55 protein-coding genes (1 of these 55 running past the window's edge) are annotated in these 57671 nt (G+C 38.8%); 29 read left to right on the top strand and 26 right to left on the bottom strand.

The window, feature by feature from the left end; all coding sequences use genetic code 11:
* The 5 genes from L1283_RS23225 to L1283_RS23205 form a co-directional block, all read right to left on the bottom strand.
* A protein-coding gene (locus L1283_RS23225; protein ID WP_429626485.1) for a hypothetical protein crosses the window boundary here: on the bottom strand, positions 1-207 show its 5' end (the start). The gene continues 684 nt to the left of window position 1, outside the view; the window shows 207 of its 891 coding nt (coding positions 1-207); it begins with the start codon at positions 205-207; its stop codon lies off the left edge, out of view.
* 16 nt (positions 208-223) lie between these two features.
* A complete protein-coding gene (locus L1283_RS23220) occupies positions 224-1957 on the bottom strand; it encodes an energy transducer TonB (protein ID WP_429626484.1) in 1734 nt (577 codons plus the stop codon).
* A 30-nt stretch (positions 1958-1987) separates the two neighbouring features.
* Complete coding sequence (locus tag L1283_RS23215) at positions 1988-2356, bottom strand: BlaI/MecI/CopY family transcriptional regulator (RefSeq protein WP_075991136.1); 369 nt, start codon at positions 2354-2356, stop codon at positions 1988-1990.
* Between the two features lie 150 nt (positions 2357-2506).
* Complete coding sequence (gene arfB, locus L1283_RS23210; protein ID WP_424545451.1) at positions 2507-2911, bottom strand: alternative ribosome rescue aminoacyl-tRNA hydrolase ArfB; 405 nt, start codon at positions 2909-2911, stop codon at positions 2507-2509.
* Complete coding sequence (locus tag L1283_RS23205; protein ID WP_088160301.1) at positions 2908-3627, bottom strand: DUF1003 domain-containing protein; 720 nt, start codon at positions 3625-3627, stop codon at positions 2908-2910. Before L1283_RS23205 ends, arfB begins: the two co-directional genes overlap by 4 nt.
* A gap of 362 nt (positions 3628-3989) precedes the next feature.
* Here L1283_RS23205 and bshA point away from each other — a divergent pair, with 362 nt between their 5' ends.
* From bshA to L1283_RS23185, 4 genes are all read left to right on the top strand, one after another.
* Entirely contained in the window at positions 3990-5132 is a 1143-nt protein-coding gene (gene bshA / locus L1283_RS23200) for an N-acetyl-alpha-D-glucosaminyl L-malate synthase BshA (RefSeq protein ID WP_424545452.1), read from the top strand.
* 74 nt (positions 5133-5206) lie between these two features.
* Complete coding sequence (gene pyrH, locus L1283_RS23195; RefSeq protein WP_075991132.1) at positions 5207-5911, top strand: UMP kinase; 705 nt, start codon at positions 5207-5209, stop codon at positions 5909-5911.
* 29 nt (positions 5912-5940) lie between these two features.
* On the top strand, positions 5941-6504 hold the full coding sequence (gene frr, locus L1283_RS23190) for a ribosome recycling factor (RefSeq protein WP_429626482.1): 564 nt from the start codon (positions 5941-5943) through the stop codon (positions 6502-6504).
* Between the two features lie 241 nt (positions 6505-6745).
* Positions 6746-7729, top strand: a complete 984-nt coding sequence (locus L1283_RS23185; RefSeq protein ID WP_333885945.1) for a sugar phosphate isomerase/epimerase family protein — start codon at positions 6746-6748, stop codon at positions 7727-7729.
* A 44-nt stretch (positions 7730-7773) separates the two neighbouring features.
* Here the strand turns inward: L1283_RS23185 and purE are convergent, their stop codons facing one another.
* The 8 genes from purE to glyA all read right to left on the bottom strand — a co-directional run bounded on the left by purE (position 7774) and on the right by glyA (position 15913).
* The gene (gene purE, locus L1283_RS23180; RefSeq protein WP_088160297.1) at positions 7774-8283 is read right to left on the bottom strand and encodes a 5-(carboxyamino)imidazole ribonucleotide mutase; all 510 of its coding nucleotides are present in this window, start codon (positions 8281-8283) and stop codon (positions 7774-7776) included.
* A gap of 8 nt (positions 8284-8291) precedes the next feature.
* The gene (locus tag L1283_RS23175) at positions 8292-9434 is read right to left on the bottom strand and encodes a 5-(carboxyamino)imidazole ribonucleotide synthase (protein WP_088160296.1); all 1143 of its coding nucleotides are present in this window, start codon (positions 9432-9434) and stop codon (positions 8292-8294) included.
* Between the two features lie 31 nt (positions 9435-9465).
* A complete protein-coding gene (locus L1283_RS23170; protein ID WP_088160295.1) occupies positions 9466-9969 on the bottom strand; it encodes an NADH-quinone oxidoreductase subunit B in 504 nt (167 codons plus the stop codon).
* Positions 9970-9971: 2 nt separating this feature from the next.
* Entirely contained in the window at positions 9972-10562 is a 591-nt protein-coding gene (locus L1283_RS23165; protein WP_088160294.1) for an NADH-quinone oxidoreductase subunit A, read from the bottom strand.
* A gap of 336 nt (positions 10563-10898) precedes the next feature.
* The gene (gene ffh / locus L1283_RS23160) at positions 10899-12239 is read right to left on the bottom strand and encodes a signal recognition particle protein (protein WP_429626481.1); all 1341 of its coding nucleotides are present in this window, start codon (positions 12237-12239) and stop codon (positions 10899-10901) included.
* Between the two features lie 133 nt (positions 12240-12372).
* Positions 12373-13068 carry a zinc metallopeptidase gene (locus tag L1283_RS23155; RefSeq protein ID WP_088160292.1) on the bottom strand — a complete coding sequence of 232 codons (696 nt, stop codon included), beginning with the start codon at positions 13066-13068 and terminating at the stop codon, positions 12373-12375.
* Positions 13069-13511: 443 nt separating this feature from the next.
* Positions 13512-14108 carry an RNA polymerase sigma factor gene (locus tag L1283_RS23150; RefSeq protein WP_075991123.1) on the bottom strand — a complete coding sequence of 199 codons (597 nt, stop codon included), beginning with the start codon at positions 14106-14108 and terminating at the stop codon, positions 13512-13514.
* 533 nt (positions 14109-14641) lie between these two features.
* Positions 14642-15913, bottom strand: coding sequence for a serine hydroxymethyltransferase (gene glyA, locus L1283_RS23145; RefSeq protein WP_075991122.1), 1272 nt, complete (start codon positions 15911-15913; stop codon positions 14642-14644).
* Between the two features lie 285 nt (positions 15914-16198).
* On the opposite strand from glyA, the gene L1283_RS23140 reads away from it, so the two are divergent.
* From L1283_RS23140 to L1283_RS23110, 7 genes are all read left to right on the top strand, one after another.
* On the top strand, positions 16199-16549 hold the full coding sequence (locus L1283_RS23140; protein ID WP_046674047.1) for a HesB/IscA family protein: 351 nt from the start codon (positions 16199-16201) through the stop codon (positions 16547-16549).
* A gap of 215 nt (positions 16550-16764) precedes the next feature.
* The gene (gene ileS, locus L1283_RS23135) at positions 16765-20178 is read left to right on the top strand and encodes an isoleucine--tRNA ligase (protein ID WP_429626480.1); all 3414 of its coding nucleotides are present in this window, start codon (positions 16765-16767) and stop codon (positions 20176-20178) included.
* A gap of 3 nt (positions 20179-20181) precedes the next feature.
* Positions 20182-20568 carry a TraR/DksA family transcriptional regulator gene (locus tag L1283_RS23130; protein ID WP_046674049.1) on the top strand — a complete coding sequence of 129 codons (387 nt, stop codon included), beginning with the start codon at positions 20182-20184 and terminating at the stop codon, positions 20566-20568.
* Between the two features lie 55 nt (positions 20569-20623).
* The gene (locus tag L1283_RS23125) at positions 20624-21274 is read left to right on the top strand and encodes a lipoprotein signal peptidase (RefSeq protein ID WP_075991120.1); all 651 of its coding nucleotides are present in this window, start codon (positions 20624-20626) and stop codon (positions 21272-21274) included.
* 89 nt (positions 21275-21363) lie between these two features.
* A complete protein-coding gene (locus L1283_RS23120) occupies positions 21364-22308 on the top strand; it encodes a M20/M25/M40 family metallo-hydrolase (protein WP_429626479.1) in 945 nt (314 codons plus the stop codon).
* 182 nt (positions 22309-22490) lie between these two features.
* Complete coding sequence (locus L1283_RS23115) at positions 22491-23405, top strand: SDR family oxidoreductase (protein WP_088160289.1); 915 nt, start codon at positions 22491-22493, stop codon at positions 23403-23405.
* 14 nt (positions 23406-23419) lie between these two features.
* Entirely contained in the window at positions 23420-23947 is a 528-nt protein-coding gene (locus tag L1283_RS23110; RefSeq protein ID WP_046674180.1) for an acyl-CoA thioesterase, read from the top strand.
* A 107-nt stretch (positions 23948-24054) separates the two neighbouring features.
* Here the strand turns inward: L1283_RS23110 and L1283_RS23105 are convergent, their stop codons facing one another.
* The 4 genes from L1283_RS23105 to L1283_RS23090 all read right to left on the bottom strand — a co-directional run bounded on the left by L1283_RS23105 (position 24055) and on the right by L1283_RS23090 (position 26567).
* Positions 24055-24462, bottom strand: coding sequence for an EVE domain-containing protein (locus L1283_RS23105; protein WP_075991117.1), 408 nt, complete (start codon positions 24460-24462; stop codon positions 24055-24057).
* Between the two features lie 27 nt (positions 24463-24489).
* Positions 24490-24840 carry a gliding motility protein GldC gene (gene gldC / locus L1283_RS23100; RefSeq protein WP_088160288.1) on the bottom strand — a complete coding sequence of 117 codons (351 nt, stop codon included), beginning with the start codon at positions 24838-24840 and terminating at the stop codon, positions 24490-24492.
* 104 nt (positions 24841-24944) lie between these two features.
* The gene (locus L1283_RS23095; protein ID WP_075991115.1) at positions 24945-25190 is read right to left on the bottom strand and encodes a hypothetical protein; all 246 of its coding nucleotides are present in this window, start codon (positions 25188-25190) and stop codon (positions 24945-24947) included.
* A 6-nt stretch (positions 25191-25196) separates the two neighbouring features.
* Entirely contained in the window at positions 25197-26567 is a 1371-nt protein-coding gene (locus tag L1283_RS23090) for a DEAD/DEAH box helicase (protein WP_088163450.1), read from the bottom strand.
* Between the two features lie 176 nt (positions 26568-26743).
* Between L1283_RS23090 and L1283_RS23085 the strand changes: the two genes are divergently transcribed.
* Together L1283_RS23085 and L1283_RS23080 are read left to right on the top strand one after the other, a co-directional pair.
* Positions 26744-28882 (top strand): S46 family peptidase, encoded by a 2139-nt coding sequence (locus tag L1283_RS23085; protein WP_088160287.1) that lies wholly within the window; start codon positions 26744-26746, stop codon positions 28880-28882.
* Between the two features lie 118 nt (positions 28883-29000).
* Complete coding sequence (locus L1283_RS23080; protein ID WP_070562307.1) at positions 29001-29180, top strand: histone H1; 180 nt, start codon at positions 29001-29003, stop codon at positions 29178-29180.
* 59 nt (positions 29181-29239) lie between these two features.
* Here L1283_RS23080 and L1283_RS23075 read toward each other — a convergent pair whose 3' ends face one another.
* From L1283_RS23075 to L1283_RS23045, 7 genes are all read right to left on the bottom strand, one after another.
* Complete coding sequence (locus L1283_RS23075; protein WP_429626478.1) at positions 29240-30031, bottom strand: GLPGLI family protein; 792 nt, start codon at positions 30029-30031, stop codon at positions 29240-29242.
* A gap of 1 nt (position 30032) precedes the next feature.
* Positions 30033-32750: an outer membrane beta-barrel protein gene (locus L1283_RS23070; protein WP_286851579.1), complete on the bottom strand. Its 2718-nt coding sequence runs from the start codon at positions 32748-32750 to the stop codon at positions 30033-30035.
* 252 nt (positions 32751-33002) lie between these two features.
* Positions 33003-33791, bottom strand: a complete 789-nt coding sequence (locus L1283_RS23065; protein ID WP_286851578.1) for a GLPGLI family protein — start codon at positions 33789-33791, stop codon at positions 33003-33005.
* An 18-nt stretch (positions 33792-33809) separates the two neighbouring features.
* Complete coding sequence (locus L1283_RS23060) at positions 33810-36533, bottom strand: outer membrane beta-barrel protein (RefSeq protein ID WP_429626476.1); 2724 nt, start codon at positions 36531-36533, stop codon at positions 33810-33812.
* 183 nt (positions 36534-36716) lie between these two features.
* On the bottom strand, positions 36717-37070 hold the full coding sequence (locus tag L1283_RS23055; protein ID WP_286851575.1) for a hypothetical protein: 354 nt from the start codon (positions 37068-37070) through the stop codon (positions 36717-36719).
* Positions 37063-37614: an RNA polymerase sigma factor gene (locus L1283_RS23050; protein WP_088160282.1), complete on the bottom strand. Its 552-nt coding sequence runs from the start codon at positions 37612-37614 to the stop codon at positions 37063-37065. The genes L1283_RS23055 and L1283_RS23050 overlap by 8 nt, the downstream gene beginning before the upstream one ends.
* Before the next feature lie 7 nt (positions 37615-37621).
* A complete protein-coding gene (locus L1283_RS23045; RefSeq protein ID WP_145327816.1) occupies positions 37622-37936 on the bottom strand; it encodes a hypothetical protein in 315 nt (104 codons plus the stop codon).
* A gap of 107 nt (positions 37937-38043) precedes the next feature.
* Here L1283_RS23045 and L1283_RS23040 point away from each other — a divergent pair, with 107 nt between their 5' ends.
* The 16 genes from L1283_RS23040 (at position 38044) to L1283_RS22965 (ending at position 55619) form a co-directional block, all read left to right on the top strand.
* Positions 38044-39414, top strand: coding sequence for a dipeptidase (locus L1283_RS23040; protein ID WP_286851573.1), 1371 nt, complete (start codon positions 38044-38046; stop codon positions 39412-39414).
* Positions 39415-39475: 61 nt separating this feature from the next.
* Positions 39476-40378: a LysR family transcriptional regulator gene (locus tag L1283_RS23035; RefSeq protein ID WP_286896784.1), complete on the top strand. Its 903-nt coding sequence runs from the start codon at positions 39476-39478 to the stop codon at positions 40376-40378.
* An 80-nt stretch (positions 40379-40458) separates the two neighbouring features.
* A complete protein-coding gene (locus L1283_RS23030; RefSeq protein WP_286851570.1) occupies positions 40459-41439 on the top strand; it encodes a c-type cytochrome in 981 nt (326 codons plus the stop codon).
* Between the two features lie 31 nt (positions 41440-41470).
* Complete coding sequence (locus L1283_RS23025; RefSeq protein WP_286851569.1) at positions 41471-41941, top strand: DsrE family protein; 471 nt, start codon at positions 41471-41473, stop codon at positions 41939-41941.
* A 5-nt stretch (positions 41942-41946) separates the two neighbouring features.
* Positions 41947-42861 carry a substrate-binding domain-containing protein gene (locus tag L1283_RS23020; RefSeq protein WP_286851568.1) on the top strand — a complete coding sequence of 305 codons (915 nt, stop codon included), beginning with the start codon at positions 41947-41949 and terminating at the stop codon, positions 42859-42861.
* A 66-nt stretch (positions 42862-42927) separates the two neighbouring features.
* Positions 42928-43719, top strand: coding sequence for a lysophospholipid acyltransferase family protein (locus L1283_RS23015; RefSeq protein WP_286851567.1), 792 nt, complete (start codon positions 42928-42930; stop codon positions 43717-43719).
* The gene (locus tag L1283_RS23010) at positions 43701-44459 is read left to right on the top strand and encodes an ABC transporter ATP-binding protein (protein ID WP_075991101.1); all 759 of its coding nucleotides are present in this window, start codon (positions 43701-43703) and stop codon (positions 44457-44459) included. The genes L1283_RS23015 and L1283_RS23010 overlap by 19 nt, the downstream gene beginning before the upstream one ends.
* Positions 44460-44581: 122 nt before the next feature.
* Positions 44582-44803 carry a DUF2795 domain-containing protein gene (locus L1283_RS23005; RefSeq protein WP_028072584.1) on the top strand — a complete coding sequence of 74 codons (222 nt, stop codon included), beginning with the start codon at positions 44582-44584 and terminating at the stop codon, positions 44801-44803.
* Positions 44804-44950: 147 nt separating this feature from the next.
* Complete coding sequence (locus tag L1283_RS23000; RefSeq protein ID WP_286851565.1) at positions 44951-45418, top strand: hypothetical protein; 468 nt, start codon at positions 44951-44953, stop codon at positions 45416-45418.
* Positions 45419-45768: 350 nt separating this feature from the next.
* Positions 45769-46758, top strand: coding sequence for an anthranilate phosphoribosyltransferase (gene trpD, locus L1283_RS22995; RefSeq protein ID WP_429626475.1), 990 nt, complete (start codon positions 45769-45771; stop codon positions 46756-46758).
* Between the two features lies 1 nt (position 46759).
* Positions 46760-47386, top strand: coding sequence for a phosphoribosylanthranilate isomerase (locus L1283_RS22990; RefSeq protein WP_286851562.1), 627 nt, complete (start codon positions 46760-46762; stop codon positions 47384-47386).
* Positions 47383-48567: a tryptophan synthase subunit beta gene (gene trpB, locus L1283_RS22985; protein WP_075991098.1), complete on the top strand. Its 1185-nt coding sequence runs from the start codon at positions 47383-47385 to the stop codon at positions 48565-48567. Before L1283_RS22990 ends, trpB begins: the two co-directional genes overlap by 4 nt.
* A gap of 3 nt (positions 48568-48570) precedes the next feature.
* Positions 48571-49332 (top strand): tryptophan synthase subunit alpha, encoded by a 762-nt coding sequence (trpA, locus tag L1283_RS22980; protein ID WP_159730498.1) that lies wholly within the window; start codon positions 48571-48573, stop codon positions 49330-49332.
* A gap of 185 nt (positions 49333-49517) precedes the next feature.
* Positions 49518-51983, top strand: a complete 2466-nt coding sequence (locus tag L1283_RS22975; protein ID WP_286851561.1) for a phosphocholine-specific phospholipase C — start codon at positions 49518-49520, stop codon at positions 51981-51983.
* A 364-nt stretch (positions 51984-52347) separates the two neighbouring features.
* The gene (locus L1283_RS22970; RefSeq protein ID WP_429626473.1) at positions 52348-52767 is read left to right on the top strand and encodes an HYC_CC_PP family protein; all 420 of its coding nucleotides are present in this window, start codon (positions 52348-52350) and stop codon (positions 52765-52767) included.
* Positions 52768-53033: 266 nt separating this feature from the next.
* Complete coding sequence (locus L1283_RS22965; protein ID WP_429626472.1) at positions 53034-55619, top strand: TonB-dependent receptor domain-containing protein; 2586 nt, start codon at positions 53034-53036, stop codon at positions 55617-55619.
* A gap of 52 nt (positions 55620-55671) precedes the next feature.
* Here L1283_RS22965 and L1283_RS22960 read toward each other — a convergent pair whose 3' ends face one another.
* Positions 55672-56250, bottom strand: a complete 579-nt coding sequence (locus L1283_RS22960) for a Maf family protein (RefSeq protein WP_286851558.1) — start codon at positions 56248-56250, stop codon at positions 55672-55674.
* Positions 56251-56252: 2 nt separating this feature from the next.
* Positions 56253-56771: a KdsC family phosphatase gene (locus tag L1283_RS22955; RefSeq protein ID WP_145327820.1), complete on the bottom strand. Its 519-nt coding sequence runs from the start codon at positions 56769-56771 to the stop codon at positions 56253-56255.
* Positions 56772-57671 lie beyond the last annotated feature (900 nt).

Here is a 57671-nt window from a genome sequence, read left to right as displayed (position 1 = left end):
TGCATTAATCGGATTAGTCTTACCTTGCCAATTTTTATCCTCCATAATATCATCCCCGAGGAATACGGTGAGCTCTTTGTTAATATTAACAAAATACTCATCTCCCTCTACAGCAAAGCCGTTGGGAACCACTTTATAGGACTTACAGGAAGAAAACATGGCCAAAACCACAATAAAATAGAAAATTTGAATGAATCTGCTCTGCATATTTATGATCTAATCTTTACTTCTTTAAATTTAAACGAATCGGCAATGTGTAAGCCACGCGTACCGGTTTACCGTTGACTAATCCCGGTTTCCATTTTTTCGCACCTTTTAGGAGCTCCAATGCCGCCTCTTTGGTTCCATAACCAAGATCTTTTTTTACATCAACATGGGATAAACTACCATCCTTTTCGACAATAAAAACCACTTCAACAATGCCATTAACCTCCCGTTTAATTGCTGCTTCAGGAAAAACAAAATTATCGCCTACCCAGATCATAAAAGATCGCATTCCCCCAATAGGTGTTGGTTGCACCTCAACTTTATCAAAAGTTACTATGTCGGACTGAAAATCCAATGAAAGATTCCAGCGGTCGCTCTCATTTTCCGTCCTTATCGATTTTACTTCCTTGAGTTGTTTTTCCGTCTCTTCACCAGATTCAGCGCCCGGGAATGAATGAGATGACATCCGGACCTTTCTGCCCAATGTGTCGGTTTCCTCCCAATAATAAGTTGTTTTTCCGCCAACGGTAACGGGCAAGGAAAGCAGCGATCGAACGACTTTCCCATTGACGATTGCAGGTTTCCATTTCCCACTTGCTTTTACAGCATTTTCCACAGCTGATGCCAGGCCATAGCCCAAATCATTCTTAGCCTTTATATGGCTCAACTCACCATTTTTCTCCACGATGGCTGTGATGACAATTACCCCGATCACATTATTCTTGATTGCTTCATCACTCACGTGGATTCTACTGGCCAATCCCACGACATACTTTTTCATTCCTCCAACTGGAATAGCCAATACCTCCGGGTCTTTGTATATCTTCCTGTCTTCATTTACCTGTTCGTTTTTTAACTCCTCAGGTTGGTTCGATAATGCCTGCTCATCAATCACAGTTAACCTATTGACGCTTTCTTCAACATCTGCTACCATATCCTTGGCCCTACTCGTATTAAAGATCAACGTAGACCCCGCTACCACCAATAGCATGGGCAACACAATCACATATAACAAGCGTTGTCTTTGTACAGATTTAACTTTAAATAACATCGTGATGCGCTGCTTTAAAAAAGAATGATTGGAAAACTCATGTGAAAAAGCCAATTGATCTGTACGTAATGCATGAGCAACCAGCATTTCTGCATAAGCCACTTTATCGGTCGAGCATATTTCATCTACAATATACTCGTGTTGAAACCTTATTTCCTTTTGAAAGAAATACACAACAGGATTGAACCAATTAAAAATTTTCAGCAGCTCAATCAACACCAAATCGTAGGAATGCCCCTGGGCAGTATGGACCTGCTCATGCCATGCAATATTCTCCTTGTTTTTAATCGATTTTCCAATCACAATCCTATTAAAAAAAGAAAAACTCAAGTATTCAGGAGAAGAGCGCATTACCCGAACAAGTTGCCTGATACGCACCGCCAGGAAAAAAAAGGCGACGGCCACTCCTATCCAATAGATCTTGGTAAGAATATCCAATAGAAAAAGAGGTTTTTCTTCGATCGGGCTCCCGATTTCGACATCCATATATGTTCCTAAATCGACCTGTGGAATATGATTGAAAATCATCTCTGTCTTGGGCAATTCAATAAAAATACCCACGGGAGCTAGTAAAGAAAATGCAACCATTCCAATCAGATAGATCCGATTCCATTGAAAAAAAGTAAGTTTTCTAAAAATCAGTTTGTAGAGCACAAAACTGATAATCAATGAAATATTGACAATCAATAAGTAAATCATAATCAAAAGTTTATAAAAGAGTATTGGTTGTTATTTATTACGTTCGATGATGGACAAGATGTCATCAAGTTCTTTGATGTCCAACCTGTTCTCTTCCAGAAAATAAGAGAGCATACTTTTGGGCGAATTATCAAAATAATTGGTTAATAACTTACCTGTAATACCTTTCTTATATTCCTCTTTTGAAATCTTTGGTAAATATTGATGACTTTTACCAAAGGATTCATGCGTTACAAAGCCCTTCGTTTCAAGAATACGAACGATGGTCGAGACCGTATTGTAAGCAGGTTTCGGTTCCGAAAGTCGATCAATAATCTCTTTGACAAAGCCACGGCCCATCTCCCAGAGCTCTTGCATAATCTGCTCTTCAGCTTTCGTTAACTCTTTAAAATCCTCCATAACTCCTCAAGAATAAATTAAATACCTGAATAATAAATCAATAGACAAGTTATAACTAAAAACATAGTTTAACAACTAATAAATTAGTTTATAAACCAATATAGTGATAATCAATTTATTATTTTTTGTCAATACGGAATATTGTCATATTTATTCATCGAAATTCTTTTTCCTTGAAGCTTTCAATTGAGATTGTTGTTTCTTTCGATCCAGCCTTTTGAGAACACTCAAATACGGAGTTTTGGTTTTCTTACGAGGTTTTGCTGGCACAAGTGCGGCCATCAATATACGCTTAAAGCGATCGATTGCGATTTCTTTATTGCGGACCTGCGACCGGTCGATATCGCATTCCAATTGCAGTATTCCTTCTTTATTTATACGATTTGCCAATGCGGTGAACACCATTGCTTTTTCTTCAACAGAAACAGCTGTCGATAGCGCAACATCCCACTGCAGCAATACTTTCGATGACACCTTGTTTACATGTTGTCCACCTGCTCCCCCCGACCTGGAAAACTTAAACGTAAGTTCTCCTATTACTCCTTCTAAATTCATTTATTTTTAAATGCTTCTTCTATTTTTTCCATCTTTTTTAATAGAAAGCTCAATTTTTCCACTTGATCCCGTTGTACTTCGACAAGTTCTTGTTCTTTGCGGATAATGAGATGATCTATTTTTTCATGCAATTCCCTGATTTCGAGTTCAGCCTTCAAGTTGACCATATAGTCATTTCTTGCGCGTTCACGATCCTTATCTTCCTGTCTGTTTTGACTCATCATAATAACCGGAGCCTGCAAGGCCGCCACACAGGACAAAATCAAGTTAAGTAAAATAAAGGGATACGGGTCAAAGCCTTTATTATTCAACCAAAAGATATTCGCTGCAATCCAAACAATCAAAAATAAGATAAAGGAAATAATAAAGGTCCAGCTTCCACCAAACTCAGCCACTTTATCTGCAACCCGATCTCCTACGCTGACTGACTCCTTATCATCTCCGTCCAGACTTGCGCTGATTACTTTATTTTCCTTAAAGCTATTGATTACCTGCTGATCCAATTGACTTAATTGCCCCGACTCATCTTTCAGAAATTCGGAGATATAAGTTTCCTTAAATCGTGTCAACTCGCTTGCGGCGATATACTTGTCCTTACTAAAACTTGGATATTCCTTTTTTATCAGCTTAAAAATAGGTTGTCGGATTGAAGCCCCCAAAATACGTTGCTCCGAAGGAAATTGCTGTCCTGAAATATCACTTATAAAGTTATCCATATACCGATTTAATGTCTATTTAAAGATAGTGCTTTTTAACCAATCAAAAAATTCACAAAACTATGGCAATTGGTTTTTGTTATTTTACGCATAAATAGACGAAATTTGCAACACAAAATTCAGGAATAAGCGTTATCAATTTTTCATGTTAGCATGAAATAATTTAAAAAGACAATTGTTAAGGTAAATAACTTCGTCGATGCCTTATGAATAAAAATAGTTTATATGTGATAGACATCACATGTCTTAGACGACAACACGCAGAATACTAACATTAGGTTCCTTGGAGCCTTTAAACACAAATTAAACAGCGCGTATAACGGAATGCCGTTAAAAATATACGCTCAGACATAATTACGCAAATGAAAATAGGAATTGTTTGTTATCCCACCTTTGGTGGAAGTGGTGTTGTTGCAACCGAACTAGGAAAGGCTTTGGCCGCTAATGGACATGAGATCCATTTTATCACCTACCGACAACCCGCACGTCTGGATTTCTTCTCTGAAAACCTATACTACCATGAGGTAGCTGTTTCGCAGTATCCACTTTTTGACTTTCTACCCTATGAATCTGCATTAGCCAGCAAACTGGTTGATGTTGTTCGTTTTGAAAAGTTGGATTTGATTCACGTCCACTATGCCATTCCACATGCATCGGCGGCATTTATGGCAAAACAGATCTTACTCACTACGTATGGCATTAATATTCCTGTAGTAACGACCTTACATGGTACAGATATTACACTGGTTGGTAAAGACAAGAGTTTTAGTCCTGTTGTTACATTCTCCATCAATCAATCCGATGGCGTAACTGCGGTATCACAGAATCTGAAAGATCAAACGCTCCAATACTTTGACATTACCCGAGACATCAAAGTGATCCCAAACTTTATTGATCTGGACAGGTTCAGCAATAAAGATCGGTCACATTTCAAAAAAGCCATTGCACCGGGCAATGAACGCATATTGGTCCATACTTCCAACTTTAGAAAAGTCAAAAATACAGAAGATGTCATTCGTATTTTTAAGAAAGTCCATGATGTCATCCCTTCCAAGTTATTAATGGTAGGTGACGGTCCTGAGCGTCGAAATGCGGAGGAGTTATCCAGAGAACTTGATGTATGCAAAGACGTCCGTTTCTTGGGGAAACAGGACGCAGTGGAAGAAATATTATCTGTATCAGATCTTTTTCTGATGCCTTCAAGTTCGGAAAGTTTCGGTCTTGCGGCTTTAGAAGCCATGGCTTGTCAAGTTCCAGTCGTCTCTTCCAATACCGGAGGTTTACCCGAGCTGAATGAAAATGGTGTAACTGGATTTCTCAGTGCTGTTGGTGATGTTGAAGATATGGCGAAAAACGCGATTTATATCTTGGAAGATGGAGAACGCTTAGAAAAATTTAAGGAAGCGGCATTAAATCATGCAAAAAAATTCCAATTGTCTAATATTATGCCTTTGTATGAGCAGTATTACCAAGAAGTCATTAATCAAACAATAAAAGCACAATAAATATCACTTTAAGGCTTAAGGGATGAAAAAAATATTTTATCTTTGACCTTTGGAAAATTTCCAAAAAAACAATTATGAAATACAAACGTATCTTATTAAAACTTAGCGGTGAATCCTTAATGGGTGACCAAAGCTATGGTATCGATATTAACCGTGTATCACAATACGCTAATGATATCAAAGAAATTCACGATCAAGGTTTAGAAATTGCAATTGTTATCGGTGGCGGTAATATATACCGTGGTCTAAGCGCTGAAAAATCAGGCATGGACCGTGTTCAAGCAGACTATATGGGCATGCTTGCCACAGTCATCAACAGCATGGCTCTTCAAGATGCGCTTGAGAAAGTTGGGAAAAAGACACGTTTGCTTACTGCGATCAAAATGGAGCAAATCTGCGAACCATTCATTCGTAGAAGAGCCGTTCGCCACTTGGAAAAAGGCCGTATTGTTATTTTCGGAGCTGGTACAGGAAACCCATATTTCACAACGGATACCGCTGCATCTTTGCGTGCAATCGAAATCAATGCCGATGCTGTATTGAAAGGAACCCGCGTGGATGGTATCTACACTGCAGATCCAGAAAAAGATCCTAGTGCAACAAAATTTGAAGAAATATCATTCACAGAGGTTTATGAGAAAGGATTAAATGTCATGGATATGACTGCCTTTACCCTTTGTCAAGAAAACAAATTACCGATCATTGTATTTGATATGAACAAACCTGGCAATTTATTAAAACTTGCCAATGGTGAACATGTCGGAACTGTGGTTAAATAATTTTAAATCTGTAAAAAACGTAATCTTATATGAACGAACTAATTTCAATTGAATTGGACGATTGTAAAGACAAGATGTCCAAAGCAGTTGCTCACACCGAATCCGAATTAACTAAAATTCGTGCGGGTAAAGCTTCTCCATCTATGTTAGATGGAATTTCAGTAGACTATTATGGTAGCGCCACTCCGCTTTCACAAGTGGCCAACATCAATACAACTGATGCACGGACTATTGTCATTCAGCCTTGGGAAAAATCGCTTATCAACGCAATTGAAAAATCTATCACAGACGCCAACCTAGGAATCAATCCGCAGAATGACGGTATCGTTATTCGTCTGAATATTCCTCCTTTGACAGAAGAAAGAAGACGTGATTTGGTTAAGAAAGTAAAAGAAGAAACTGAAAAAGGCCGTATTGGTGTTCGTAATATCCGTAAAGATGTAAACGAATCCATCAAAAAATTAAAAAATGACGGTGCTTCAGAAGATGAAATCAAAACTGCTGAAGGTGAAGTTCAAAAGTTAACAGATGCATTCATTGTAAAAGTTGATAAATTGGCTGAACTGAAAGAAAAAGATATCATGACTGTTTAAGTTTTCCTACTTGAATAGAAAAAAGGTCTGAAAAATATTCAGACCTTTTTTATTGGTATGAAGACCTCCCCACTCTTTCTCACTCTTTCCTTATAACGGACTCTTACCGCCCCCATAATACCATATCTCTCCGAAGATTTTATAATTATAAGATCAACATATTCTTCAAAAATATTCCTTGTTGTACCATTGATTTCTGAACAAATAATTGTACATTGTACACTAACAAGTAATCAATTATATGATGAACAATTCTCGCCGTCAATTTTTAAAGCAAGCTGGAATAGGTCTTTCGGCAGCTTATCTGGTGCCCAACTTTATATCTTGTCAAAATAAAGCCGGTGCAATCAGCGACAATCCATTACAGAATATAGGCGTACAGCTTTATTCCATCCGCGATTTAATGGATAAAGATCCGAAAGGATCTTTGGAACAAATTGCCAAAATTGGGTATAAACATGTTGAGCTCTATGGGATAGACGCCACTACCAAACAGTTCTGGAAATTGCCCTACAAAGAGTTGAAGAAAATATTGGATGATAACGGTCTAAAAACACATTCAGGCCATTATGATATGTCCAAATACCTCAGTAAAGCTCATACCGACAAAGAAGACCTTGCGGTTTATTTTGATGCAGCAAAAGAACTTGGTCAAGAATATGTGATTGCTCCTGTAACACCGATGTTTGATCTGAATGCATTGAAAAAAGACGATTATCTCTATGCTGCAGAGCAATTGAATAAGGCTGGTGAACAGGCTAAAAAATTAGGTCTAAAAGTTGCTTATCACAACCATTTCTGGGAATTTAGGGATCTAGGCAATAATACGACGGGTGAAGAGGTGATGTTAGCATTCACTGAGCCTGATTTGGTCGATTTTGAATTAGACCTTTTCTGGGCAGAAAAAGCGGGTAAAAACCCGATAGCTTTGTTTGAAAAATTCCCCAACCGTTTTAAACTTTGGCATGTCAAAGATATGGATAAAACAAAATCCAATCCTATTGAATGGCCCAAAGATGGGAAATTGCCGATTGAGCAAATCTTCAATGATATCAAGTATACCGAAGTGGGGACCGGAAGCATCAACTTCCCTGAAATCGTCAAAGAAAGGAATAAAGCCGGACTTAAATATGCTTTTGTTGAGCAAGACAATATCTATATGCCAAATAAGATGGAAAGTCTCAAAAAAAGCTACGATTATGTACAGGCAAATCTTACAAAATAAAAAAGGGAGCAATGCTCCCTTTTTTATTTTGTAAGATTGTCAGCTTAAAATTCGGTATCTTCTACCTCTACTGCAGTCTCGATTACTTTTCTCGCCAACTCTTCTTTAAATTCGATGATATTCTTGCTGATTGTTTCATCATGTGTACCAAGAATCTGAGCCGCCAATATACCTGCATTCTTCGCCGCATTTAAAGCGACAGTTGCTACAGGAATACCATTTGGCATCTGAAGAATAGAAAGTACCGAGTCCCATCCATCAATGGAATTTGATGATTTTACAGGAACGCCTATTACGGGTAAATGTGTAATAGAAGCGACCATTCCTGGCAAATGCGCCGCACCACCCGCTCCAGCAATAATAACTTTCAAACCACGAAATGCTGCATTTTTCGCATAATCAAACATACGTTGTGGTGTACGATGTGCTGAGACGATCGTTACCTCAAATTCCACCCCAAGGGCTTTGAGCACATCTATAGCATCCTGCATAACAGGAAGGTCTGATTTGCTTCCCATGATAATGCCTACCTGGGCCTTATTATTGACTGACATAGTATTGTTTAAGCTTTAACTTTTAATATTTCTTGTACTTTTCTTGCATTGGAGATCGCTTTCTCCCGATCATCATTGATGATACAAACATGGCCCATCTTGCGGAATGGCTTCGTATATTTCTTTCCATATAAATGGATATATACGCCTTCCATTGCCAACACCTCTTCTACTCCCTCATATTTGGCCAATCCTTCATAGCCAGGTTCACCTAACAGGTTAATCATAACGGCATTCGTTCTGCATCTGGTATCACCTAACGGTAGATTGAATATAGCCCTTAAATGCTGTGCAAATTGCGACACATAATTACCCTCTATTGTCTGGTGACCACTATTATGAGGGCGCGGAGCCAATTCGTTGACCAAAATATCACCATTTTTCGTTAGGAACATCTCTACAGCCAATATACCCACGATCTGCAAATCATCGGCAATCTTTTTTGCTATAGCCTCTGCGCGTTGTTGAATCTCTACACCATACAAAGACGGCGCAATCAAAAATTCCACCAAGTTAGCCTGAGGATTAAATTCCATTTCCACCATTGGAAATGTAGACACCTCCCCCTTATCATTCCGGGCAACAATGACCGCAATTTCCTTTTCAAAATCTACCCATTCTTCAATTAAGCTAGGTTCTTCGAACGCATCTTGTATATCCTGCTGGGTGACAATCTTCTTTACCCCTTTTCCATCATATCCATCCTTACGTAATTTCTGGATATAGGGTAAGCTTAATGAGGCATTTACTAAATTATCCTTATTGGATATCAATTGAAACGCCGAAGTTGGTATATCGTTTTGTTTAAAAAATTGCTTTTGTAGACCTTTATCTTGAATCAGACGAATGATACGTGATTGTGGATATACAATTACTCCCTCTCCTTCCAGTTTCTCCAAAGCATCTACATTCACCTTCTCGATCTCGATCGTGATCATGTCCAGATCCTTACCGAAATTATAGACCGTTTCAAAATCGCCCAATGAACCACATTCAAATTTATTGCACAACTTGCGACAAGGAGCATTCTTATCCGGGTCCAATACATGAACATTTACATTGTAATTAATGGCTTCCTGGATGAGCATTCTTCCCAGTTGACCACCGCCAAGAATACCCAATTGCAATTCACCATAAAAATCTTTTGCCATAATTGATTTAAAATCTTATAAAATTTATCTTTTAAGCTTTTCCGCTGAACAATTGCTCACCTAACAAGCTTTCTTTGTCTATCTTTTTTTGCAATTCAATAAAAGCACCAATTAGCGCCTCGGGACGTGGTGGACATCCCTGGACATAAACATCCACAGGGATAATGCGATCCACCCCCTTGACCACATGATAACCATGCTGCCAATATGGACCACCACAGTTGGAACAAGAGCCCATCGAAATAACATATTTAGGATCTGGCATCTGTTCATATAGTTTCTTGATACGATCGGCCATCTTAAAGGTAACCGTTCCAGCAATAATGATCACGTCGGATTGCCTTGGAGAAGGCCTTGGAAATACGCCCATCCGATCTAAATCGTAAGTTGAAGCCATTGCCCCCATCATTTCAATGGCACAGCAAGCAATACCAAAGCTCATAGGCCACATTGAAGATAATCTTGCCCAATTCAGCAAATCATCTAATTTGGCAACAATAACACCATTATTCTGCAATTGACTATCTAAACTCATGCTTACTCAGTTTTTTTAAATCGAGGTTTAAAGGCTGGTTTCGGTGTCGACACCTGTTCATCTATCGTTGTTTTGTGCGCGACAGTTTCATCTACAACCAGTGCATAATCACGCACCTGATAAGTCTTACTATTCAGGCTTGCATAGGCGCTATCCGGGATAGGTACAGGAACTTTAGGTAAGGACACATTTGGTTTAACCCATTCTAAATCGCCCTTTTTCCAGACAAAAACCAATCCTAGAATTAAAATACCAATGAACATAGCCATTTCAATCATGGTAAACCATCCCCACCTTCCATCTGCCGCAATATATTCGGACTGTCCAAATACAGTGGCCCATGGAAAAATAAAAATAAGCTCCACATCAAAAAGTAAAAATACGAGGGCGATCACATAAAACCGTGGATTAAACTGAACCCAAGAAGAACCAATGGGATCCTCTCCACATTCGTAGGTACCAGATTTGATGGGATTATTCTTTTTCGGAGAGATTAAACGTGCAAGAAAAATGGTCGCACAGACTAACAGCGCCCCTATCAGAAGAATGATAAGGATTTTGCCGTATTCCGATAATTGCGCGGGGTCATCCATAATAATTACAAATTTAACAAATATTTCGTTCACTCGGGTGAGGAACTTGAAATTACGAATTATTTCTTTAAAAACAGTTCGAATTTTGCGGAATCAACCAGCAGTATCCTGTCCGCAAGTAACCTAGATTCATCTTGTACAGCGCATAGTAGAAACGAAAAAATTAATCAAAAAGGCAATACAATGATCAAAACCTTCATGACTTCGCAGACTCCAACAGCAATGAAAGCGGAATGAAGATTCTTTCTGGCCAATAAGATTAGACACTTTCAGAAAAAAAAAATAGGGCATCGTATAAAACGATGCCCTTCTTATGATGTAACTATTCTCTAAAAATTACATTTTTCCTGGCATTTTGGGCATATTACGCATCATTTTAGCTGCCATCGCTGGATTAGACATCTGCTTCATGACTTTACGCATATCACCAAATTGTTTCAATAACTTATTCACTTCATTAATATCAGTACCTGATCCTTTCGCAATACGTAAACGACGTTTTTGATCAATGACATCTGGATTTTCGCGTTCAAAAGGTGTCATGGAATCGATAATCGCTTCAATGGGTTTGAAAGCATTGTCATCTACTTCAATATCTTTCATTGCTTTACCAACACCAGGGATCATTCCCATGAGGTCTTTCATATTACCCATTTTCTTGATTTGTTGAATCTGGGATTTAAAATCGTTGAAATCGAATTTATTCTTACGGATTTTCTTTTGGAGCTCTGCAGCTTGCTTCTCATCAAACTGTTGCTGCGCACGTTCCACTAAGGATACGACGTCACCCATACCCAAAATACGGGATGCCATACGATCAGGGTGGAATACATCCAATGCATCCATCTTTTCACCTGTACCAATAAACTTAATGGGTTTATTAACGACAGATTTAATCGACAATGCAGCACCACCGCGTGTATCACCATCCAACTTAGTCAATACTACACCTGTAAAGTCCAGACGGTCGTTGAACGTTTTAGCCGTATTCACGGCATCTTGACCAGTCATTGAATCCACAACAAATAGGATTTCGTCTGGTTTTGTCGCTTCTTTAACTGCAGTAATCTCTACCATTAAAGGCTCATCGATCGCCAAACGACCAGCTGTATCGATGATTACGACGTTATTTCCATTACGTTTTGCTTCTTCCACACCGGCTCTGGCAATCGCAATAGGATCGTTAGATTCACGATTCACATACACTGGTACGCCCACTTGTTCCGCGAGCACTTCCAATTGATCGATCGCTGCAGGACGGTAAACGTCACCAGCCACCAATAATGGTTTTTTATTCTTTTTATCTTTAAGGTACAAGGCCAACTTACCTGAGAACGTTGTTTTACCAGCACCATTCAAACCCGCAATTAAAATGACTGTTGGATTTTTTCCAGTCTCAAGCTCTGTAACAGATCCGCCCATCAAAGCTGTCAACTCATCATTCATGATCTTCGTCAACAATTGGCCCGGGGAAATACTTGTCAGTACATTTTCGCCTAAAGCTTTTTGTTTAACATCGTCGGTAAAAGTTTTGGCAGTTTTATAATTCACATCGGCATCCAACAACGCTTTGCGAATTTCTTTCATCGTTTCTGCAACGTTGATCTCGGTAATACTACCTTGTCCTTTTAATACTTTAAAGGCCCTATCTAACTTATCTTGAAGATTTGAAAACATAAAATCTGAATCTTATTCTATATAAACAGCAAAGTTAAAAAAATTGTCTATAGTAACCTCATTAACACACCATAAAAAATGCGACTATAAAAAATAATCGCATTTTTGTAGGGTAAAGTTACAATACCCGTATTTAATCACTTCTACGGCCACCGAATAAAATCGATGCATAATATAAAAGTGTCACCAACGCACTTAACGCTGCTACAACATATGTCATCGCCGCCCATTTCAAAGCATCTTTTGCACCGTCATGCTCTTCACCATTATAGGTTACACCAGCATGGTTTAACCATTCCAGCGCGCGGTTCGACGCATCAAACTCGACAGGCAAGGTGATAAAAGAAAATAAGGTTGTAATAGCCAGCGCCCCAACTCCAACAGCTAAAAGCCATGGATTACCACCTTTAGAAAAAGCAAACAGCATAACGCCCAACATCAATACCCATGAAGTCATTTTGGAAGCCGCATTGACCATCGGTACCATTGCCGAACGGAAACCCAACCATTTATAGGCTTTGGCGTGCTGTACAGCGTGACCACATTCGTGTGCCGCTACCGCTGCAGCTGCAACACTGCGACCACTGTAAACTTCAGGGCTTAAATTAACGGTTTTATCCGACGGATTATAGTGATCTCCCAAACGATCTGGGATAGACAATACCTTTACATCATATATACCGTTATCATTTAACATTTTTTGCGCAATCTCAGCTCCAGACATCCCGTTGCTCAAAGGCATTTCGGAGTATTTCTTAAATTTGTTTTTGAATCTTGTTTGGACAATTAGGCTTACCACCATTATTCCAATAAATAAAATCAAGTACATAGCTATTCAATCGTTTTATAGTTATAATATGACTATCAAACCTTATTCCAATCGTTGAAAAAAGGTATATGCATAAATTTCTAAGATAAAAAAAGTCTTTGACCTGACAAAAAGAACAGGTTCTTCTGATCTCCACATGACATAATTACCACATCATTTGGACAAATAACCCCGCTTTCAGCTTCGATGCAGCGAAACACTTACACTGATTAACAAGAATTCAATACGTATACTCATCGGTCATTTCTGAAGGCGCGCAGTTATTTTAAGTTCAATCAGGAGCGAATTATTGAAGTAAATGGCTTTTGACGGCATAATGCACAGAGGATTCTAGCATCGCCTTATTATAAAAGAAAAGATGGTAAAATACAAAAGAAGCGATACTGCCCGTAATCCCAATTAGGAATGTAAATAAAAAGGGGCGTTTTGAAATGCCCCCTTTATTATAAATAGCCCATTTGCAGGGTAAGATCGGTACCTTCAATCATCTTACGTAAATTACTCAATGCGTAGCGCATCCTCCCCAAAGCAGTATTGATGCTTACTTCCGTTATTTCCGCAATATCTTTAAAACTCATATCACAAAAGTGTCGCATAATGAGCACTTCTTTTTGATCGTCCGGAAGTTTTTGGATCATTTTCTTAAGATCAACATCAACCTGCTGTTTGAGCATTTTTGACTCTGCGCTTTCATCACTAAATTCGAGCACCTCAAAAATATCAAAGCCATCTGCATTCACAATATTTGGAGCACGTTTTGCTTTTCTAAAAAAGTCAACAATCATATTGTGTGCTATACGAATAGCCCAAGGTAAAAACTTACCCTCTTCATTATATTTACCGGATTTTAATGTGTTGATGATTTTAATGAAAGTCTCCTGGAAAATATCTTCAGCAAGATATTCATCTTTTACTTTCATATATATAGAAGTATATATTTTCGATTTATATCGATTCAACAATGCCTCTAGACCGGACTCTTGGCCACCGACATACATTTGGATCAACTCTTGATCGCTTTTACCTTTTAGAAGTCTCATACGTCACTTACTTTTTTAGCAGTTCGCAAATAAATTATCAGTTCTGTGTTAAAATGTAAATGTTTGCCGTATAAACTATCCTTTCTTATTGTAAAACAATCAATTAATCTAAAACCAAATTACCGCAAAATAAATGAGTAATCAAATTATTACAATTTATTTTAAGGTTTTTTAACATTTAAAAATAAGTTATCTACCTCACATTTCCAAACCGAGCTCTTAAGGCAATACTCCCATTCCCTCCGAAACAAGCTAGAACCAGCAGTTGTACATGAGAAGGACAACACGCCAATGAGGCATTATTCAATCCGAACTTTATAGGGAGTTAATAGGGACCTAATAGGGACCTCATTCGGATGAATCCCTATTTGAACCGTATAAAATACGGTTCAGGTTATTATATAATTCCCGTGATAAGTTAAATTGGTACGGGCTTATACCATACATGTTATGCTGAGAATAGCTGTAGGAAAATAAAAAAGCGGAACCACCGCATCGGTGATTCCGCTTTTTTTTATTCCTAGGGGAATTTCTTATTTATACAATGGGAACTCAGCCATCATTGCTCTTACTTTGCCATGGATCAAATCCAGTTGAGCATCGTTAGATGCATTTTTCAATGCCTCATCGATCAACTCGCCAATTTGTATAATTTCATTCTCTTTAATACCACGTGTTGTAATTGCAGCAGTACCAAAACGTACACCTGAAGTCACAAAAGGAGAACGTGTATCAAAAGGAACCATATTTTTATTTGTTGTAATACCGGCTTTACCTAATACAGCTTCAGCTTCTTTACCAGAAATATCTTTGTTGCGAAGATCCACCAACATCAAGTGATTGTCTGTACCACCAGAGATGATCTTGTAATCTCTTTCCACAAAGAATTGTGCCAATGCAGCTGCATTTTTCTTTACCTGAACGATATATTCCATATACTCATCGGATAAAGCCTCACCGTAAGCTATTGCTTTCGCTGCGATTGTATGCTCCAAAGGACCACCTTGTGTACCTGGGAATACAGCTAAATCCAATAATTGCGTGATTGTACGGATTTCACCTTTAGGTGTTTTGATGCCCCATGGATTTTCAAAATCTTTACCGACCATAATCATACCACCACGTGGGCCACGAAGCGTTTTGTGTGTCGTTGTCGTAACGATATGGCAATGTGGAAGTGGATCATTCAATAAACCACGAGCGATTAAACCTGCAGGGTGAGAAATATCAGCCATTACGATAGCACCAATCTCGTCAGCAACTTTACGAATGCGCGCGTAATCCCAATCACGAGAATAAGCCGAAGCACCACAGATGATCATCTTTGGTTTTTCACGAAGCGCTGTTTCTTCCAATTGCTCGTAGTCAATTAGACCTGTATCTTCTTTTACACCATAAAATAATGGTTGATAGATCTTACCAGATAAGTTCGCTGGTGAACCGTGTGTCAAGTGACCACCGTGAGATAAATCAAGACCTAAAATTTTGTCACCAGGTTTGATTGTCGCCAAAAAAACAGCCGCATTTGCTTGAGCACCAGAGTGAGGCTGAACATTTACCCATTCTGCGCCAAATAATTGTTTTGCACGATCAATTGCGATGGTTTCAATCTCATCCACAACTTCACAACCTCCATAGTAACGTTTTCCTGGGAGGCCTTCTGCATATTTATTTGTCAACACTGAACCAGCAGCTTCCATCACTTGTTTTGAAACAAAGTTTTCTGAAGCAATTAATTCAATACCTTCTTCTTGGCGTTTAAGCTCATCAGCTATTAAATTAAAAATGGCTTGATCTCTTTCCATTGTTTTTAAATGTTGTAAAGTAAATTTTGTAGTTTATTTTAATGCCTCAAAGATAGCATATTCCATAAAGAATATCGACAAAAAGTCCTATTTTATTAAATATTCTTAGAAAAACAGCCTTATTTATGCGAATTACCTAATTAGGTCAAGATCATTTTATGGTGCTATCGGACCGAATAAGCGTACGAAGAATTGAATGTTTCGAAAATGTCAAAAAATTCCGGTCAAGCATTTTGCCATTAAAAAAATGTATTTTTGTATTGGATTGGCTAAAACACTATTACAATGAGTACAGAACATACAGCAGTTGCTCCTGTTTCCTTAACAGAAGGGGCAATCAAGGAACTAAATAAATTAAAGGATCAACAAGAAATCTCTGATGATTTTGGTTTACGTGTCGGTGTTGAAGGCGGCGGTTGTTCCGGTATGAGTTATATCTTGGGCTTTGACCAGAAAAAGGACGGCGATAACGAATACGAAATTCAAGGAATTCGCATCTTTATGAACAAAGCACATGGCCTATATCTTGCCGGTATGGAAATCGACTTCAAATCGGGACTCGATGCAAGGGGCTTCACATTCAACAATCCCAATGCAACAAGTACCTGCGGATGCGGAAGCAGTTTTTCAGCATAACTGAATTTCAGCAAGAATGAAATAACAAAGGGACTGCCATGGGTAGTCCCTTTGTCGTAGCAGATGCTTCCATCATTTTCGCCAGTTGATCAAGGGGGGAGATTTCAAAAAGTTCAACCTCGATTTAATGATATAAGCACAACAAAGCCCTCTTTCATTTTCCATCATAAATCACTAAATTAGCGACCTTTAGAAAAGAAGCATACAACAGTCTGATGTACAAAGAATATAAGCAGTTAAATTTACCCGAGATAGGTAAAGAGATTTTGACCCGTTGGGAACAGGAAAAAATATTCGAAAAAAGTATCAATAATCGTCCTGAAAGCAAGACCTATACATTTTTTGAAGGTCCGCCTTCTGCAAATGGAATGCCTGGAATTCACCACGTGATGGCACGTACGATTAAGGATATTTTCTGTCGTTACAAGACTTTGAAAGGTTACCAAGTGAAACGAAAAGGCGGCTGGGATACCCATGGTCTGCCCATTGAACTTGCTGTCGAAAAAGCTCTTGGAATCACAAAAGAGGATATCGGCAAAAAGATTACCGTAGAACAATATAATGACGCTTGTCGCAAGGAGGTAATGAAATATACCGATGTATGGAATGACCTAACCACCAAAATGGGCTATTGGGTTGACCTTGAGCATCCTTATATTACTTACAAGAATGAATACATCGAAACCTTATGGTATTTATTAAAAGAACTTTACAAAAAAGGTCTTTTGTACAAGGGTTATACGATACAACCTTACTCTCCGGCAGCAGGTACGGGATTGAGTTCGCATGAACTTAACCAGCCCGGCACCTATAAAGATGTTAAAGATACCACCATCGTTGCAGAATTTAGACTTATCAAAAGTCAGCTTCACCCAGCTATAGAAAAATTAGTTGACGACGATGCGGAGGATGTAGCATTCATTGCCTGGACGACCACGCCATGGACTTTACCGTCCAACACAGCTTTGGTTGTAGGCAAGAAAATAAATTATGTTAAGATCCGAACTTTCAATAAATATACTGGTGCTCCTGTATCTGTCGTGTTAGCGAAAGATTTGATCAGCAAACATTTTAAAGCGGAAGGAGAAAATGCATCCTTCCAAGACTATAAATTGGGCGACAAAGTAATTCCTTGGGAGCTTGCAGCAGAATTTGTAGGCGAAGAACTTGTTGGCTTGCGCTACGAGCAATTGTTGCCTTATATCACCAACGAGGACTTACAAGAAAATGCTTTCCGCGTTATTCCAGGCGACTTTGTTACGACTGAAGACGGTACCGGTATCGTTCACGCTGCTCCTACTTATGGTGCGGATGACTTTCGTGTAGCAAAAGAACATGGTGTACCGGGCATCTTGGTGAAAGATGAAAGTGGAAAAGAGGTACCTACTGTTGACCGTACCGGACGTTTTGTAAGTGAAATCACAGATTTTGCCGGAAGATTTGTCAAAGAGGAATATTACAGCGCAGAGGAACGTTCAAAAGAAGACTTCAAACCCACAGACGTGTTGATCTCTATCAAACTAAAAGAGGACAACAAAGCTTTCGATGTCAAAAAATATGAGCATACCTATCCACATTGTTGGCGTACAGACAAACCTGTTCTATACTATCCATTAGATAGCTGGTTTATCCGCACGACAGCAGTGAAGGAAGATTTGGTTGCATTAAATAAAACCATCAACTGGAAACCTGAAGCAACCGGTACCGGCCGCTTTGGAAACTGGTTAGAAAACTTGGTGGACTGGAACCTTTCGCGTTCGCGTTACTGGGGAACTCCACTTCCTATCTGGCGTTCAGAAGACGAAAATGAAGAAGTTTGTATCGGCTCCTTACCTGAATTAAAGTCCTTATTGGAAGCTTCTTTGACCTCAGACGTTTTATCTAACGATGAAAAAGCGAAAAATAAAGCTTACTTGGATAAATTCGACACCGAGCAACTGGATCTTCACCGTCCATATGTTGACGATATCGTTCTTGTTTCTGATGCCGGACAAAAGTTATTCCGCGAACCTGATCTGATAGACGTATGGTTTGATTCGGGCGCAATGCCTTATGCACAATGGGGATTGGATCACGAAAAACTAGCCAAAGGCGAAGAGTTTCCTTTTAAAGCTGGATTTGATCATGCATACCCTGCAGACTTTATCGCTGAAGGAGTTGATCAAACACGGGGTTGGTTTTTCACCTTACATGCGATTTCTACAATGATGTACAAATCGGTTTCCTTCAAAAACGTGGTTTCCAATGGCTTGGTGTTGGATAAAAATGGAAATAAGATGTCCAAACGCCTAGGCAATGGTGTTGATCCATTCTCGACGATCGATCAATACAGTGCCGATGCAACACGCTGGTACATGATCAGCAATGCCGCACCATGGGACAACCTTAAATTCAATATGGAAGGATTGGATGAAGTCCGCCGTAAATTCTTTGGTACTTTATATAATACCTACGCTTTTTTTGCATTGTATGCCAATATCGATAAGTTCTCGTATTCAGAACCAGATATCGCTTTGGAAAAACGTCCTGAAATTGACCGTTGGATTATCTCCTTGTTAAATTCGTTGACCAAGGAGGTAGACGAATACTTAGCGGATTACGAGCCTACAAAGGCCGCGCGCGCTATTCAAAACTTTGTTGATGAACATCTCAGCAACTGGTATGTCCGTCTTTGCCGTCGTCGTTTCTGGAAAGGAGATTATACAGAAGATAAAATTTCGGCTTATCAAACACTTTATACATGTCTTGATACGATTGCGAAATTGATGTCCCCAATATCACCTTTCTTCTCGGATAGATTATTCCTGGATTTGAATTCAGCCACTAACAAGGAACAAGTTGAATCTGTTCACCTGGCGAATTTCCCGGTTTATAATGAAAGTCTAGTCGATAAAGATCTGGAAGAACGCATGGCTTTAGCGCAGGATATCTCATCGCTAACACTTTCTTTACGGAAGAAAACTTCCATCAATGTACGTCAACCATTAAACAAAATTTTGGTTCCGGTACTTGATAGTGCTTTCCAAGAAAAGGTAGAGAAAGTAAAAGATCTGATACTTTCTGAGACCAATATCAAAGATATCGAGTTCATTACAGATACCACTGGTATTATTAAGAAAAAAATAAAACCAAATTTCAAAGCTCTTGGCGCGAAAGTTGGTAAGGATATGAAGTTAGTTTCTTCGTCTATCCAATCGTTGACTATAGATCAAATCAGCACGTTGGAATCAACAGGCGAATTGGCCCTAGCAGGCACGCCATATACGATTTTACTGAGCGATGTAGAAATTATAGCAGAAGACGTTGAAGGATGGCAAGTAGCGAATCTAGGTAAATTGACCGTAGCATTAGATGTACATATCACCGAAGAATTGAAAAAAGAAGGTTTGTCAAGAGAATTGATCAACCGCCTACAAAATCTAAGGAAGGATAAAGGATTAGAAGTCACTGATAGAATTAACGTAAAGTTAACAGCTGCTTCAGAAGTGGTCAATGCTGCCAACGAAAATTTATCGTATATTTGCACCGAAATTCTGGCCGATTCATTGGTATTTGAAGATTCACTAACTGAAGGAGAGACCATCGAGATCGATGGCAAAGAACTTAAGGCATTAATCCAAAAAAATTAAATTATGGCAAACAACAACGAGAAAACACGCTATAGCGATTCAGAATTACAAGAATTCAAAGATATTATCTTGGACAAGCTTAGAATAGCAAAAGAAGAGCTTTCCTCGTTGACCGCAACGCTTAATAACAGTAATGCTAATGGTACCGACGATACTGCTGGAACGTACAAGACATTGGAAGACGGTTCAGCTACTTTAGAAAAAGAGCAAACAAATCAATTGGCTGCTCGTCAAAAGAAATTTATCGACAACCTAGAAGCAGCGTTGGTGCGCATCGAGAACAAAACGTATGGTATCTGTAGAGAGACCGGAAAACTGATTCAAAAAGAACGTTTGAAAGCTGTTCCACATACAACGTTGAGCATCGAAGCGAAAAACAAACAATATTAATTTTAGGCATTAAATATATGGTCTTTGCTTAGGCAAAGACCATTTTTATAACACAATGAAGGGTTATACGAAACCGATCGCGCTCATCGTAGCGATACTTTTAATAGATCAATTGTCAAAAATATGGGTTAAGCTCACAATGACAATTGGACAAAGCCACCATGTATTGGGCAAATTTTTCCAGATTCATTTTATTGAAAACAATGGAATGGCCTATGGTATGGAATTTGGCGGTGATTATGGAAAATTATTTTTGACGGTATTTCGTATTTTAGCCGTAGCTGGTATTGGATACGGCCTGCATTACATGATCAAAAATAAGTATAACCGTGGTTTCATCTTGAATGTTGCCCTAATTCTTGCCGGTGCCTTAGGAAATATCATCGATTCTGCTTTTTACGGTGTCATCTTTAGTGAAAGTACCTGGTATGATAAAGCAAGTTTATTCCCAGCAGGTGGTGGTTATTCTTCCTTCCTGCACGGAAAAGTGGTCGATATGCTTTATTTCCCATTAATTCAAGGCAACTTCCCTTCTTGGGTGCCCTTTTGGGGCGGTGAAGAGTTCCTCTTCTTCCGACCTGTATTCAACATTGCCGACTCGGCAATTTCTGTTGGGGTGGTTTTGATCCTGTTATTTCAAAAACGGTATTTCAAAACAGAAAAAGAAGAGAAATCCAGCATCCACAGTGAAATCGTTGAAGATTAACGAAATATCCCTAAAAGCCTTGTTAATCCCAAGGCTTTTATTTTTTTGTACATATAACCCAATACAACTATCTAAACTCTACTATTAGCATGAAAAACATTAGCCTACTTCTGACATTTTGCGGCCTACTAGGAATCCAAATAGCACAGGCACAACAGATCGAAGTTTCCAACTTAAAGAAACATATCTATTACCTCGCTGACGACAAAATGCAGGGACGGGGAACGGGCAGTAAGGAAGTATTTCAAGCTGCAGATTATATTGAAAAGGAATTCAAAAAATACAAACTTGAGCCTAAAGGTGAAAAAGGGTACCGCCAATCCTTCAAAGCCAAAGTCTGGAAAGTAAAAGTTGCAGACAGCATTCGCAATGCAGATAATATCATTGGATTTATTGACAATGGTGCAGACTTAACAGTTGTTATAGGCGCACATTACGATCACTTGGGAACAGGTCGTCAAGGAAGTTCAAAAGACTCCTTAGGAGTAGGCAAAATCCACAATGGAGCCGACGATAATGCCTCTGGTACTGCTGGTTTATTGGAGCTCGCACGTTACTTTAGCAGCAACAATGAAAAAGAACCCTACAACTTGTTGTTTATTGCTTTCGGAGCGGAAGAATTGGGATTAGTTGGTTCCAAATATTTTACGGAACACCCTACCCTACCATTGGAGAAAATCACAGCCATGCTCAATATGGATATGATCGGCCGTTATAATCCCAGCAATGGCCTTGCTGTAATCGGCTATGGAACAAGTAGTCAATGGCCAGCTATATTCAAAGATGTTCAGGCACCTATAAAATTTAATCTTAGCAAGGAGGGCAACGGCGGATCTGACCAAACTTCATTCTACAAAAAGAATATACCGGTGTTGTTTTTCCATACTGGTGGACACCCAGACTATCATATGCCGACCGATGATGCCGATAAAATCGATTATAACGCTTTAAAATCCATTTTGGATCTAGAAAAAACAGTAGTTGAAAATATCATGAAACAATCCAGTAAAATGGATTTTATATGGACCAACTAAAACAAAAAAGGCGGATTTGTGTCTAACAGCATGTGATAATCTAGCTTTTTATATGCTCAAATACTATAACAGAGATTAGTAAATTAGTTTGTAGACATACACGAATAAACTAAACAGCGCACTTAAGACCCTGCAAACGAGTCTTTATAAACAGGTGCTTGGATATCATTTAATTATTGTTGATGAAAAAAATTCTAGTGACAGGGTCCAATGGATTCCTTGGCCAAAAAGTCGTTGATTTACTTGCTAAAAATGACCAATATGATGTTGTCGCCATTTCAAAGGGTCCAAATCGTAACCCGAATCAAGTGAATTATGCTTTCTTTCAGGTAGACCTATCGGATCGGGAAAAACTGACAGATTTTTTATCTGCACAAACTTTTGATGCAATTGTACATACAGCAGCTATGACCAGTGTGGAAGCTTGTGAAGCAGATCAAGCAGCATGTCAATTGCTTAACGTCGATCTCGTAGCCGATCTGGCTTCCTATTGTACTGCACATCAGACACAACTGATCCACTTATCCACGGACTTTGTATTTGATGGCAAAAAAAATGCGCCTTATGATGAAACAGATCTCCCCAATCCACAAAGTGAATATGGGAAGAGTAAATATGCTTCCGAACAAGTGCTTGTACAATCCAACTGTAATTATGCTATCCTTCGCACGATATTAGTATATGGGATCAATGCTGACCCCAATCGTTCGAATCTAGTATTATGGGCTAAAAGTAAGTTGTCGCAAAATGAGCCCATAAAAGTAGTCAATGACCAATGGAGAATGCCTACCTTTGTGGATGATTTAGCTTATGCTTGCCAACTCGCTATTGACAGAAAAGCGCAGGGAATATTTCATATTTCAGGAGCAGAATTAATGTCGATCAATGAGGCAGTCTACAAAATTGCAGACTACTGGCAACTAGACAAAGGACTGATTTCAGAGATCAGTGCTGCCAGCATTGGACAGGCGGAGAACAGGCCACGGCAGACAGGCTTTGATCTGACTAGATCTAACGCTGAATTGGGTTATGTGCCGACGTCATTTATGGATTCTTTGGCAATCATAGATAATCAATTCAAAACGTTTGGACGATAATGACAAATAATGATATGATAGAGAAATTTGCGCGAGAGTCATACACTGAGATGAACGAATTGGTATTACCCAACGACACAAATACTTTTGGGAATTTGATGGGTGGCCGTTTATTGTATTGGATGGATATCTGTTCGGCTATTGCTGCTCAAAAACACTGTAGCAATGTCGTCGTAACAGTATCAGTCGACAATGTATCTTTTAAGCGCTCCATTAAACTTGGTGAGGTCGTCACGATACAAGCTCAGGTAACGCGTGCGTTTAATAGTTCTTTGGAAGTACGCATGGAAATTTTCGCGTCTAATTTACCGGAAGGCACCCGTGTAAAAACCAACGAAGCTTATTATACCTTTGTTGCTGTTGATGCGGATAACAATCCTAAAGCTGTGCCTGTATTAATTCCGGAAACAGATATAGAACACAAAGCTTACGAAGATGCATTACAACGAAGAGAACTGCGCCTTATTCTCGCGGGGAAATTAAAGCCTGAAAATGCAAAAAAATTAAAAGCGCTGGTCAGTCTTTTTAGCCAAAAGAACTAATGCTTGATGTTCATGACTTACATACCTTGTAAATAATCAAAAAGGGAAAACGATCGTTTTCCCTTTTTTTATATCCCCATACACCGGGTCGATTTATTCACGGTAGCTTACGCGTTGCCAAGCGCTAAAATCCGATCAAATTCTTCTGGCTTCAAAGGCATTACAGACAAACGTCCTTGTCTGACCAAGGCGATATCCTGCAACTGCTCATCAGCCTTAATGGTTTCCAACGTAACGGATTTCTTCAGCGTCTCAACAGGTGCCAGATCCACCACGACCCAACGCTCATCATCTGTTGTCGGATCTTGATAAAATTCCTTGACGACTTTGGCCACCCCCACAACTTCTTTTCCTTCATTGCTATGGTAGAACAGAACCAGATCCCCTTCTTTCATAGCTTTAATATTATTCCTAGCTTGATAATTACGAACGCCATCCCAAAATGTACGGCCATCTTTATTAAATTGTTCCCAGCTATATTTAAATGGTTCAGATTTTACTAAGAAGTATTGCATGGTCAAATTTCTGTTAAGCGTTAAAAACTATTGTTGTGGCATTAAAACTTCCATTTTATCTGCAAAATGCGCACAGTAATCACGCAAGTCGCCAATAACTTTTTCCGCCATCGGATCACCGCCTGAAGAACGGATAAAAGAGTCGCCCAATGTTTGCAGCGTTTCATAGAAAAAACGTTTCATCTCATCGTAGGGCATATCTTTAGTCCAAAGATCAATACGCATTGAATTTTTATAATGTGAATCCCATAGGGCTAAAAACATCGCTTTTGCAGGTAATTCCTCCGCATTATTTCCATCTGTAGAAGACCACATGATATTTTCAGGCACGTTGTTTTCATCTAACTCTACCTGTAATTTTATTTCAGCTTTTTTCATTTTAATATTATTGAGCTATTTATATTGAGCTATGTTTTTTGAAACAGGAACTATATTTGCCATCGATTCACAACCTAACTCGTCTTTATTTTTAATTTTACTTCTTACCCAAAGGTTACTTTGACAATTAAACTGGTGACACAAACGACTACCAAAAATGCCAATTGTAATAACCACATTTTTTTATTTGGCTTTACAAAGACCCTAAATACAATATCAATGACGGTCAATATCAACAACAATAGGATAAATGCGCCCCAAGTAAATAAGGCCTTTTCGTCATTGGGGTTTTCCATAACAAACCAGGCAACAAGGCATGCACTAGCGATATTTAGTGGTGTAAAGCGCACAATAAATTAACGTTTTTTAAAATTACGATTTGTTCCTCCCGATTTTCCGCCTGCAGACTTACTTTTACTTTTTGCTTTTGGTTTAAATCCGGAAGCTCGTTGTGCCTCCCGCACTTCTTTCTGTTTGATAACGTATTTTTTCTCGTGAAAAGCACCTTGGAAATCTGGATCATCTTTCCGCTTTTGATTATCAATCTCTCGTGCAATATCCTGTTTTTCATGAAAGGGTGTTTTCTCTATAAAAACATCCTCTGGTAGTGCGTAGACAGGAATACTTTGCTTGATCAATTTTTCGATTTTGCGAACATAATATTTCTCGGCATCATTACAGAACGTGATAGCATCCCCCTCATTGAAAGCTCGCCCGGTACGTCCAATACGATGCACATAATCTTCTATAACAATAGGTACTTCAAAGTTGATCACATGGCTTACATTAGAAACGTCAAGCCCTCGCGCCGCCACATCCGTTGCGACCAAAATACGAATATTCCCTTCCTTAAACGCATTGATGGAGTTGATACGTGTATTCTGACCTTTATTGGCATGAATAACACGAACCTCATCTTTACCGTATTTACGTTCCAAAAAGTGGAAGACATTATCTGCTACCTGCTTTGTTTTACAGAAAACAATCAGTCGACTAAATGCTTCATCATCTTTCAAGAGATGTTGAAGTAAATTCAATTTTGTCTTTTGGTTGGGAACAACATATAGCGCCTGACTTACCGTCTTGGCTGGTGTAGCTTGTTCGGACACCTCAATAATGGTCGGAAACGCTAAGAAATCACCTGCAATTTTGCGAACAAGCTCACTCATTGTTGCTGAGAACAATAAGTTCTGACGTTTGCGTGGCACAATTTCAAGTACACGATGGATCTTACTAATAAAACCCATATCCATCATCTTATCGGCCTCATCCAAGACCAAAAATTTGAGTGATTTGACAACAATGTGCCCTTCGAGGTACAAGTCTAAAAATCGACCTGGAGTTGCCACGATAATATCCACTCCTTTTTCGAGTGCTTCTATCTGAGTTTTTGGTCCTAATCCACCATAAAGTACCACTGAACGCAAATCAAGATAAGTAGAAAACAACTTAATATTTTCTTCGATCTGCATGGCCAATTCTCTCGTTGGTGTCAAAATCAACGCACGCGCATCATTTCCCTGAGCATATTTTAGCTTCATCAGCATCGGCAAAACGAATGCCGCTGTTTTTCCAGTTCCCGTCTGAGCGATTCCCATCACATCCTGCCCGGCCAATATTGGCGTAATTGCCTTTTCTTGGATCTCAGTCGGTTGTTGATACCCCGCCTCCGCTATCGCATTTAAGATCTGTTTATTGAATTTAAAATTTTCAAATGATTGCTGCATCTTGCAAAGATAAGGAAAAGAGTCCATTTGACTTTCCTTGACCACCAATACGGTACACATTTACTTTCAATTGACATAAAAATTGGTAAAAAGCATATTATAAAGTCTAATATTTTGGTTTTTAAGAGAATTAAAGCATTTTTGTAGGGTATAAACAAACTTTTTATCAGGTTGATATGAAAAAATTATGGATGTGTTTGTTGTTCATCACAACAAGCTTTGCTGCATTTGCCGATGAGGGAATGTGGTTTTTAATGTATCTAAAGCGTCTGAATGAGTCAGATATGCAGAAAAAAGGGCTTCGCTTAAGTGCCGAAGAAATCTACAGCATTAACCACTCTAGCTTAAAAGATGCAATCGTACAATTCAATGGTGGCTGTACTGCTGAGATCGTTTCTGATCAAGGCTTGGTATTCACCAACCATCACTGTGGATATGGTGCTATTGCTGAACTTTCTACACCAGAAAATGATCATTTAACAAATGGTTTCTGGGCCAAATCCAAAAATGAAGAGTTAAAGCCTAAATCTTTGTCGGTTCGCTTTTTTGTGCGCATGGATGATGTTTCAAAACGAATCTTAGGTTTGGTCAACAACAAAATGGCTGAAGATGAACGAAAAAAAATCATTGCTGCTGAAATTGCCAAAATTCAAAAAGAGAATAGCGAAAATGGTAAATATGTGGTTGAAGTAAAATCATTCTACCAAGGCAACGAGTATTATTATTTTGTATACCAAGATTACAATGATGTCCGTTTGGTAGGAACACCCCCAAATAGCATTGGAAAATTTGGCGGTGATACGGATAACTGGGAATGGCCACGTCATACCGGAGATTTCTCAATTTTCCGCGTTTACGCCGATAAAAATGGTAATCCAGCAGAGTATGCACAAGATAATGTGCCTTTGAAACCTAAACATTTCCTACCTGTCAGCTTAAAAGGTGTTCAAGAAGGAGATTTCGCGATGATCTTAGGCTATCCAGGTCGTACCAATCGTTGGATGCCCGCTGGAGGAATCAATCAGAATGTTAAATTCGCTTATCCAGCTTGGGTAGAAGCTTCTAAAACAGGTATGGATGCCATGAAAAAATTCATGGATCAAGACCAAGCTGTAAAATTGAACTACGCTTCAAAATACTCTCAGGTAGCTAATTACTGGAAAAACCGTCAAGGAATGATTGATGCTTTGACATTACATAAAACTGCAGAATCTAAAGCAAAAGACGAAGCTAAATTTGACAAATGGGCAAATAAAGCTGCAAACAAAGCAGAATACGGTGATGTCATCAAAACAATCAACGAATTTTATGCTTCGACAAACGAGAAAGCTAGACATGACAACTATTTAATGGGCATGTTGCGTTCTAGTGCAATTGCAGCTTTACCGAACACAATTGGATCAGGTTTAGAAGTATATACTGCTGGAGATGAAGCAAGAAGAAATGCTATTCTTCCTCGTTTAAAATCTGCCATCGATGCAGGTTATGAAAAAATGTACATGCCGCTTGAAGAGCAAGTATTGATTGACGAATTGAATCTTTATGCTAAAAAAGCAGGAAATATTGCACCATATATTGCAGAATTGGCTGCTAAAAATAATGGTGACTTTACGGCTTATGTCAAAGAATCTGTGAAGAACAGCATCTTCGCTTCTGCTGAACGTTTGAACAATTACCTGGAGAACCCTAACGCTGAAATTTTAGCCAATGACCCATTGTATAAACTTTCTTCGGCCTTACTTAACAGATACCGTCAAGTAGATCCTAGCTGGAAAACACAAGACGACAAATTTGAAGGTGCTTATCGTAAATATGTCGCTGGGGTATTAGCGTCGAATCCAAAAGGTAAATTCTATCCAGATGCGAACAGTACGTTACGTTTAACTTACGGTTCGATCAAAGGCCTACCACAAGATCCTCGTAATGACGCTGACAAAAACTTTTACACGACGTTAAAAGGCACTATTGCGAAGTACAAAAAGGGCGACGAAGAGTTTGATTTACCACAACGTTTGATGGATTTGTACAATAATAAGGACTACGGTCGTTATGCCGACAAGAAAGGATATTTACCAGTGAACTTCCTAAGTGACAACGACATAACAGGCGGAAACTCAGGTTCACCAGTAATAAATGGCAACGGCGAATTAATTGGCCTAGCTTTTGATGGTAATATTGAAGCTATGGCTGGTGATGTGATCTTCGACCACAAGCTACAACGTACAATTTCAGTTGATATCCGTTATGTATTATTTATCATCGATAAATTTGCAGGAGCAACCAACATTATTGACGAACTTAAGATTGTTGAATAGTTTTTTTTAAGCTTTTTCGATAAAAAAAAACGAAATTTATTTTCTATTTGATTCGTTTTTGTATATTTAAGGAGTGTTTAGGAAAAACCATAAAAACTAAAATTATAATTATAAAAAAATGGAAAACTACGTAAAATTAAAAGAGTTAGTAGCTTCTATCGAAGCTGATGCAGACAAGTTCTTCAACAATGGTAATTCTGCAGCTGGTACACGTGTACGTAAAGGATTACAAGAAATCAAAACCTTAGCACAAGAACTTCGTAACGAAGTTACTGCTAAGAAAAACGACGGAAAATAGTTTTTTCGAAGTTAAACATAAAAAAGGCCTTTCAAATGAAAGGCCTTTTTTGTTGGCTTTTACAGAAATGTACAGGCCATCACCAAATTGTAAATCTTAATACCCAGGTAATCACCGAAAGAGGCCTTCAGTTTATCATAAACCTGCTGCCTGGTCAAGGGTTTATCTTTCTTCTTTAACAAGGTTGCCGATGAAGGGTTTACGGCTCCCAACTCAACCTTCGTTGCAAACATATTGTAATGCAGCTCTGGAACCGCCAAACCAAGGATCATCCCCGGTAGTCCATTAAAGGCCGAAGGACCTCCCGAAACAGGGATTTGATCCGTATAAAAAGCAACGGCATAGATGGAATCCAATACAAGTCCATTGGCCCTTCGGCAGGGATAACCTGCGATTTCACGGTATTCATTCGTGATTTTCCACTTGATCTTTAATGTCGAATCTGCCACGACAACTCGTTCCCCTCCTAACTCAAAGACAGAATTAAATGCTTTACTCTTCAAATTTTGATAGCCACTTATCCCTGACTCAAAAATTCCAGACCGCATCAGCCCGCTAACAACATCCGAATACTCTTCAGTAATATGTTCATAGAGGACCTCATCATTGGAAAATGTCAGTTTCTTTTTCAGCACCTGATTTTCGGGAGTCTGCTCCATCATTTCTTTGATCGAGTTACGTGTATCCTCGTCTTTTGCATAGGTTGCATAACGTTTGAGCAGGTTTTTAAGAAACACGGTTTTGTCATAGGTAATTGTTCCTTGCGTAGGAAAATAAGCATATTGTCCAAAAGCTGTGGCTCCCCAAAAAAAGAGCAGCAATAAGACGAGTAAATTTTTGATATCTTTCATTTTATTTCGATTTTACGAGCATTTTATTTATTTCCCAAGTCAGCTTAACCATATAATATCTACTGATTGTGTTGTATCGGCGTTCGGTCAATAGTGTCCCGTTTTGACTTCTGTCAAAACCCACATTCTGTTTGAGGAGGTCATTAACCATAAAGGTCAATTCCAACTTTTCATCTTTTCGGAATTTTTTTGATAATGCGGGACTCAGCACAAATCGTTCAAATTTTTTACTGTACACCGCTGTAGGAGCCTGATAATTGTAGCTAAAATCTGCCCGCACAATAAATTTAGCCGGAAGAAAGTACTTTAGGTTTCCTTCAGATGAAAACGTAAATCCCTTACTATCCTCCATTGCGCCAATAGAATTATCTTGGATAAGATAGCCTGGGGACAATTCAATACCAAAGTCCAAGCCTTTGGTAGTCGATCGCTGTAGACCATAATTTACCCCATAACGCTGCACCTTGGCATTCGCCAAAACAGTATTGACATAGTTATAATTGTTGCTGAAAGATACGGATGGTCCTCCCCCATGTCTCAATTGAAATTTTTTCCATAACTTGCCATAAAACATTGGCCTGATGCTAATTTGATTATTGCTATTATGATTCAAATTTCCCCAAACAAAGGTCGTTTTACCCAGTGAATCAATCGTTGTATTTTGCACCAATGCATTGTTTGTACGTGATGCACTTAAAAAGACACCTATAAACTTATCTTCCAATACAGAATAGGTTCTAAAGCTTAGGTTCAAATTATTGGTGTAAGATGGTTTCAAATTTTCATTACCTAAATATTCATTCAGCGGATCCAAGTTTGACCGCAGTGGCTGGATCTGATTTAAAGAGGGCAAACCATTGGTACCCTGATATTCCAAATTGATCGATTTATTTTTTTGTATTTCATAATTAACATCAACCACCGGATTATATACAAAAAATGATCGTGAAAGTCTCGAATTCTCCATACGGTTTAATTGCGACAGATTACTATTTTCGAACTTATTCGAGACATTGACCACTAGCTTTTCTAGGGGCTTGTAATTAATTGCGAAATTATAGGTGTTTTTTATCGTTTTATATAAGAAATCATTGCTATACAAACTATCTAGCCTATCAAAAGTACCGGTATTCTGATTTTTATCGAAAGACCTAACTGCGTTGTTATTTCTGTTGAGATTCAATCCATATTCGAAAGAAAGGATAATCTTTTTTGAAAGCGGTTCGGAATAAGCAAATTCACCCCCAGTGGAAAAAGAGCTATTTTTAACAAATTTCTTCTGGTCGAGAGTCGAATCTCTTTCAGCATTCCCTTCTTTGTAAAATCTAAGTTTAGAAAACAAATCTTGCTCACCATCCTGTTTATTGCCCGATGTAAAATAGTTGAATGATAACGAACGGCCTTTCTTTTTAAAACGTCTTACATAGAGTGCTGAGGCATTATACTGTTCTGACCTAGAATCGTTCTTAAACTTTCGCATGTTATCGTTGATCTTTTGATCAAATTGATTAACAGTAGTTGATTGTGTCTCTGAAGAACTATTATCATGCCTTTTGTTTGCACCTGCCCAAACCGTTAAATCCGACATGGAATCGACCTTAAATTCATATTTCAAACCAATATTATGCTTTCTGTTTTCATTTGACGCCAACGTGCTGCTGTTGCTAGTCAATATCGTGTCGCGTGCCGCATTGCGTGTGAACACGCTGCGATCCAAATCAACATCGGATCGGATATGCTTATAGTCGATCCGCCAAGCATGTTTTTTGTTAGCGGTTTTATCTGAATATAGAAATCCCGTATTCAAGGACTTAGGAATACCTTCACCATTAAAATTATCGCCTCTATCGTAGTCTCCCCCCATGCTTGATACTTCCTCATAACTGAGCCCACTCTTGCCTGTATTACTTGCAATCAAATAAGCCGAAGCTTTAAACGATTGATTAAAATAGTTCAAAAAGCCCTGTCCAGCGTAGAATTTATCACTACCTCCACCAACATCCACTTTGCCGAATATTCCACGTCTAGCTTCCTCTTTTAACTTCACGTTGATTGTCTGTGTACGTTCACCATCATCAATCCCTGTTTTCTCAGCCTTATCAGACTTCTTTTCATAGACCTGAATTTTATCAACCATATCAGAACGAATATTCCGGCTTACTAAAATGGGATCGTCACCAAAGAACTCCTCCCCGTCAACAAGCATTTTCTTCACTGTTTTTCCTTGGGCAGTAATCTTTCCAGAGGCATCGACGGTAATCCCAGGTAATACTTTCAACAAATCTTCAACTTTGGCGTTTTTTTCCACTTTAAAACTTCCAGCATCATATTCCGTTGTATCACCCTTGATACTAATGGGCACCCGTCCCATAACAATGACTTCCTCCAGCAAGGTTGCGCTGCTGGTCATTCCAATAGACATGTTACTGTAATGCTGCCCTGGCAGGATCTCCGCGTAATATTCACCGTATTTCGGATAGGTTACAATGATAAAATATTGTCCAGTATCAGGCCGCTCAAGAGAGAACTTACCATTTTCATCCGAACGGGCAAAATTGGTCAAAATGGAATCTTTAGCTGTCAACAACATAATTGTTGCATTATGCAGCTTAAGCTGATCTTTTACATCAGTGATTTTTCCTTCAATCCGGGATTGAGCATGAACTATTCCGCAGAAACAGAATAAAATAAGTAAAAGTAGTTGCCCCACTCTTTTCATAATATGGTTTGGATAGTATATAATTATATAAATAATAAAATTCGTGCACAAAACTAATATTTTGTTTCAGTTAATTTAAGTTTATCTCAAAAAAAATACACGTAATAAAAAGACATTCAAAAACAAAACAAAACACTGATTAACAACCTAATACAAATTAAAAATCATAAAAAAAGCTCTTCAAAAGAAGAGCTTTTTTATCTAAACAGTTAGAAATACACAACATATTATGTGAACAGCATGCTGTGATCTTTATAAATTGCCAAGTTCCATAATAAATTGAACAGTTTCTTTATTCATGTGTTGAGACAGCACACCTGTAATCTGATCTGTCATGGCCTTTCTTGTCATTCGTTTTACCTTCGTATTCTCAAATTTCTTTTTGTCCATCACAACTGTGTTGCTGAGTTCAACTTTTGTTGCAAAATAAGAAACGTGCTGACTAGGTACAACCAAGCCTAAAATCATTCCCGGAAGACCATTGATGGACTCTGGACCGCCACTGATAGGAATTTCATTGCAGTAGTATCCAATGACATAAATGGAGTCCGGGGTAATACCATTGGCTCTTCTGCAATTGTAGCCAGCGATCTCACGGTATTCATCTGTGATTTTCCATTTGATACGCTTCATGGAATCCTGAACGATGATTTTTTCACCTACGATATCGTTGTATCTCAAAAAGGATCGGTTGGACATATTTGAAAGTGTTGCTGCATCAAAGTCTAGCGCAAGCATCATAATATACTGCTTAATCTCTGCATCCAGGCTCTCGTCTTTTACCGACTCGAACAAAGTTTCCGTAGTATTGAATTTCATTGACTTCTTTAACACGGCACTTTCTGGTAATCTCGGTACTATACGCTCAAAAAACTGTTTTGAGTTATCATCGGCCTTAGCGATGAATTTTTTACTTACGATATTCTTCATATACATCGTCTTATCGTAGGAAATAGTTCCCGATCGACCAAACAATGTATACTGTGCTTTAAGACCTAAGGCTGAACAACAGAAGAAGAGAAAAAAGATATATTTTAACATTGTATTTCGCTTAATATTTTATAAAAACATTTTTGTAAAATCCCATGATAGTTTAAGCATATAATATCTGCGTATCGTATCATATCGACGTTGGGTAAAGACAGAAGTCGATGCCGAACGACTAAAGCCTTTGTTCTGGTTAAGAACATCGTTGATCATAAAATCCAACACCAACGATTCATTTTTCAGGAATTTCTTGCTTACACCTGGATGCAACAAAAACTGCTCAAACTTCTCATCAAAAGCTTTGGTGGCCGCCTCGTAGGAGTAGGTATAATTGGTATAAACCTTAAATGTTTTGTTGAAAAAATACTCCACACTTCCGTTGGAAGCGAAAACAAAACCATTACTGTTGGTATTGCGTTCCAAACTTGATTTCATCAAACGATATTGTGGACTAAAATTCAGGTCAAAATTTAAACCTGTCTTGGTATCTCTCTTGAAATTATACGTAAAATTAAAGTTCGTCGTATTTACTTTATTCAATTGGTGATTGAACATATTATAATTATCACTCATATTCACATAAAACTGTGGCGAGTTGGACAGGCCAAGTTTTTTGCTCAGCTTGAAATAAACTCCGGACCACACATTCAGGGAAGTATTTGTCTTACCATCAACATTATTCCAAGTATATGTATTAATCCCTTTTAGGGTATCAATATTCTGCGTAATCGGGTTCTTTTCGGTAGAGATATTACCACCGACATAAACATAGTTTCCGGTCAACACACGGAACGAATTATAATTCAGATTTAATGAGTTTCTAAATGATGGTTTTAAGTTTTCATTTCCCAAATAGCGATTAATCTGGTCTGAGTTATCCAAGATCGGTTGGATCTGGCTTAAAGAAGGTAATTGATTTTTACCGGTATAGTTCATCCATAACCCCTTAGTTTTTGTAAAGGAATAACCTGCACTTACATTTGGATTATACGTAAAGTAACTTCTTGTAATCCCCTCGCTTGTATAGTTATTGAACTGTTTCAATTTGTCATTATTGAAATTATTAGCCACAGTGAACTTAAATTTTTCAGTTGTATGAACTACAGCCAATTTGTACCTATTGCTGCTTCTATCAAAATCGTAGTTATTACTGAAACGACGATCCAATTGAGTATAATTTCCGGCTCCATCAATATTGAAAGACTCCACGATGGAACTACTATTACTTTGCTCAATTCCTGTTCCCACAACAATATTCCAAATTTTGGATAAAGGTTCGGTATAAGAAATTGAAGCGCTTAGCACGTCACTTGTATTGTTACGCACCTTACTTTGATCTGTAGTTGAGTCTGTTTTTAAGCTATAATTTCTCAGGTCGGAATTTAAATGTCCAGTACCTTTCATCTCATTTCTTTTCCATTGACCATCAAATGTAAAAGAACGTCCTTTTTTCTTGAATTTGTGCGTAAAATAAGTACTAAAATTGAACTCGTTGATATTATTTTTCACCAATTCTCGCGTATTCTCAGCAATAGTTGTATCTGCATTTTGGCCGAACTGATAAGCCTCACGCTTGTTATCTGACCAAAGATTCTTTCTTGATGCCCCGCCTCGTATGGTTAAGAGATTTAACGAATCTAATTTCAGGTCATATTTCAGATTCGCACGATGCTGGTCATTTTCAGAATCTACATTCTTCACTGATTTGTTATTGATCAAACCGGTCGTAATCGTTTCATCATTTCCATCGCTGCTCAATCTTCCGTATTTATAGTTAATGTTGACTGTATGTTTATCCTTATCAAATTTATCCGAGAAGTTAACGCCCGAATTTATAGCCTTAGGTACACCAATAACCCCTTGTCCAGAAAAAGGATCCGTAAAATTAGACCAGCTCATTGATCCGTCATCACCATAGGAAACACCTGAATCACCACCATACTTTTGTGCATCCTGCCAGTTCATACTCGTGGTACCATTATTACCGAAAAGCCCATAAACTGATATTTTCTGCGATCCCTTAAACTTGTTCAACATCAATTGCCCCATATAATAGTCGTCGGTTCCACCGCCAAGAAGCGCTTTTCCGAACATGCCATTTTTAGAGCCTTCTTTTAGCTTTACATTGATCGTTTGCTCACGCTGACCGTCATCCACTCCTGTTCGCTCTGCCTGCTCGGATTTTTTCTCGTATACCTGAACTTTATCCACCATATCCGATCGGATATTTCGTGTCACCAGTGTCGGATCATCACCGAAAAATTCCTCACCATCTACCAATACTTTTTTGACTGTTTTACCTTGTGCAGTAATCTTTCCAGATGCATCAACCGTGATGCCAGGCAAAGCTTTCAACAGGTCTTCAACCTTGGCATTCTTCTCAACTTTAAAACTGCCGGCATCATATTCTGTGGTATCACCTTTAATTGTAATTGGGATGCGTCCAGTAACGATGACTTCTTGTAATAATGTGGCTGTATTTGTTAGGCCAATAGCCAATTTGGAGTAATCCACGCCAGATTGAATCTCTGTATAAAAATCGCCATACTTGGGATAACTCACAATCAGCACGTAAGCTCCTGTATCGGGCTTGGCTAAGGCAAACAGACCATTTTCATCAGATCTCGTAAAGCCTGTTAATATGGAATCTTTAGCGGTCAACAGCATAACTGTTGCGTCTGATAACTTTAGTTGGTCCTTTACATCACTTATTTTTCCAGCAATCTTGGATTGGCCCAAAGCCAAACCAGGAATAGCAAAAATGAAAAATAAGAGAATTTGTAAAACTCTTTTCATAAAATTGTTGGATAGTAAATTAATATCAATATAACATTAGTAGATAAAACCAATGTTTTGTTACAGTAAATTTAATTTTATTTCTTAAAAAATGGATTTTGGTTCATAGTTCCCCTTTCGAGCAAAATAAGAGGTCCTTTTTACAGCAGCTCAGATCCGATGTATTCATACAAAAGATCTTCACTATACCTGATAATGCCTCTTCTCTTGCATATTGATCAAACGCCACAACTGAAGACAGAAAAAGCATATCAAAACAGCAAAAGATAACTGGCCACCAATCTCACTATAATTTTTAAGATCCGGGGCAATGTCTGCAACTTGAATTTTGGCCATCAGATAATTATTGAACATCATGCCACAAACAGTCCCAAGAAGAAAAAATGTAATCGCATACTTTTTATTTGACAGGGCTCTCTCTTTATCTTTCTCGAGCGCAGCGATACCGTTCATGATACGTTGTTCAAAATCGTCAAATGGCATTTCTATTTTACTCATTTGCATAACTTTTTTGAATTTTTCCTGTTCCTTATCCATAATACTCTGCTTTTTTAATTAACTGACTTAAAATGATCTGCATATTTTTACGGGCCCGGTGCAAGATCACTTTGGTATTCGCTAATGTCCAGCCCATAATCTCTTTAATTTCATCCATCGACTGTTCTTCGAGATAGAACAACCGTAATGCAACAGACTCGCGAGCGGGCAGAATAGTGAGTGCATCGTTGATCATTTCTTTTCTTTCGTGATCGATTATTTCATCCAATACGGAATCTTCATGCGACATGTCATGGTGGGATAGATCAAAATTGACCAACTCCAGTTTCTTATGACGAATGGCATTAAAAGCAACATGCACAACAATTCGGTAAAACCATGTACTAAATTTCGATTTCCCTTTAAAGGAAGACAGCGATTGATAGCATTTTATAAATGCATCCTGAACGGCATCTTCTGCCAAATGCTCTTCCTTTACAATAGAAAGAGCGACAGAAAATGCCATATCCTTATACGTTTTTATAAAATAACGATAGGATTCCACATCGCCTGATAGAACTTTTCGAATATAGATTTCATCCATTGGCGGGTTAAATATCGCGTTTTTTATCCAATCGGTTAGCAATTATCATTGCAACACCCGCAGAAATAATCAAAATTGCGACAGCAAGTGAATCTGGCAAATCAGTGTTCATGTAGTTGTCCAAAATTCCCACAATGAATAATCCTATTCCTATACCAAGTACTAAAATCCCGGGCTTTTGCCAATCTAGTGACTCTCTTTTCTTATTTTCACCTGGAATCTGTACAGCCACACTCCGATACCGCATAATAAAATAAACACACAACGTGATACATGTAAATAGTCCGATTCCTAAAATGGCCCCTACTGATTGCTTTTCCATAATTATTTGAATTAGTTTTTACATTAGTCGCAGCCTTTCCCGAAAAGGTTACAACAAATTGAGTTAAATGTCTCGATTTGTGTAAATTTGTTTCAAACACAAACAATATGCAAAACATTAAAGAATATGTAGAAGCAAACAAGCAACGTTTTTTGGATGAGTTGTTTGATTTATTGCGTTTACCATCAGTAAGTGCCGATCCTAAATTTAAAGGAGATGTTGAAAAAACTGCTGAATTTGTTGCTCAGAAATTGCGTGAAGCCGGAGCCGACAATGTAGAAGTTTGTCCTACCGCTGGTAATCCAATCGTTTATGGAGAAAAAATTATCGATCCGGCACTTCCTACAGTGTTGACATATGGTCATTACGACGTACAACCTGCTGATCCATACGAGTTGTGGGATACCCCTCCTTTCGAACCGACGGTCCGTGATGGCAAAATCTATGCACGTGGTTCTGCCGATGATAAAGGTCAGTTTTATATGCATGTAAAAGCCTTCGAATACATGATTAAAAATGATGCATTAGCATGCAACATCAAATTTATGATTGAGGGTGAAGAGGAAGTGGGCTCAGTCAATTTGGGCACATTTGTTAAAGAAAATACAGAAAGACTGAAAGCTGATGTTATTGTTATTTCCGATACATCGATGATCAGCATGGCTCAACCATCGTTAGAAACTGGCTTACGTGGACTTTCTTATGTTGAAGTTGAAGTTACAGGGCCTAATAGAGATTTACACTCCGGCGTATATGGTGGAGCAGTAGCCAATCCGGCGACGATATTAGCAAAACTGATTGCATCATTACATGACGAAAATAATCATATCGCTATCCCTGGATTTTATGATGATGTTGTCGAATTGACGGCTGAAGAACGTAAAGCATTAAATGAAGCACCTTTTGACATTGAAGCATACAAAACTGACCTGGGTATCCAAAATATCTGGGGAGAAAAGGGTTTCACAACATTAGAACGCACCGGTATTCGCCCAACCTTAGAAGTAAATGGTATTTGGGGTGGTTATATCGGTGAAGGCGCCAAAACAGTATTGCCTTCAAAAGCGAATGCAAAAATTTCAATGCGTCTTGTACCAAACCAAAACTCTCACCGTATTACGGAGCGTTTCAAAAAACATTTTGAATCTATTGCACCAGATTATGTGAAAGTAGAAGTTAAACCTCATCATGGTGGTGAACCTGTCGTCACACCGACCGACAGTGTTGCTTACAAAGCGGCAGAAAAAGCCCTACATGACACCTTTGGTGTTAAACCTATCCCAACGCGTGGTGGTGGTTCAATTCCAATCGTCGCTCTTTTTGAAGAAGTATTGGGTTTAAAGACTGTACTCTTAGGCTTCGGACTAGATAGTGACAACCTACACTCTCCCAATGAAAAGTATGGTATTGAGAATTACCTTATGGGAATATCAACAATTCCTTTATTTCATAAATATTACGCGGAACTAAGCAAATAATTTAGTTTTTCATTAGATAAAGGGTTATTTTTAAATTTTAGAAATAACCCTTTATCGTTTTATGGATTTTGATTTTCGTTTAATTGTATTTTACACTGCGGCTCAGCACCTTAATTTCACCAAAACGGCTTCGGCCCTTTTCATCTCACAACCAGCCGTAAGCAAAAACATCCAAGAACTAGAGAAGAAACTTAGCGTACCACTCTTCGAAAGAAAGGGCAACAATCTTAATTTAACCGATTCAGGTCAAATTCTCTATAAATATGCCCAACAGATTATCAATCTGTATAATCAGGCGGGCCAAGAAATACAGGAGTTGCAGGAAGTGCGAAAAGGAAATCTGGTCTTAGGAGCCAGCACAACCATCTCCCAATATGTTTTACCTGCTCTGCTTGCCGATTTTCTATCCCAATATCCCAACAACCGTATCCAGTCTTTTCAATCCAATAGCCGCAGTATTGAGGAGCAGCTTATCGACAAAACATTGGATTTAGGTATCACGGAGGGGTCTACCGACAACCGGGCGCTGAAATACATTCCTTTTATGAAGGATGAGCTAGTTCTGGTCACAAATAGCCAAAACCCACTATTAGCTCAATTAAAAAATCCAATATTATCCGATATCACGCGCTTACCTTTGGTACTACGCGAGCAGGGCTCAGGTACACGAACAATTATTGAGAATGCACTAAAAGATAAAAGCATTAATCTATCCGAAGTACAGATAGAAATGATCTTGCCTTCAACAGAGAGTATCAAAGGCTACCTTGCTCGTCGCAACAGCTTTGCTTTTTTATCTATTCATACAGTGCAAAAAGAAGTGTTAAATAATCTATTGACCATTGTTGATATTCCACAATTGACAATAGAACGTTATTTCTATTTTACCCATTTATATGGAGGCCTTGCCGGTACGCCCAACCAGTTTCTGCAATTCTGTTTGCGGCAAAACTTCAAGTTATAACCAAATGTTATATCTCATAAACAAACTTCGTTTTAATTCCAGATTTGAGGCGGCTAGATTTGTACAAATGAATTAGCGTAATGGAATATAAAAAACTAACAGATTATTTAAAGGCACTCAGCTGGATCATTGTAGCATTGGTTATTACATGTACGACCTTATGTGTATTTCCACTAAAACATGAGGAAAACAAAAAGCAAACAGATTCTCTTGAAATGCGCAACGACTCGCTTATTACGCACGTTTCCCAATTTAAGGAAATCTCATTCAAAGATAATCCCGAAGGTAAAATGGCCAGTTATGGTGAAAAGCTAATCAAAAATACATACGATTATTTCTATGATGGGGAGGTCAAAATCGGGAACAAGCTTGCCTGCAGCAGCTGCCATCTCAATGGAGGCACAAAGGCTTTTGCCGCCCCTTATGTCGGGCTCACCAATGTCTTTCCAACCTATATTGGACGAGAAAATAAGGTTGAATCACTTGAAGAGCGCATCAACGGTTGCTTTGAGAGAAGCATGAACGGCCGAGCCATTCCTGAAAATAGCAAGGAAATGAGAGCCATTATCACCTATATTAAAAACATCAGCATAAATACAGTTAATAAAGGTCGGTTGGCAGGCCAAGGATTTATAAAAATGGATATTCCCAACCGTGCTGCGGACTTGAAACATGGTCAATTGGTCTTTGAGAATAAATGTACAAGTTGCCATGGAAAGGATGGTCAGGGGCTACCACAAACAGCGGGAAAAGGATATCAATATCCACCCTTATGGGGAAAAGACAGCTACAATGATGGTGCTGGAATGGCACGATTGCTTACCGCGGCTCGTTTTATCAAAGCTAATATGCCTTTAGGCGCAACTTATGATGCACCTCAATTGAAAGACGACGAGGCCTATGATGTCGCAGCATATATCAATTCTTTCGATAGACCTCAAAAAACAAACAAGCAATTGGACTATCCTAATCTAAGCAAAAAACCCAAAGATAGCCCCTATCCACCTTATGCCGATAACGTTAGTATAGAACAACATAAACTCGGACCTTTTAATTTTTAAACATAAATTCCCCATTAAATCAATAATAAATATGAAAAAACAATTTACAATCGCTTGCATTTTAGTAGCGATAATGACTATTCAAGCGAAAGCACAGGACAATAAATTGTTGCTCAATAACCATCAGTATAGCGGTGCCGTTGCTAAGAAAAAAGCGTATAAAGCCATTTATCAGCTGGACAGCAATGATCCAAAAACAATTGAAAAAGCAATCCGTAATATTAACAATGTTTTGAAAGACCCACGGTTAAAAGGACACTTACAGATTGAGTTGGTTGCATTTTCCGGTGGTACCGAAGCTTACCTAAAAAAGAACAGCCAATATGAGAAACCTTTGAAAGACCTCGTCGAGAAAGGCGTTATCGTAGCCCAGTGCCTGAATACGTTGGAAGAGAAACATATTGCCAAAGAAGGACTATTTGATTTTATAGGCTATGTTCCTAGCGGAAATGGTGAATTAATCTTAAGAGCAAATGAAGGTTGGGTTATCGTTAAACCATAAGTATAATGAAAAATTTTCTACTGCTTGGTCTAACTATAGCATTATTGGGAGCGCAGGAAATTAAGGCACAAGAACATCGTTTTGATCCCCCCTGGAATAATCCACCAGAATCGGCTCTAAATTTTACGGTACCCGGGATAGACAATATTCCAGATTTATATGGTGATATCGAGAATCCGCAGCTTACTGTCTTTTTCGCTGGCAATCAATTTATGGTTGTCGATGATCTACTTGCATCATTCAAAAAAGAATACCCACAATACGAACGTATTTTTGTTGAAACCCTGCCGCCGGGCATTTTAGCTAAACAGATTAAAGGCGGATCAATCACGATAGGCAATCTACGTATTACGCATAAGCCCGATATTTACACAGCGAGCAAACGAGCGATCAACGAGATGGCAGATTACTTCAGCCATACACAGGTTTATTGCTACAACAATATCTGTTTGATGATTCCAAAAGGAAATCCCGCTAATATCAGAACATTGAATGACCTGGGGAATGACAAAGTTCGTATCAGCATGCCCAATCCCCAATGGGAAGGAATTGGCGAGCAGATCAAAGCATCTTATAAAAAAGCCGGGGGCGAACAACTCGTCACGAAAATCATGGATGATAAGGTCAAAGATGGCAGCACTTATCTGACCAAGATCCACCATCGCGAAAGCCCCATGCGAATATTGTATGGACAGGCCGATGCGGCTCCCGTTTGGGCTTCTGAAGTCGTTTACCAAAAACTAATTGGCCATCCAGTTGAAGGGATCACCATTCCTGATGCGCAAAATACAACTGCAACTTACGTCGCTGCAAAACTGAAAAACGCACCCCATGCGCAGGCTGCAGATGACTTTTTAAAATTCATGGACTCACCAACGGCCAAGAATATTTACAAGAAATATGGTTTCACAGTAGAATAAAAAAGAAAATGGATAATTAATTATCCATTTTCTTTCTTTACTTTAGGTCAAAATTAGTTGACTTGTATGATTCTATTGCTCAAAAAACTCCATCGGTATTGGTATTTTATCAGCGTTCTACTTGTTTTTCTTCTGTTTTTCCCTTATATCTATTTTTTAGCACGACGTCCCGAAAAAAACTATGCTAGAATCGCCCGTATGCGACGCTGGGTATCAGTTGGTGGTTCGTCCCTAGCTGGTGTATTTTTTAAGGTGAGCTATGAATCAAAAATAGATTGGAACCGTTCCATGGTATTGTGTCCCAATCATACTTCGGTCTTGGATATAACGGCCCTCACCTATTTGTGCCCAGCTCCTTTTTCATTTATCGGAAAAGCTTCATTGCTTAAAAATCCGGTTACACGTATTTTTTTCAAAACAATAGATATCCCCGTCACAAGAAGAAGTAAAGTTTCTTCTTTCAAGGCCTTCCAACGTGCCAATGAACTCGTCCGAAATGGTAGAAGTGTCGTTATCTTTCCAGAAGGAAAAATCGATGATGGTTTCCCCCCGCAGATTCACGCATTTAAATCCGGAGCCTTTCGAATCGCTATTCAAAATGACGTTCCCACAGTGCCCATTATCATAGAAAATGCCTGGGATATCTTTTTCGATGACGGCTCGAAAAGGGGATCTCGCCCAGGAATAGTTAAAATCCATGTATTCAACCCGATAGAAACTAAAGATTTTAACGATGATAATGCATCGGAACTAGAAAAAGTTGTATACGACAAAATGCATTCCTATTGGATTATGAAGAATAAATCGTATTTTCATAACCTAGAGAACCTCCAAAAAATATGTCAGGAAAGATCTTAATCGAAATCAAGGATATTGCTAGAGAATACCAAATTGGTGCGGAAACAATTCATGCCTTAAGCTCCGTTACACTCAACATCCATAAAGGAGAATTTGTGGCCTTAATGGGGCCTTCAGGATCAGGCAAATCCACGTTAATGAACATTCTCGGTTGCTTGGATACGCCAAGCCGAGGAGAATATATCCTCAATGGGATTAATGTGAGTGACATGACTGACGATGAACTCGCCGAAGTAAGGAACAAAGAAATTGGTTTTGTCTTTCAAACTTTTAACCTCTTACCAAAGAATACAGCACTTGAAAATGTTGCGCTTCCCCTAATTTACGCGGGCTATAATAAAGTTAGACGTGAGGAAAAAGCTACTGCAGCATTGGAAAGTGTCGGCTTAGGGCATCGTATGGATCATAGACCTAATGAACTATCGGGTGGACAACGACAACGTGTTGCTGTTGCAAGAGCATTGATCAACGATCCTTCCATTATACTTGCCGATGAGCCAACAGGAAACCTTGACACCAAAACGTCCATTGAAATTATGGGCCTACTGGAGGAAATTCACTCCAAGGGTAATACCATTATTCTAGTCACACATGAAGAGGATATCGCATTACATGCACACCGTATTGTACGCATGCGAGATGGCTTGATCGAAAATGATTATCCAAACCCAGAAATCAAATCAGTGTCACCAAGACTTGATGCGTTAAACGAAAAGGGAAGTGACTTTGAGAATATCTAAAAATATTATAACACTAAAAATCAACAACTTATATTAATACAGCAAAAATAACACGTGATTTACTTGCTTAAGTTAAATTAAATCATAGTTTTGCGAAAATAGAGAACTTAAATTGTTTTTATATGTATTGGACATTAGAATTAGCTTCGCATCTAGAAGATGCACCATGGCCAGCAACAAAAGATGAATTAATCGATTACGCTATTCGTTCGGGTGCACCTGTTGAGGTGATTGAAAACTTACAATCTCTTGAGGACGATGGTGAGCCATATGAAAATATCGAAGAAATTTGGCCCGACTATCCAACAAAAGACGATTTCTTCTTCAATGAAGATGAATACTAAAAAATAAAAAACGCCTTTATTCAAAAGGCGTTTTTTATTAAAGGCATCGCCCTCTTTTCGGAGACAACTCAGTATGATATCCATAACCTCCCGAAGGTTTTTATTCCATAGTTTTAATCTATTTTGATGAAGACAAGTCTTACAAGTATGAAGATAAAATTAAAGCTAGTGTTGTTCATGTTTATTGGCTGTATAGCCAGCCAAAGCCTATTTGCTCAGGAACAACAAACTTCCAATGAACAGGTTGTTGTTTTAAAAAAGTTTGTCCAGCGCTTGAATGATCCTAATTTAGCGACTGATATTATTTTAAGCCAAGATCTAATAACATCAAAAAAACTGGACGAAGATCTACAGGAATACCTATTGGCAAGCATCGATGAAATCAGGATAAATGTACAGAGCAAGGATATCAACCAACTGGAATATCTTAGCTTTGCTCAAGCAGGAAGAAAAGAAACAAGTGATATCGATCTCGAAGGTATTGACCCGCAACAAGTCTACTTTGTCAAATACCTCAAGCGTTTTGTATTTGCGGCAGTCATCCGTGATAGCAAAATTGCTTCTTTTACATTAGTTTCCAAAGGGAACAATAAAGCTCATTTTGTATTCTATTAGTTTTCATCGCCGCTGTTTTATCAGACGCCTGCTCTTAGAATCCTTAAATATCACGCTTAGTCTTACACAAATGCACGCTTATCAGGTTTTATTTTAAAGTATATTTGTGAGCAATATTAAGCCAATGATGCTTTCTTAAAAATTTTTCAATAAAAACACTTGCATTTTATAATTCTATCAACCATATTTGTATTAATAAAAATAACAATGATAACAACTGTATCAAATAAAGCTTGGTGGTGGCACAACGAATAACGTTGTGGCAAACTCCTATTGCATTATTTGATTAATACGTCAAGATATGATGGGCTTGCCTAAATAAGGTAAGCCCTTTTTTTATTTAAATTACCATGAAAGAAATTTTAGCGCATTTATTTGAATACAAGACATTTTCTCGGCAAGAAGCCTACGAGATCCTAACCAACATTGCCATGGGCAAATATGACAGTCACCAAATTGCGGCATTTATGACGGCTTATGGTATGCGCAGTATTCGCGTTGAAGAGCTTGGAGGGTTTAGAGACGCGATGTATGATTTATGCCTCAAGCTGGATTTTAACGGTTATGATTTAATTGACCTTTGCGGTACAGGTGGGGATGGTAAAAATACCTTCAATATCTCGACAATAGCATCTTTTATCACTGCTGGGGCTGGTTACCATGTCGCAAAACACGGTAATATCGGGGTATCTTCGAGCTGTGGTTCATCCAATGTCATGGAATATTTAGGCTATCAGTTCAGCAACGACAAGGCTGAGCTACAACGCCAACTTGATGAAGCCAATATCTGTTTCCTACATGCGCCATTGTTTCACCCTGCCATGAAAACCGTTGCCCCGATACGTCGTGCATTGGGTGTTAAGACTTTCTTTAACATGCTGGGACCATTGACAAATCCTTCCAATCCTAAATTTCAGTCTGTTGGTGTATTTAGTTTAGAATTAGCACGACTGTATGGTTATCTATACCAAAACACCAACAAACAATATTCCATTATTCATGCTTTGGACGGTTATGATGAGATATCCATGACCGGTGATTTTAAGGTAATCAACAACCAAGGAGAGAATTACTACAACATGGAAGAACTTGGTTTTACCCCAGTCTCAGCTCAGGAGTTGACGGGAGGTGAAACGATAGCAGACGCGGCCCAGACATTCTTATCTATATTGAACAATCAGGGTACAGATGTGCAGAACAATGTTGTTTTGACGAATGCCGCATTTGCGATTAAGACCTTTAATCCCGAAAAATCTTTTGGCGACTGTTTTTATGAAGCTGAAAGTTCATTGATGGGAGGTAAAGCGTTGCGCAGTTTCCAAAAACTAATCAAAAAATAAAATGGCGATCAAAGTAAAAGTTTGTGGCATGAAATATCCCGACAATATAACCGCTGTAGCCTCCTTGGGCATCGATTATATGGGATTCATATTTTATGATCAATCCAAACGTTATGTTGGTCAAAGCTCCTCCTCATACATTAAGGACCTTGACAGCCTAAGTAAGGTCGGAGTTTTCGTCAATGCCAGCCTTTCAGAAATTCTAGATAAAATAACTGAATTCCAACTAAATGCAATTCAACTGCATGGAAATGAATCTGCGGAATTCTGTCTTGAATTGAAAGAAAAATCAGCAGTTAGCATTGTGAAAGCCTTCGGAGTCGATAAAAACTTTGACTGGATACAGCTGGATCCTTACGCTAAAATTGTAGACTACTTTTTATTTGATACAAAAAGTAGTTCCTATGGTGGTACAGGAGTACAATTTGACTGGTCCCTATTGGACCAATACAAACTTACTACCCCCTATTTTCTCAGCGGCGGTTTAGATCCCGAGAATATCAAAACAGCGCTAGAAAGAAATGATCCACGGCTATATGCACTGGATTTAAATTCAAAATTTGAAGTAGAACCCGGCTTAAAAGATATTGAGCTATTAAGCCACAGTATAAATACTATTAAAAAATGAGTATATATCAAGTCAATGAAAAAGGATATTATGGTCCCTTTGGAGGAGCCTATATCCCTGAGATGCTCTATCCAAATGTGAAAGAGCTACGTGAAGAATATCTCAAAATTATCGAAGAAGAGAGCTTTCAGGAGGAATTTAACCAACTGCTCAGCGATTATGTCGGACGTCCTTCTCCATTATATCATGCCAAGCGTCTATCTGAAAAATATGGAACTACGATTTACTTAAAACGGGAGGACCTTAACCATACCGGAGCGCATAAAATCAACAATACTATTGGCCAAATTCTATTAGCGGAACGCTTGGGTAAAAAGCGCATCATTGCCGAGACAGGCGCAGGACAGCATGGCGTTGCCACAGCTACCGTTTGTGCGCTGAAAGGTATACAATGTGCAGTGTACATGGGAGAAGTTGATATTCAACGTCAAGCTCCAAATGTAGCACGGATGAAAATGATGGGGGCCGAAGTTATTCCCGCAACATCGGGCTCCAAAACGCTAAAGGATGCGACCAATGAAGCTTTGCGAGATTGGATCAACAATCCTGTCGACACCCATTATATCATTGGGTCTGTTGTGGGACCACACCCTTATCCCGATATGGTTGCTCGCTTTCAGTCTATTATTTCTGAAGAAACGAAAAAACAACTATTAGCAAAAACAGGAAGAGAAAATCCAGATATCGTATTGGCTTGTGTCGGTGGAGGCTCCAATGCGGCAGGTATGTTCTATCATTACCTCGATGAAGAATCGGTTCAATTGTATGCCGTAGAGGCAGCTGGCCATGGTGTTGATTCAGGCGAATCCGCTGCGACAACAGCACTAGGAAAAGAGGGCGTTTTACATGGAAGCCGATCTATACTGATGCAAACAGCGGATGGCCAGGTCATCGAACCTTACTCCATATCGGCAGGACTCGATTACCCCGGTATTGGCCCTCAACACGCTTGGTTATTCAAATCCGGCAGAGGTAACTATGTAAGTGTGACTGACGACGAAGCGATGCAGGCAGGTCTTGAGCTTACCCGACTAGAAGGTATCATACCGGCTATTGAGAGTTCTCATGCCCTGGCTTATTTGGAAAAAATACCTTTTAAAGGTGATGAGACTGTCGTTGTCTGTCTTTCTGGACGTGGTGACAAGGATCTAGATAATTATATGAAATACTTTGATTTTTAAGGCATGAATACAATTGAAAAAAAAGAAGGTACTCCCCTTTTATCGATATATTTTACAGCTGGATATCCAACATTGGACAGCACAATAAGTATTGCCAAGAAATTGGAAGAAGCTGGCGCGGACTTTTTGGAAATCGGTTTTCCTTATTCCGACCCAGTGGCAGACGGACCTGTCATTCAGCACAGTTCAGAAGTCTCTTTGGCAAATGGCATGACCGTAAAAAAGTTGTTCGATCAATTGATTGACCTCCGTAAACATGTTAGCATTCCCGTATTTTTGATGGGCTACTTTAATCCTGTGCTCCAATTTGGTGTTGAAAGATTCTGTGAAGAATGTAAAAATGTAGGTGTAAACGGTGTCATTATACCTGACCTACCCATGGATGAATACGAAGAACTTTACAAAGAGACGTTCGAGAAAAATGGGATTGCAAATATATTCATTGTAACACCGCAGACTTCTGAAGAACGAATCAGAAAAATAGACAGCCTTTCCAGGAGCTTTATTTATTTACTTTCTTCCAATGCAACGACAGGTAAAACACTTGATGTTGGAGACGATACAGCTGCTTACTTCAAGCGGATACATGATCTTCAATTAAAAAACCCATTGATCGTTGGTTTCGGTATCTCCGATAAACCTACCTTTCAAAAAGCAAGTAAGCATACGGCGGGTGCCATTATAGGTACAGCATTTGTCAAACGGCTAAAAGAACCGGATTATCTTACACAGATTCCAGCATTTATCGCGTCTATCAAAGCTTAACATGCAGGCTAAAAATTAGCAAAGCGTTAATTTTTTAATAAGAGTTCGGTCTAAAGTCTTTTTTCTTGGATCGAACTCTTATTTTTAAGACAGTTTTCGAAAATGTGTTTTTTCGAAGAGAAAGAACTTTGCGGCCTTGATCAACCAAGCAATAGGCAGCCAATCAAATCAATACTGATATAACCATGGATACGCGAAGAGATTTTTTAAAGAAAGCGGCTATGCTTGCTGGGGGAGCTTCTATCTCCCATGTTATTCCATCCGCTATTGCGAAAGCGATGGCTATAAATCCAGCATTGGGCAGCACGTTTTATGATGCCGAACACGTTGTTTTATTAATGCAGGAAAACCGTTCATTTGATCATGCCTTTGGAACACTGCGTGGTGTAAGAGGCTTCAATGATCCTAGAGCTATCCGTCAACCCAATCGGAATAAAGTCTGGTTTCAGACGCAAAAATCCGGCGAAACATTTGCTCCCTTCCGATTGGATATCAAAGATTCAAAAGTTACCTGGATGGGTTGTCTCCCGCACAACTGGACCGATCAAACAGATGCTCGCAATAAAGGCAAGATGAACAAATGGTTGGATGTAAAACATTCCGGATTTAAAGAATTTTCGAATCTACCGTTGACTATGGGACATTATAGTCGCGAAGATATTCCATTTTACTATTCTCTCGCGGACTCTTTCACAATCTGTGACCAACACTTTTGTTCGAGCATCACCGGCACAAATCCGAATAGGCTTTATTTCTGGACAGCCAATATCCGGGAAAATCTTACAGGAAAGGCCTTAGTTTGGAATGGAGACTCCGAGTATAGCGGGAAAGCAACATGGACAACTTTCCCCGAACGCCTTTCGGAATTAGGCGTAGACTGGAAAATCTATCAAAATGAAATTTCTTCGAGTAGCGCTGGCTATAGTGGTGAGGCAAACAGCTGGCTAGCCAATTTTGGTTGTAATCCGATGGAGTACTTCCCCCAATATCAAGTCAAATATCATCCACGCTATCGTCAGATCCTGGCATTAAAACAAGAAGATCTCGAACGCAAAATTAGCGAAACAACAGCTGGGGAAGCACTTGAAAATTTAAAGAAAAATCTCAAGCATATTCAAGAAGAATTACAGTTATATACAGCCGAGAACTTTGAAAAGCTCGACGAGCGGACAAAAGATATTCATCGCCGTGCTTTTGTTAACAACAGTGCACAGCCCGATTATATGGAATTGGAAACAATGCATTATCAAGAAGGGGGGCAACAGCGCGAATTACAGATCCCTAAAGGGGATGTCCTGTATCAATTCCGAAAAGATGTCGAGGAAGGTAAACTTCCAACCGTATCATGGCTGGCTCCACCGCAGCTTTTTTCTGACCATCCTGATTCCCCTTGGTTTGGCGCATGGTATGTTAGCGAAATCATGGACATTCTTACCCAAAATCCAGAAGTTTGGAAAAAAACAATTTTTATACTTACATATGATGAGAATGATGGGTATTTTGACCACTTTGCGCCCTTTACAGCTCCAAATCCGGATGATACGGAAAGCGGAAAAGTATCAGCGGGAATCAACCCTGGGTTAGAATATGTACGCCGTGATGAGCAATATTATCCTGAAAGCGGAAGAGAAAGCAATATCGGTCTTGGCTATCGTGTACCGATGATCATTGCTTCACCATGGACCAGAGGCGGTTGGGTCAATTCGCAAGTGTTTGACCATACCTCCAGTTTACAATTCCTAGAGAAGTTTATTAACCACAAAATCAATAAAAATATAAAAGAAACCAACATCAGCAGTTGGCGGCGTGCAGTATGTGGAGATTTAACTTCGGCATTTAGGCCCTATCATGGCGAAACCATTAACAAACCGATTGTACTAGAACGGGAACCTTTTATCCAAGAGATTCACCAAGCCAAGTTCAAAGGCCTTCCCATGGGCTTCAAAGCGCTCAGCGCAATGGAGATCAAACAAATAGAGCAAGACCCCAGCAGTTCTCCCTACTTCCCAAAACAAGAAAAAGGGCTCCGGGATTCATGTATCCTTCCCTATGAACTTTATGTGCATGGCGAATACCAATCCAAAGGGGATTACTTGGTCACATTTGAAGCTTCAAATAAAATTTTTGGCAAACACGCTGCGGGCTCACCTTTTACCGTCTACCATGCTGCTAGCTACAAAGGAGAAGTTGGAACCTCAAGAAATTATGCTGTTTCTCCTGGAGATCGTGTAACGGACCAATGGTCGCTAGACGCCTTCGATAAAAAAATGTACCACCTCGAAATCTATGGCCCAAATGGATTTTATCGAGCGTTTAAAGGTGACACAAACAACCCAGAGTTAAAGGTCCGCTGTACCTATGAAAAAAGTAAAAATGAATCCGCGTTTACTGGGCGTTTGTCTTTTTCATGTACAAACAAGGGGAAAACAACCCAGCAACTTGTTTTCGAGGATATCAGCTATGGAAAAGAAAAAAGGAGTCTGCAACTTAAAGGTGGGCAATCCATTAGGATACATTTTGATTTGGCTAAGCAAAACTTTTGGTATGATTTCCGCCTCACCTGCGCCGGTTTTCTAAACTTTGAGGAACAATATGCGGGTCGTGTCGAGATTGGAAATGCGGGAAAAAGCGATCCTCTATTAAGCCGATAAACAAAACGAATGGGAGCATTTAAAAAATGTTCCCATTATTATAACATCTTCCTTATAACATCTTCCTGGAATAGGTAAATTTCAGGAATTAAATTACATATGTTGTTGTCCGATAAAGTGTTCCGAAAAAAGATCGAACACACGGTGCTATTCCTGTATACGACGAACCAGATGATAGAATCCCTTGTACAATAGAATTGCCCCAACAATCAAAAAGATAGCTAACAAATACGAGCTGACCGGATTGATAAATAATAAATACATAACTCTGGTAATTTTTGGTTTTTCATTTGTTACTACAAGTTATAACATTTATCCAAAATATTACAAAAAAAAATTACATATTTTCTTTATTTTTGCTTCGATGAAGAAAATTGCACTATTTATCGGCTTATTTTTCTATTTGCTCGCAGCAAGTGGTGCCTCACTGCATCTTCATTTTTGCCAAGGGGAAACAAAAAGTGTATCGTTATCGGAAAGCCATAATATGGCCTGCCCTCTTTGTGCCAAGTCTGCAAAAAAAAAGCAGAACCACTGTCATGAAACGGGAAGCTGTAAAGATGTTAAGATCGAAACACAAAAGGTCGATCACTTCAGCCGAGTAACACAAAATCTTGATTTTAACGCTTTTTATCCCGCAATAGTTACGCTTCATTGGATACTTAATTATTATCATTTCTCTGGGGAGGAGGACGATTTTTCTAAACTAAAGTATACCGATTTTGCGAGCGATAATAGACAGAACCCACCTGTTTTTATTCTCAATCAAAATTTTAGAATTTAATATCACCTCTTTTCACCGAACGCAGTTCATTTTCTTGAATTGACCGAAGTCCAGTATAGTTTTTATATTTCGTGAGAACGGCAGACTGTCATTCCCAACATTGATCTTTCCGTAGCTTGTCACGGAACAAAAAACAATGGATTTTAAATCATTCAGCAAAAATAGTAGTAGAACTGAAAAAATAAATCCGTACCCCTTGAATGTGGTTGCGTGGTATCATGAAGGTAAAAATTAAATGCTAGTTGAAGCGAATACTCTTAATTAAAATGATGAATCAAATTTTCAAAAAAATATATACGACAACCATTCTATGCTTATTTTTTCTGGCATTTGTACAGGCACAAACCGACAGTACGAGGACTCTTACCGTGGCTGGGAATTGTGCCATGTGTAAAAAACGTATTGAAACTGCCGCAAAAATGCATGGCGTAGAAACGGCTGTTTGGAATGCAGAAGACAACTTATTGCAAATCAAATATAACCCCAAAAAAGTTCAACTGGAGGCAATCAAGAAAAATATTGCTCAAGTTGGTCATGATGTAGACAACTTGGTTGCCACTGATGAATCCTATGCTAAACTCCATGAATGTTGTATGTATCCACGATTGGAAAATGGCAAAATACCCGAAAAGAAAATTGTAACAACCGATAACCATGACCATCCACATACAGTTACTGGTGTTGTCGTTGAAGAAAACGAAAAGGGGGATCTTAAACCCATTATTGGTGCCAATTTACACTGGGCCAACCTTCCAACCAAAAATACAAGGACAAACGAAAATGGTGTTTTTAAATTGGACCATAAAGAAGGATTCAACAAATTGGTTGTAAGTTATGTTGGGATGAAACCTGACACCATCACCATCAAAGATCTTCATGAAGTCATCATGATTACAGCAAAAGGAAATGTGTTGATGGAAGTCGAGGTAAAAGGAACACGACGCTCAAATTACATCGACCGTATGACACCTGCACGACTGGAAGTTCTTACAGGAAAGGAGTTATTCAAAGCGGCGTGCTGTGACTTAAGCGAGAGCTTTGAAACCAATGCCTCCGTCGATGTCGTCAGTGCTGATGCTGTAACAGGCAGCAAACAGATTCAAATGCTGGGTCTTAGTGGTATTTATACCCAATTAACCGTTGAAAATTTACCCGGACCTCGTGGGCTCGCTTCTCCTTTAGGTTTAAATTCTATTGCAGGAACATGGATTGAATCAATTCAAATCGCGAAAGGTATCGGTTCCGTAGCCAACGGTTTCGAAAACATGGCCGGACAGATCAACGTCGAATTGAAAAAACCCCAAAATTCAGAAAGATTGTTTTTTAATGCCTATGCGAACAACATGGGACGCACAGATGTCAACTTAAATCTTTCACAAAAAATTGGTCAGCATTGGTCCACTGCAGTTCTATTGCACGACAATTTCATGTACAATAAATCCATGAACTTTAGTCACAACGGATTTAGAGATATACCCGTTGGCAATCTATTCTCTGGGGTCAACCGTTGGTTTTATGAAAATGGGAAAGGACTTATGGTACAATTTGGGGTAAAATATCTCAATGACGACCGTACAGGCGGGCAGATTGATTTTAACGAAAAGACAGATAAGGGTACAACGAATCGCTATGGTTTAGGGTTTGATATTGAACGTGTAGAAGGTTTCGCTAAAATTGGTTATGTGTTCCCCGAAAATAAGCACCGCAGCATAGGTCTCCAGCTTGCAGGGTCGAATTACAATCAAAAAAGCTATTTTGGGCTCAATAACTACAATTCGGACCAACAAAATGGATATGCTAACCTCTTATTTCAAGATATTATCGGTACAGTCGCTCACAAGTATCGCGTTGGTGCCTCCATTAATTATGACAATTACAATGAGTGGTATTTAAAAGATCAAAACTTCAAAAGGAAAGAAGTGGTTTCGGGAGCATTTGCAGAATATACCTATAGTCCATCAGAAAAATTTGATGCCATTATCGGTCTCCGCCAAGACTACAATTCCCTATACGGTTGGTTTACAACACCACGCATCCATTTACGTTATGCACCTATTTCGGGAACAACGGTTCGAGCTAGCTCAGGAAGAGGTCAACGTACAGCAAATATATTTGCAGAGAATACCGCCGTCTTGGCAAGTAGTAGAAAATTGGTTATTCAATCGCCTAATATATACGATAAAGCTTATGGCCTACAACCTGAAGTCTCCTGGAATAGCGGAATAGCAATAGACCAAAATATGCGGATCTTTGGACGTGAAGCTTCGGCATCCGTTGAATTTTTCCACAACAGCTTCTCTAACCAGGTCGTGGTCGATTACGAAAATCCCCGAGAGATCAATTTTTACAATTTGAATGGGAAGTCTTTCTCCAATAGCTTGCAAACCGAATTTCGCTTTATGCCAGCACCACATTTTGAAACGAGATTGGCCTATCGCTTACTTGATGTCCAAACTGATTTTGAAAGTGGCAGAAAGACCAAACCGCTATTGGCCAAACACCGTGGTTTTGTCAACCTAGCTTATAATCACCATTCTGGCTGGAGTGTAGACTATACGTTGAATGTAGTTGGACAAAAACGCATTCCGTCAACAGCAGAGAACCCCGTTGAATATCAAATGCCTACTGCATCAAAAGCTTATGCGACCATGAATGCGCAGATTAGCAAAACTTTTGGGAAAGAGAAAAACTTCACTGTATATGTGGGCGGAGAAAATCTGTCTAATTATTTCCAAAATATGCCAATACTTGCAGCGGATCAACCCTTTGGAAACTATTTTGACACTTCAATGCTTTGGGGAGCATTAACAGGACGCATGTTCTACACTGGGGTTCGTTATTTCATCAAATAATAGCTCAGCTAAAAAATCAATGAATAATAAAAAAGCGGCTTTTGCCGCTTTTTTACATTAACTTTTTCAATTCTTGATAAAGCTTTGCCGTTGGCAATCCCACCACATTATTATATTCTCCCTCCATTTTTTTTACAGCGATTAAGCCGATCCATTCCTGTATTCCATAAGAACCCGCTTTATCTAATGGTGAAAATTTAGTAACATAATGATCGATTTCATCCGCATCTAATTCGTAAAAATAAACAGTTGTCGTTTCGACGAAAGTGCTAATCTTACCCTCCCATGAGATCGCTACGGCAGTCAACACCAAATGTTTCTTACCAGACAAGTTTGTTAGCGTTGCTCTGGCTTCCTGTTCATCTTTGGGTTTACCTAAAATTTCGCCCTTATCCGATACGACAATAGTATCAGCACAGATAACCAAACAATCGTCTTTATCCCCAAATGCCTCCGCTTTACAAATAGCGATTTGGCGAACGACCTCTGCAGCGGATAAATTCGGATCCACGTATTCCTCCGTTTCCCGAACGTCGACTTCAAATGTCAGCCCAAGTCCTGCTAACAGCTGTTTTCTCCGTGGAGATTGAGACCCTAATATAATTGTTCTATTTTTTAGATTTTTCAACATCCTTATATACTTTTTACTGTTTCATCCTCATACCATTTGCCTTGTACTTTCATGACCTTTTCGATCAATTCACGCACAACTCCCTTTCCGCCACAAAAACCAGACACATAATGTGAAATTTTCTTGATCTCTTCTACTGCATCTGCCGGAGAAACAGCTACGCCAACAGACTTCATGCAGCTAAAATCAGGGATATCGTCACCGATGTACATCAACTGATTTAATTCAAGCTTGTAATCATAAGCAAGTTCTTTCATTTTAGACAGTTTGTCAGTAACTTTTGAATACACTTCTTTGATTCCCAAACCTTTCATCCGCTGCTCGACCCCTTTCGAACCTCCTCCTGTGATAATAAAAATAGGATAGCCTTTCTTGATCGCCAACTGCATAGCATAGCCATCTTTTATATTAAATGTACGTAACTGATGCCCTTCTTCATTAACTTGTACAGTACCATCAGTCAATACACCATCTACATCCAATACAAATGCTCTTATCGATTTAAATTCGGTCAATACCATAAAAATTTATTTTTGTAAAAGTAAGGCATTTCGAGTAATAATTCGCGTAGCGATACTGATCTAATTGACAGGGCTGTCAGATAATTATTCAGTTAAGCCGGAATATCATTTGTGTGTCACAACATAGTTGTATTAGCAACTTATTCTCAAAAATATTTGGATGCTACTGTATATTTACCGTATCTTTGTAGAAGATAATTAAAGGTTATCTCGCTATGAAACACTAACAGCAAGCAGTCAGAAGAGTTATTTACTTGAAGCTTGCATAAGATTTTAAAAAACAATCATTTTTAGTTTTCACGGCACAACACGGCAACTAATTTAGTTTAGAAGCCCTTAAAGAGTCTTTTCATAATTTAGGTTTATAATTGGTTAGTAACGAACCCTGGTGCCCATCATCAGGGTTTTGTTTTTATAAGCATTTTTTCTTCTTCTATTTAATAGACTTGACCGAACCATCTCCCTACCAACATATAGCTAAAAACAATTTTCAATCAATTTTTAGACAGTGATCAGTCACTGCTTATTCAGTTTATACTGAGTGATCACTGAACAAGCACTGAACAATCACTGAACGAGCACTGAACAAACACTGTTAAAATGCCTAATTTGATCACTACTTGATCCCTACTTGCTGCAACTCAGAATTAAAAGACAAAAAATGGTATGAGCTACGCTTACGTAACAAAAAATCGCTATTGCGCGGTAATCGATTATTTTGGGATGCCCCATGACTGTTTATAGGTTTGCTTCTATGCTGACTTTTGATTATTTTAGGAATAGCAAGTTTTTTTGTTATTTTACATCACTTGCGTCCTAAACGTTTAAAAAGTGGCGGTGTTTGGATATAGCAAAGTTGCTATATTTAAATTGCAAAATTATAACACACCGCCATGATAA

Source organism: Sphingobacterium sp. HSC-15S19, assembly GCF_050433745.1.
Classification (GTDB): Bacteria; Bacteroidota; Bacteroidia; order Sphingobacteriales; family Sphingobacteriaceae; genus Sphingobacterium; species Sphingobacterium siyangense.
This window is presented reverse-complemented; position numbering and strand designations above follow the sequence as displayed.

What these genes read in the sequence shown, in the direction of transcription:
- bshA (WP_424545452.1), top strand. Translation starts at nt 3,990, where the DNA reads ATGAAAATAGGAATTGTTTGTTATCCCACCTTTGGTGGAAGTGGTGTT.
- L1283_RS22960 (WP_286851558.1), bottom strand. Translation starts at nt 56,250, where the DNA reads ATGTTGAAAAATCTAAAAAATAGAACAATTATATTAGGGTCTCAATCT.
- L1283_RS22955 (WP_145327820.1), bottom strand. Translation starts at nt 56,771, where the DNA reads ATGGTATTGACCGAATTTAAATCGATAAGAGCATTTGTATTGGATGTA.
- L1283_RS23170 (WP_088160295.1), bottom strand. Translation starts at nt 9,969, where the DNA reads ATGAGTTTAGATAGTCAATTGCAGAATAATGGTGTTATTGTTGCCAAA.
- L1283_RS23000 (WP_286851565.1), top strand. Translation starts at nt 44,951, where the DNA reads ATGAAGATAAAATTAAAGCTAGTGTTGTTCATGTTTATTGGCTGTATA.
- L1283_RS23065 (WP_286851578.1), bottom strand. Translation starts at nt 33,791, where the DNA reads ATGTTAAAATATATCTTTTTTCTCTTCTTCTGTTGTTCAGCCTTAGGT.
- frr (WP_429626482.1), top strand. Translation starts at nt 5,941, where the DNA reads ATGAACGAACTAATTTCAATTGAATTGGACGATTGTAAAGACAAGATG.
- L1283_RS23015 (WP_286851567.1), top strand. Translation starts at nt 42,928, where the DNA reads ATGATTCTATTGCTCAAAAAACTCCATCGGTATTGGTATTTTATCAGC.
- L1283_RS23045 (WP_145327816.1), bottom strand. Translation starts at nt 37,936, where the DNA reads ATGGAAAAGCAATCAGTAGGGGCCATTTTAGGAATCGGACTATTTACA.
- L1283_RS23060 (WP_429626476.1), bottom strand. Translation starts at nt 36,533, where the DNA reads ATGAAAAGAGTTTTACAAATTCTCTTATTTTTCATTTTTGCTATTCCT.
- gldC (WP_088160288.1), bottom strand. Translation starts at nt 24,840, where the DNA reads ATGAAAAAAGCTGAAATAAAATTACAGGTAGAGTTAGATGAAAACAAC.
- L1283_RS23110 (WP_046674180.1), top strand. Translation starts at nt 23,420, where the DNA reads ATGATAGAGAAATTTGCGCGAGAGTCATACACTGAGATGAACGAATTG.
- arfB (WP_424545451.1), bottom strand. Translation starts at nt 2,911, where the DNA reads ATGAATTTAGAAGGAGTAATAGGAGAACTTACGTTTAAGTTTTCCAGG.
- L1283_RS23080 (WP_070562307.1), top strand. Translation starts at nt 29,001, where the DNA reads ATGGAAAACTACGTAAAATTAAAAGAGTTAGTAGCTTCTATCGAAGCT.
- trpA (WP_159730498.1), top strand. Translation starts at nt 48,571, where the DNA reads ATGAATACAATTGAAAAAAAAGAAGGTACTCCCCTTTTATCGATATAT.
- L1283_RS23055 (WP_286851575.1), bottom strand. Translation starts at nt 37,070, where the DNA reads ATGGATAAGGAACAGGAAAAATTCAAAAAAGTTATGCAAATGAGTAAA.
- L1283_RS23130 (WP_046674049.1), top strand. Translation starts at nt 20,182, where the DNA reads ATGGCAAACAACAACGAGAAAACACGCTATAGCGATTCAGAATTACAA.
- ileS (WP_429626480.1), top strand. Translation starts at nt 16,765, where the DNA reads ATGTACAAAGAATATAAGCAGTTAAATTTACCCGAGATAGGTAAAGAG.
- L1283_RS22990 (WP_286851562.1), top strand. Translation starts at nt 46,760, where the DNA reads ATGGCGATCAAAGTAAAAGTTTGTGGCATGAAATATCCCGACAATATA.
- trpD (WP_429626475.1), top strand. Translation starts at nt 45,769, where the DNA reads ATGAAAGAAATTTTAGCGCATTTATTTGAATACAAGACATTTTCTCGG.
- L1283_RS23020 (WP_286851568.1), top strand. Translation starts at nt 41,947, where the DNA reads ATGAAAAATTTTCTACTGCTTGGTCTAACTATAGCATTATTGGGAGCG.
- L1283_RS23185 (WP_333885945.1), top strand. Translation starts at nt 6,746, where the DNA reads ATGATGAACAATTCTCGCCGTCAATTTTTAAAGCAAGCTGGAATAGGT.
- L1283_RS23165 (WP_088160294.1), bottom strand. Translation starts at nt 10,562, where the DNA reads ATGGATGACCCCGCGCAATTATCGGAATACGGCAAAATCCTTATCATT.
- L1283_RS23075 (WP_429626478.1), bottom strand. Translation starts at nt 30,031, where the DNA reads ATGAAAGATATCAAAAATTTACTCGTCTTATTGCTGCTCTTTTTTTGG.
- trpB (WP_075991098.1), top strand. Translation starts at nt 47,383, where the DNA reads ATGAGTATATATCAAGTCAATGAAAAAGGATATTATGGTCCCTTTGGA.
- L1283_RS23115 (WP_088160289.1), top strand. Translation starts at nt 22,491, where the DNA reads ATGAAAAAAATTCTAGTGACAGGGTCCAATGGATTCCTTGGCCAAAAA.
- ffh (WP_429626481.1), bottom strand. Translation starts at nt 12,239, where the DNA reads ATGTTTTCAAATCTTCAAGATAAGTTAGATAGGGCCTTTAAAGTATTA.
- L1283_RS23090 (WP_088163450.1), bottom strand. Translation starts at nt 26,567, where the DNA reads ATGCAGCAATCATTTGAAAATTTTAAATTCAATAAACAGATCTTAAAT.
- L1283_RS23175 (WP_088160296.1), bottom strand. Translation starts at nt 9,434, where the DNA reads ATGGCAAAAGATTTTTATGGTGAATTGCAATTGGGTATTCTTGGCGGT.
- L1283_RS23040 (WP_286851573.1), top strand. Translation starts at nt 38,044, where the DNA reads ATGCAAAACATTAAAGAATATGTAGAAGCAAACAAGCAACGTTTTTTG.
- L1283_RS23105 (WP_075991117.1), bottom strand. Translation starts at nt 24,462, where the DNA reads ATGCAATACTTCTTAGTAAAATCTGAACCATTTAAATATAGCTGGGAA.
- L1283_RS23205 (WP_088160301.1), bottom strand. Translation starts at nt 3,627, where the DNA reads ATGGATAACTTTATAAGTGATATTTCAGGACAGCAATTTCCTTCGGAG.
- L1283_RS23215 (WP_075991136.1), bottom strand. Translation starts at nt 2,356, where the DNA reads ATGGAGGATTTTAAAGAGTTAACGAAAGCTGAAGAGCAGATTATGCAA.
- pyrH (WP_075991132.1), top strand. Translation starts at nt 5,207, where the DNA reads ATGAAATACAAACGTATCTTATTAAAACTTAGCGGTGAATCCTTAATG.
- L1283_RS23140 (WP_046674047.1), top strand. Translation starts at nt 16,199, where the DNA reads ATGAGTACAGAACATACAGCAGTTGCTCCTGTTTCCTTAACAGAAGGG.
- purE (WP_088160297.1), bottom strand. Translation starts at nt 8,283, where the DNA reads ATGTCAGTCAATAATAAGGCCCAGGTAGGCATTATCATGGGAAGCAAA.
- L1283_RS23050 (WP_088160282.1), bottom strand. Translation starts at nt 37,614, where the DNA reads ATGGATGAAATCTATATTCGAAAAGTTCTATCAGGCGATGTGGAATCC.
- L1283_RS22970 (WP_429626473.1), top strand. Translation starts at nt 52,348, where the DNA reads ATGAAGAAAATTGCACTATTTATCGGCTTATTTTTCTATTTGCTCGCA.
- L1283_RS23150 (WP_075991123.1), bottom strand. Translation starts at nt 14,108, where the DNA reads ATGAGACTTCTAAAAGGTAAAAGCGATCAAGAGTTGATCCAAATGTAT.
- L1283_RS23125 (WP_075991120.1), top strand. Translation starts at nt 20,624, where the DNA reads ATGAAGGGTTATACGAAACCGATCGCGCTCATCGTAGCGATACTTTTA.
- L1283_RS23220 (WP_429626484.1), bottom strand. Translation starts at nt 1,957, where the DNA reads ATGATTTACTTATTGATTGTCAATATTTCATTGATTATCAGTTTTGTG.
- L1283_RS23010 (WP_075991101.1), top strand. Translation starts at nt 43,701, where the DNA reads ATGTCAGGAAAGATCTTAATCGAAATCAAGGATATTGCTAGAGAATAC.
- L1283_RS23005 (WP_028072584.1), top strand. Translation starts at nt 44,582, where the DNA reads ATGTATTGGACATTAGAATTAGCTTCGCATCTAGAAGATGCACCATGG.
- L1283_RS23120 (WP_429626479.1), top strand. Translation starts at nt 21,364, where the DNA reads ATGAAAAACATTAGCCTACTTCTGACATTTTGCGGCCTACTAGGAATC.
- glyA (WP_075991122.1), bottom strand. Translation starts at nt 15,913, where the DNA reads ATGGAAAGAGATCAAGCCATTTTTAATTTAATAGCTGATGAGCTTAAA.
- L1283_RS22975 (WP_286851561.1), top strand. Translation starts at nt 49,518, where the DNA reads ATGGATACGCGAAGAGATTTTTTAAAGAAAGCGGCTATGCTTGCTGGG.
- L1283_RS23085 (WP_088160287.1), top strand. Translation starts at nt 26,744, where the DNA reads ATGAAAAAATTATGGATGTGTTTGTTGTTCATCACAACAAGCTTTGCT.
- L1283_RS23030 (WP_286851570.1), top strand. Translation starts at nt 40,459, where the DNA reads ATGGAATATAAAAAACTAACAGATTATTTAAAGGCACTCAGCTGGATC.
- L1283_RS23155 (WP_088160292.1), bottom strand. Translation starts at nt 13,068, where the DNA reads ATGTACTTGATTTTATTTATTGGAATAATGGTGGTAAGCCTAATTGTC.
- L1283_RS23035 (WP_286896784.1), top strand. Translation starts at nt 39,476, where the DNA reads ATGGATTTTGATTTTCGTTTAATTGTATTTTACACTGCGGCTCAGCAC.
- L1283_RS23025 (WP_286851569.1), top strand. Translation starts at nt 41,471, where the DNA reads ATGAAAAAACAATTTACAATCGCTTGCATTTTAGTAGCGATAATGACT.
- L1283_RS23070 (WP_286851579.1), bottom strand. Translation starts at nt 32,750, where the DNA reads ATGAAAAGAGTGGGGCAACTACTTTTACTTATTTTATTCTGTTTCTGC.
- L1283_RS22965 (WP_429626472.1), top strand. Translation starts at nt 53,034, where the DNA reads ATGATGAATCAAATTTTCAAAAAAATATATACGACAACCATTCTATGC.